Origin of the sequence: Azonexus caeni, assembly GCF_048146105.1 — a bacterium.
Lineage (GTDB): Bacteria > Pseudomonadota > Gammaproteobacteria > Burkholderiales > Rhodocyclaceae > Azonexus > Azonexus aromaticus_B.
In genome coordinates, this window is the sequence record NZ_JBKJAD010000018.1 from 1 (window position 1) to 55,730 (window position 55,730).

Here is a 55,730-nt window from a genome sequence, read left to right on the forward strand (position 1 = left end):
AGCTGTCAGTTCCGTTGTAGTCCGGGCCCGGGACATAGGTCCAGGTGCCGTCGCCATTGACCGTCACCGTGCCGTGCTGCGGGTCGTTGGCCTTGCTGTAGGTCAGCGTGTCGCCGTCCTTGTCCGAACCGACCACCTGGCCGGAAACCGGGGTGTCTTCCGGCGTCGTCACGTTGTAGTTGCCGGTCGTCGGATCGAAGGTCGGATCGGTCGGGTCGTCCGGAATCGGCGGGTCGTTGACCGGCGTCACGCCGATCGTCACCGTCGACGTCGCCGTTCCGCCGTTGCCGTCATCGATCGTCACCGTGAAGCTGTCGCTGCCGTTGTAGTCCGGGCCTGGCACGTAGGTCCAGGTGCCGTCGCCATTGACCGTCACCGTGCCGTGCTGCGGGTCGTTGCCCTTGGCGTAGGTGAGCGGATCGCCGTCCTGGTCGACGGCCACGACGCGCCCGGAAACCGGCGTATCTTCATCCGTGGTCACCGAGTAATCGCTTGCGGCGGGCGCCCGGTTTTCCTGGTTGAGGTCACCGGCATTGAAACTGTCTTCCGCCGCCACCCGCTCGGTGGAGTACTGATAGGACTGCCCGCCAACGGTTTCGACGATGCGGGCGAATTCGACGAAGCCGTGCCCTTCGTTGCCGGCACTGGCTTCACCGGCGGCGGTGGCTTCTTCTTCGAGCAGCGCATCGAGGTCGCTGCCCTGGGCGATGACCGCGGCAATCGGAGCGAGCGCCTTGCCATCATGGGCAAGCGCGCTGTCGCTGGCATCGGGCTTTTCAAGCGCTGCCACTTCGGCATCGAGCGTCACGCTCTGCTGGGCGCCAACGGTGACGCTGCGCCCATCGTTCATGGCCAGCACGACCTGCGCGCCGTTGCCGGAAACTACCGTTTCCCCTTCATGGAGAACGTCGCCGACCTTGAGTGGGCGCAGCTTACCGGATGCATCGCGGGCGAAGGCTTCACCGTTGATCGACAATACTTTTGCAATAACAGCAGCCATTTTTGTTCTCCAGACACGGTAGGGGAAGCTTCAGTGTAGGGAGTGAAACGGGGCTTGACTATTGAACAAAAGTACAGTTGTCAATGGCATGTCGCAAATCCCCGTCAGGCCGCTCCTGACGGGGATTTGCAGCTTACAGCTTGACGCCGTTGATGCGCAGCGACAACTGTAGCCGGTCGCGGGCACCGGTTTTTTCGAAGATCGCGGTGAGATGTGCCTTGACGGTGCGCTCGGCGATCTTCAGACGGTCGGCGATTTCCTTGTTGCTGGCGCCGGCGGCGACCAGCCTGGCCACCTGCTGCTCGCGTTCAGACAGCCCGGGCAGCGGATCGTCGACAGCCGGCTTGGCGCGCTGCGCCAGCGCCCGACTGGTATTGCCGATCACCTGCTGCAGCAGCGACTGGCCGACCCACAGGCCGCCGTTGGCGACCACCAGCGCCACCTGTTTCAGCACTTCGGGCGCTGCATGCGTATTGCAGCAGCCGGAAGCGCCGACGGACAGGCTCTCGAGGGTCAGCGCATCGCTCGGTTCGTCGGCCAGAATCACCGTCCGATAGCCGGACAAGATGGCGGGCAGATGCGGCAGGACATCGGCCAGCTTTTCGCCGGTACGCAAGCGGCACCAGCGTATGCCGACCCCGCTGCCATCGCCGCCGACGGTCTCGCGCCGCGAGACGACTGCCGCTGCCGGCAGCGCGTCGCGCCAGTTGGGCAACATCCGGGGTTCACGATCGACGATCAGATGGTTCATCAACGCTCCGTCATGGCAACGCTCTTGGCCCGCAGCACGGGTTTGAGCAGGTAGGTCAGGACGCTCTTCTTGCCGGTCAGGATATCGACTTCGGCAACCATCCCGGGAATGATCGGCAGGTTGGCGTCGCCAAAACCGGGCTTGTTGGTTCGCACGCGGACCAGGTAAAAGGCATTGCCCTTTTCGTCGGTCACGGTGTCGGCGCCGATGTGCTCCAGTGTTCCCTCGAGGCCACCATAGACGGCGAAATCGTAGGCGGAGAACTTCACCATGGCCGGTTGCCCCGGCCGCAGGAAGGCGATGTCGCGCGGCAGGACACGGGCTTCCAGGAGCAGCGCGTCCTCGAGCGGAACGATCTCGATCATGTCCTTGCCCGGCTGGACGACGCCGCCGACGGTATTGACCAGCAGGCGCTTGACCACGCCGCGCACCGGCGAACGGATCGACGACTGCTTGACCCGATCGGAGAGGGCGACACTGCCCTCGGCCAGGCCGCTCAGCTTGGTCATCGTTTCCGACAGTTCGCGCCCGGCTTCGTTGCGGAAGCTGAGTTCCACTTCCTCGATCTTGCGGTGCGCTTCGGAGATTGCCGCCTGAATCCGCGTGATCTGCGCCGAAGCCATGTCGCGTTCGCCGCGATAGCGCGAAACGTCGCGCTCCAGGCGCAGCAGGTCGACTTCGGAAACGGCGCCGGAATTGATCAGCGGCCGCGTCTGCGCCAGTTCCTGCGAGGTCAGGTCATAGCCTTGCGAAGCCTGCGCCCGACGGGCGGTCGCCTCGTTCAGTTCCTGCTGGCGCTGCGCCAGTTGCTGGCGGGCGATCGATACGGCGGCGTCGAGTTCGCTGCGCCGGGCGAGAAAAAGCTGGCTCTCCTGGGTGACGATTTCCGGCGCTTCCTTGACCACCTCCTCCGGCGGCACGAACTCCTTGCCCTCGGAAATCGCCCGCAGCCGCGCCGCCTTGGCGAGCAGGCCGAGGTACTGGGCGCGGTTTTCCTTGACCGAGGAAACGAAGCGCGTCTCGTCGATCTTGATCAGCAACTGGTTCTCTTCGACGATGTCGCCTTCGTGCACCTGGATGTCGGAAACCAGGCCGCCGTCGATCGACTGCAGCACCTGCACCTGGCGCGACGGGATGACCCGGCCTTCGCCGCGCGTCACCTCGTCGAGCCGGGCGAAGGCCGCCCAGACGAAAAAGAGCACGAAGACGATGATGATGGAACGCAGCAGGACGCGCGCCCGCAGCGGCTCCTGACGCAGCATGGCAAGGTCGGCGTCGGTGGCGAAATCGACAACCTCGATTTCCTCACGGTTGGGCAGGCGCCCGAGCAGGCGCTCGACGCGCGGCCGGGCGCGCTGCGCCACCCGCTCAAGCCAGGCGTGGACTGCGCTCAGGATAGTTTTCAGGCGACTCATGACGCCCTCCCGATGCGGCCGCTCTGCAGCGCCTGAACGACCTGGTCACGCGGGCCATCGGCAACCACCTTGCCGTCGTCGATGACGATGATGCGGGTGGCCAGATCGAGCAGACTGTTGCGGTGGGTGACGATGATCACCGTCTTGTGCGCGGCGATCGTCTTCAGGCGTTGCTTGAACTGCTGTTCCGACGAGAAGTCCATCGCGCTGGTCGGTTCGTCGAGCAGCAGGATCGGCGGGTCCATCAGGAAGGCGCGGGCGATCGCCACGCCTTGGCGCTGGCCGCCGGACAAGGAGTCACCGCGCTCGCCGATCATCATCTCGAAACCGTCCGGATGGCGATTGACGAATTCCGTCAGGCCACCCGCTTCGGCCGCCGCCAGGATCGCCGCGTCGTCGGCGAAGGGCGCGCCGATCGAGATGTTGTCGCGCATGGTGCCGTAAAACAGCGTCACGTCCTGCGGCACGTAACCGATGTTGCGGCGCAGGTCGGCCGGATCGAGCTGGCGGACATCGACGCCGTCGATGCTGACCGCGCCGCCGGTCGTCTGGTAAAGCCCCATCAGGAGTTTCTGCAAGGTCGTCTTGCCGGAACCGACGCGGCCGATGACGACGACCTTCTCGCCCTCGCGGATCGAGAAATTGACGCTCTTCAGCGCTGCAACCTGGGTATTCGGGTAGTTGAAGGCGACGTCGCGGAACTCGATGTTGCCGCGCAGCTCCGGGCGATGGACGAAATTGGCATCGTTCGGGCGCTCGACCGGGTTGGCCATGACCTGTTCGAGCGAGGTCAGCGCCACCTTGGCGTTGTGATACTGCATCAGCAGGCCAACCACCTGGCCGAGCGGCGCCACCGCCCGCGACGACAGCATGGTGCAGGCGATCAGGCCACCCATGCTGAGCATGCCTTCGCTGATCAGATAGACGCCGGCGATGACGACCATCACGTTGACCAGTTGCTGCACTTCCATCGCGCCGTTGGTCGCCGCCGCCGAGAGGAAACGCATCTGGTTGTTGACGCGGGCGACGAAGGCCACCGATTTTTCCCACTTGCTCTGCATGACGCCTTCGGCGCCTTGCGTCTTGATCGTTTCCAGCGCCGTCAGGCTTTCGATCAGCGTCGCGTTGCGCAAGGCGCCGGCGCGGTAGGTGGTTTCCGAAAGCTCGTGCATCTTGTGCTGCAGCACGTAGGCGTAGACCGTCACCAGGATCATCGCCACCAGCACCGGGAAGATCAGCGGCCAGGCAATGATGCCGATGACGAGCAGGAAAAGCAGTGCAAACGGCAGATCGATGAAGGTGGTCACCGTCGCCGAGGTGATGAAGTCGCGCACCGATTCGAAGGAACGCAAGTTGGAAGCGAAGGAGCCGACCGCCGCCGGCCGCGCTTCCATGCGCACGCCGAGGACGCGTTCCATGATCTTGGCCGACAACTGCATGTCGATGCGGGCGCTGGCGAGATCGATGAAATAACCGCGCAGGGTACGCAGCACCAGGTCGAAGACGATCACCAGCGCCACGCCGAGCGCCAGCACCCAGAGTGTCTCGATCGCCCGGTTGGGCACCACCCGGTCATAGACGTTCATCGTGAACAGCGGCATGGTCAGCGCCATCACGTTGATCAGCAAGGCGGCGGCCAGCACGTCGCGATAGACCGGCCACTGATCGGCCATGGCGCCCCAGAACCAGTGGCGCAGCTTGATCTCGCCGACCTGCGGCGTGCGCTTGTCGAAACGGAAATGCGGCCGGGCGAAGATGGCGATCCCGGTGTAGCGCGCGGCCAGTTCGGCCCGCCCGAGGACAACCGTGCCCTGCCCGGTTTCCGGGAACAGCAGGCGGGCGTTCTCGCCGCTTTCGTCCCAACCGAGCAGGACACAGGCTTCTTCGCCGTGCAGCATGAGGACCGCCGGTAACAGCACCGTATCGATCCGCTCCAGCGGCCGCCGCGACAGTTTGGCGGAGAGGCCGGCACGAGCCGCGGCACGCGGGAACAACGACGGCGTGAGGACGCCTTTTTCCAGCGGTAGCCCGGCGACCAATGCCGCCCGGGTGCCAGGACGCCCATGAATACGGGTCAGTTCAACCAGGCAGTCAAGCAGCGGATCGTGGTGCAACAGATCCGCCCGAACTCCGGTTTTGACCGCCTCAACGGAAATGCTCATCCCTGTTGGTGCCCTTCATGTTATTTGTATGGTTGCCGGATTCTACCTTTCAGCGCAGCGGCAAATGCAAAACATTGCAAATTGCGTCACTCCACGAGCATGCCTCAGGGCAGGAAAGCCTGCAAGCGCCGGGGAACCCGGTGATTGCCGAGATGCATGTAGTCCGGCAAGCCATCGCGGAAAGGCGGCGGATCCTCGCCCTCGATCAGCGGCTGCAGATACGCCCGGCAAATGTCGGTGATATGAAAGCCGTCGGCGGCAATGAATTCGGCCGGCATCCGCCGCTCGCGGTTGGCCACCGCGGTCAGCGGCACTTCGCCGATTTCCCAGCGGTAGGGCCGGTCGGCGAGGCGATGCAGGGTCAGCATGATGTCGCGCCCGCCGGCCACCGCCCGGTCGACCGCGGCGACGCCCAGGGCATGCGCCTGTTCGACGTCGGTGCCGGAGGCGAGATGGCGCGCCGCCCGCTGCAGGTAATCGGCGAGCGCCAGATGGTACTTGTAGCCGAGCCGGGCATGGATCAGCTCGGCGATGTAGCGGCCGACGCCGCCGGCCTGGGTATGGCTGGGCAGCTCGCTCTGCGGCAGGGCGCCGATCGCGCAACCGCCCTCGTCGCACAGGCCTTCGGCGGCGGCGATCGTGCAGTAGCCGAAACGCTGGACGCAGGCTTCGACGCGGGCGAGGAAGCGCTCGGCGTCGAAGCGGACTTCCGGAAACAGCAGCAGGTGCGGCGGCTCGCCTTCGTGCCCGCTGGCCAGCCCGGCGGCAGCGGCAATCCAGCCGGCGTGGCGACCCATCGCCTCGAGGATGAAAATGCGGGTCGAGGTGCGCGCCATCGAGGCGACGTCGAAGCCGGCCTCGCGCATCGAGGTCGCAACGTACTTGGCGACCGAACCGAAACCGGGGCAGGTATCGGTCAGCACCAGGTCGTTGTCGACGGTTTTCGGCAGGCCGATCACCTGCAGCGGATAGCCGAGCTCGGCGAGCGTCTGCGACAGGTGCCAGGCGGCGCCCATGCTGCCATCGCCACCGTTGATGAAGACGTAGCCGATGTCGTAGGCGCGGAAGACCTCGATCAGCCGTTCGAAATGGCGCCGGTGCGTGGCCAGCGGCCCGAGGTGGTAGCGGCTGGAGCCGAAGGCGCCGCCGGGCGTGTAGCGCAGGCGGGCAATGTCGGCATCGCTTTCGAGATCGGTATCGATCAGTTCCTCGGTCAGCGCACCGAGGATGCCGTCGTGACCGGCGTAGACCTTGCCGATCGATCCGGGCTGCTGCAAACGCAAACGGCGTGCTTCCTGAATCAGGCCGCACGCCGTCGCGTTGATGACGGCGGTAACGCCTCCCGACTGCGCGTAGAAGGCGTTCCTCCCGGTCATCGGCTTACTTCAGGGCGTCGAAAACCGCCGCGGTGATGCTGTCCACGCTGCCGACCCCGGCGATCTTGCGCACCTGCGGCGCTGCGGCGTCGCCCTCGGCTGCCCACTTGCCGTAGAACTCGACCAGCGGCTTGGTCTGCGAGTGATAGACGTCGAGCCGCTTCTTGACCGTTTCTTCCTTGTCATCGTCGCGCTGCACCAGGTCTTCGCCGGTGACGTCGTCCTTGCCCTCGACCTTGGGCGGGTTGAACTTGACGTGGTAGGTACGGCCCGACGCCAGGTGGGCGCGGCGGCCGGCCATGCGCTCGATGATGTCGCTGTCGGGAACATCGATTTCGAGCACGAACTCGATCGGCACGCCGGCGTCCTTCATCGCCTGCGCCTGCGGGATGGTGCGCGGGAAGCCGTCGAACAGGTAACCGTTCTTGCAGTCGTCCTGCTGCAGGCGGTCCTTGACCATGCCGATGATCACGGCGTCCGGGACCAGGCCGCCGGCGTCCATGTGCTTCTTGGCCTCCAGGCCGAGCGGCGTGCCGGCCTTGACCTGGGCACGCAGCATGTCGCCGGTCGAGATCTGCGGAATCCCGAACTTTTCGCAGATGTACTTGGCTTGCGTACCCTTGCCGGCGCCGGGTGCGCCCAAAAGAATCAATTTCATTGAGAAGTCCCTCTGGTTACGTATGAAAATTCTTGTTGTCGGCTGTTGTGGCGCCGTTCTCTAAGCGTCCGAAATTACCTGCTTATTCAGGCTCGGTCAAACAGTTTGCGCATCCGCTCGGCGTCTTCGGGCGTATCGACACCGGGCGCCGGCGCCGCATCCACCAGGGCGACGCTAATCCGGTAGCCGTGCCAGAGGGCGCGTAGCTGCTCGAGCGCCTCGAACTGCTCGGTCGGCGCGACGGCGAGGCCGGCGTAAGCTTTCAGGAAGCTGGCGCGGTAGGCGTAGAGGCCGACGTGGCGCAGCGCCGGCAGGCCGTCGGGCAGGCTGGTACCACCGCCCTCGCGGGCAAAATGGTCACGCGCATAGGGCACCGGGGCGCGCGAGAAATAGGCGGCGTCGCCGTCGGCGCGGCAGACCACCTTGACCACGTTGGGATTGAAGAAATCGGCCGGCTCGGCGATCGGATGGGCGACGGTGGCGATATCGGCGCCGCTGACGGCGAGCTGGCGCGCGGTGTGGACGATGACTTCCGGCTCGATCAGCGGCTCGTCGCCCTGCACGTTGACAACGATGGTTTCGTTGCTCCAGCCGCGCTGGGCCACCACTTCTGCCAGGCGGTCGGTGCCGGTGGCGTGGTCGGCGCGCGTCATCAACGCGGCGACTTCATGCGCCTCGCAGGCGGCCCGGACTTCCGGATGATCGGTCGCCACCCAGACTTCTTCGGCACCGGCCAGGCGCGCCCGTTCGGCAACGCGGACGACCATCGGCTTGCCGCCGAGATCGAGCAACGGTTTGGCCGGCAGGCGGCTCGACGCGTAACGCGCCGGAATGACGATCTTGAACGCCGGCGTCATCACGCTTCGTCGGCGCCCAGCGGCCGCGCCTCGTCCTCGAGCATGACCGGAATGTCGTCGCGGATCGGGTAGGCCAGCTTGCACGGCTTGCACACCAGTTCCTGCGCCGCCTTGCGGTAGTCGAGGGGGCCCTTGCAGATCGGGCAGACGAGTATTTCAAGCAATCGGGCGTCCACGGAGTTTCTCCACTATCAAATCGGTCAATGCCGGCGGCAGATCGGCGTCGACGGGCAGAACCCAGGTCTCCGCCGCCGTCAGTCCGGCGCATTTTACTGCATCCTTCTCGGTCATCAGCAGCACCGCGTCGTCGCCGAAGGCGAGGTCGCCGGCCGCGTAGGCGTGATGATCGGGGAAGGGATGGGGCACGCAGTCCAGGCCGAGGCCGGCCAGCGTGCGGAAAAAGCGTCCGGGATCGCCGATCCCGGCCACCGCGTGCAGCGGCCGGCCGCGCAACTGGGCGGCGGCGCAGCGGACGGCCGGATCGTCGAGACGGTAGAAGTCGCCGGCGCGCAGCGTCATCGCGAACGCCGGCCGGCCGCCGGCCAGCTCGGTCGCGGCAAAATCGTTGCCGACCACGGCATCGACTTCGGCCAACCGCGCCAGCGGCTCGCGCAGCGGCCCCAGCGGCAGGCGCCAGCCGTTGCCGGCGCCGCGCCGGTCGAAGACGGCGATCTCGACATCGCGCGCCAGCCGGTAATGCTGCAGGCCGTCGTCGCAGAGCAGCAGATCGACCTCAGGATGCGCCGCCAGCAGCGCCCGGCCGGCCGCCGCGCGGTCGCGCCCGACCCACAGCGGTACGCCGCCGCGGCGGGCGAGCAGCAAGGGTTCGTCGCCGACTTCGGCCGGCGTCGACGCTGCCAGCACCGGACGCGGCTGGGCCGCCGCAGCGCCGTAGCCCCGGCTGACGATGCCGGGGCGAAAACCGCGCGCCGCCAGTTGGCCGGCCAGCCACAGGGTCAGCGGCGTCTTGCCGGCGCCGCCGACGGTCAGGTTGCCGACGACGACGACCGGCACCGGCAGCCGCTGCGGCCGCGCCTGCCGGCGCCGCCAGCCGGCAACGCCGACGAACAGCAGGTTGAGCGGCAGGAGCAGCGGCAGCAGAAGCCAGAACGCCGGCGTCAGCCGGCGTTCGTACCAGTGTCGCTGCAACCAGCCGGCGAGCATCACTCGGGCGACTGGGTGGCGAAGGAGATGTGCGGGTAGCCCGCCGACTGCGCGGCCTGCATGACGTCGATGACACGCTGGTGGGTGGCTTTGGCGTCGGCGTTGATGACGATCACCGGTTCCTTGCGCCCGGCTGCCGCCTGCTGCAGCGCCGCCGAAATCGCCTCGATCTCGCCGCTGGCGAGCGGCGCCTTGTTGACCAGGATCTGACCGGCGGCGGTGACCGCGACGTCGATCTCGTTCGGCTGCTGGTTTTCCTGGCTGACGTCGGCCGTCGGCAGGTTGATCTCGAGGCCGGAGAACTTCGAGTAAGTCGTCGTCAGCATCAGGAAGATGATGATCACCAGCAACACGTCGATCATCGGGATCAGGTTGATTTCCGGCTCTTCGCGGCCGCGTCCGCGCTGGAAATTCATCGCTTACTTCCGGTCGCCGTGCATCACTTCGACCAGGCGCACCGCCTGCTGCTCCATCTCGACGACGAAGCCATCGACCAGCGCGCGGAAATGGCGCCAGAAGATCAGGCTGGGAATCGCGATGAAGATGCCGAAGCCGGTGTTGTACAGGGCGATCGAAATGCCGTGCGCCAGTTGCTGCGGGTTGCCGGTGCCCGGCGCCTGCGAGCCGAAGATCTCGATCATCCCGACGACGGTACCAAACAGCCCCATCAGCGGGCTGATCGAGGCGATCGTGCCGAGCGTCGTCAGGTAGCGGTTGAGTTCGTGAGCGACCGCCGAACCGGCCTCCTCGATCGATTCCTTCATCACTTCCCGGGAATTGTTCACGTTGCGCAGGCCGGCAGCCAGCACGCGGCCGAGCGGCGAGTGGCGGTCCAGTTCATCGAGCAGCTTGCCATTGTCGGCGCCACGCCGGAACTCGCCGACCGCCCGCTGCAACAGGCCCGCCGGCACGATCTTCCCGCGACGCAGGCTGATCAGGCGCTCGATGATCAGCGCCATGGAGATGAGCGAGGCCAGCAACAGAGGCCAGATGGGCCAGCCGGCCGCTTTGACGATTTCAAACACTTGACGATGTCCTTGGCGAAAGTTTAGTCCGCAATTCTGCCTCCCCGGCGGCGCAGGGGCAAGCGCGACGATTTTCCGGGGCCGCCGCGGCTTATCCCCAAAAGCTGTGGATAAGTCTGTGGAAGAGCTGTCATCAGTTGCCGCAAACCCGCAAGAAACAAGGCTTTCGCCTACCCTGCCACAAAACGAGGCATAGAATAAAAACAGCACAAAATCAATAACTTGAAAATCACCAGAAATGTCAAGCGCCTACCATGAAAAGTCTGACCACGGTAGAATGACGCCATGCCTTCTCCTCTGCCGCCTGTCAATAACTCCGTGCTCAGCGTCAGCGCGCTCAACCGTCTAGTGCGCGATTGTCTGGAGTCCGCCTTTCCGCTGCTCTGGGTGGGCGGCGAAATTTCCAACCTGACCCGCGCCGCCTCCGGCCACGTCTATTTCTCGCTCAAGGACGGCAATGCCCAGGTGCGTTGCGTGATCTGGCGCAACCGGGCGCAACTCCTGGGCTGGCGCCCGGAGAACGGGCAGAAGGTGGAGGCCAGCGCGCTGGTCTCCTTCTACGAGGCGCGCGGCGAGTTCCAGCTCACTGTCGAATCGCTGCGTCGCGCCGGCCAGGGCGATCTCTACGAACGCTTCCTGCGGCTCAAGACACAACTTGAAAATGAAGGCCTCTTCGCCGCCGAACGCAAACGCCCGCTGCCGCCCTACCCGCGCCGCCTGGCCATCGTCACCAGCCTGCAGGCGGCGGCGCTGCGCGACGTGCTGAGCACGCTGCACCGGCGCGCCCCCTACCTCGGCGTCGAGATCCACCCGGCGCCGGTTCAGGGCGATGGCGCCGCCGCCCGCCTCGCCAGCGCCCTGGCCGCCGCTGGCCGCAGCACGGCCGACGCCGTCATCCTCTGCCGCGGCGGCGGCAGCATCGAAGACCTCTGGGCCTTCAACGAGGAAGCCGTCGCCCGCGCCATCGTCGCCTGCCCATTGCCGGTCATTACCGGCGTCGGCCACGAAACCGACTTCACCATCGCCGACTTCGCCGCCGACCGCCGCGCCCCGACGCCGACCGCCGCCGCCGAACTGCTCTCCCCGGAACGCAGCGCACTGCTGGCCCGCGTCGACGAACTGCAACGACGACTGCAGCGCGTCAGCCAGCGCCGCCTCGCTGAACACCAGCAAGGCCTCGACTGGCTGCGCTCGCGCCTCGTCCACCCGGCGCAGGCCCTGCTCCGCCAACGCCAGCAACTAGACCGCCTGGGCGATCGCCTGCAACGCGCCCAGGCCGCCAGCCTGCTGCGCCAGCGCCTGGCGCTCAGCACGCTGGCCCGCCGCGCCGCCGGTTGCCGACCGCAAGCCGATACGCACGAAAAAGCCCTGGCGCACCTCGCCCACCGGCTGCAACAGGCCAGCCGCGGGCAATTCGCCGAACGACGGATGAAACTAAATGGCCTCGCCGGCAGTCTGAGACAACTGGACCCGCAGGCGGTACTGGCCCGCGGCTACGCGCTGGTCAGCAATGCCGACGGCAAGCCGCTGCGCGACAGCCTGGCGGTCAGTCCCGGCGACCGGCTGCAGATCCGGCTGGCGCGCGGCGGACTGGCGGCAACGGTCGACCAGGTTGTCGCCCCGCCGGAAGCTGACTAGAATTTTCGAATCACCCCTGACAAACAACGGAGAATATCAATGGAACACCAACTGCCCGCTCTGCCCTACGCCAAGGATGCCCTCGCCCCGCACATGTCGGCCGAGACCTTCGACTACCACTACAGCAAGCACCACCAGGCCTACGTCACCAACCTGAACAACCTGATCAAGGGCACCGAGTACGAAGCCCTCGACCTCGAAGCGATCGTCAAGAAGGCCCCGGCCGGCGGCATCTACAACAACGCCGCCCAGGTCTGGAACCACAGCTTCTTCTGGAACTGCATGACCCCGAACGGCGGCGGCGCCCCGAGCGGCGCCCTGGCCGCCGCGATCGACGCCAAGTGGGGCTCGCTGGATGCCTTCAAGAACGCCTTCCAGACCTCCGCCGTCGGCAACTTCGGTTCCGGCTGGACCTGGCTGGTCAAGAAGGCCGACGGTTCGCTCGAGATCGTCAACATGGGCGCCGCCGGCACCCCGCTGACCACCGGCGACAAGGCCCTGCTCTGCGTCGACGTCTGGGAACACGCCTACTACATCGACTACCGCAACCTGCGTCCGAAGTTCGTCGAAACCTTCCTCAACAACCTGGTCAACTGGGCCTTCGTCGAAGCCAACTTCGCCGGCTGATCGCGGTATTTCCGGATAAAACCCGCAAAACGGGTTTCATAAAAGAGGGAGCGTTCAGCTCCCTTTTTTCATTGCAAAATCGCTTGGCGCTTTCCGCACATCGGCCATGCCGGACGTTGGAAGTTGCGTGCGCGAACGGCCGAAGTTGGTCGGTTTGCTGACACCATCGGGCTCTAAGTACCGGAATGCTAGCTTTCCAGTCCCTAGAATGCTCACTCCCGACTCTAGCTGCCATCGCTTTCTCTGGCACCTTCGCTGAGCAGCTTTATCGCGCAACATCATGCATGGCCCGCCGGGGTTGCATTAATTCTCAAAGCTTGAGTAAATGCAGGCGTCGAGAATGCATGGATAGATACCAAGTTCGGCTGCGACCTGCTGAAGGCCACTCTCAATAAATCTGTAAACCGTTTCGTCGCTTAACGCATTAGCTTTGGGAACGAAGGTGCAGCCCAGTTCCTTTAGTCTCTTGAGAACGCGACTGTCCAACGGAATTTCGTAGCGGGACAGGCCGCTCCATTGAATGAAGTTCCTCGATTGCTTGGGCCCAAGACCGGGATATTTGTGTGATTGCAAGTACGTTGCAACCTTTTGCTCTTTTCGTCGCGTGGTATTGCTGTTCAGTGTGCTCAAGTGTTCATGGAGAATTTTCCACTCACCATTTTCCAGTTCACCAAGAATGTGAGCGAGGTTGCCTGCAATCGTTTGTGTTCTGCGAAGCCTAGCTGATGTCAGTTCACGTTCCAGCATACGTATAACGGAGGGGGTTTGACAGCAGATCTGATAGTCTAAGGCTGGGCTGTCCGAGTTCATGAAGCGACCTACCGCTGTATTTGGCCCGGATCTTTGTTGCGTTGTAACTTGGCATCCTACGAAAACCCGCCATAGGTTGAGTTTGGATAGGTCGATTCCCATTCGTTGGACATTGCGTCTTTTTCGATCCCGTACTACGTCGTTATCGGCGTTGGAGTTTACGAACTCCCGCCACCGCTGAAGCACAACATTGTCAATTTCCCAAATCGGCTTCATTGACACCCCCTTGATGCATCAACCTTGAAATTAGCGGCCTGCGCGGTTTTTAAGTAGATCGGCGCCGGTTTGGGTGCCATTCGATGGGTCCTTATTAAAGACTCTCAGCAGCTATTAGTCGCTTGGCTGCGACCTCAGCGCTATGTACTGTAGCTACCGTAATCCCCTCGCGTTTTGCTTCTGCTTGTAATTCCTCTACGTGCTCATTCGCAGCGGCGATATCTTCTTCGCTAAACATTGGCAGTTCCGGGTCGGGCACCCAGAGGACAGCTTCTGTAATGTTCGGAGGTATTAGTTGTGCATCCCTAGCGCGGGCTAACCGCCAGAGACTGTCATTGGCATATAGCCTAGCATTATTCGATTTTGGGTTTAGGACCGCATAGCAGGCAGCGTAGCGTGAGGACAAGTAATCTACTGTGGGTTTAACCCGGTCACGAAGATCAGCCAAACCATAATGCATTTCGAACAGTTGGATTAGGTCTTTGTTAACTGATTCGACCCGTATTTTGATAGTTTGGATGAAGCGCTTAAGTTCCTTGTTGCGTGGCACTACCAAGGGCTGTGGCGATTCGGGTTCGGTATCAGGGTTTGATTTCCACAAGGCTGAGAACGCCTCAAAATAGGCTGAAGTGCTCACTGCTAAATTTTCTCCGTGGGCAATTCGCCATTCGCCGATATTCATACCCCCCAAACGGGGTTTCCAAGTATCTGGGATACCACCTTTTCCAATGTGTTGTTTGAAGTCGTCGACCAATAGCGCACCAAAGTAAGCAAAGCTGTCCCCCATTTCGCCTAAGCAGCGAAGACGTGGCAGGGCATTGCCTAAGGCATGGCCGGCATCATCATAGGAAATTATGGCTATACAAATTCGCTCACCTGAACCAGGAATCGGCGTCCAATAAATTGGTGCGATTTTCCCTACGGACGTTGGGACGATGGCTGGCGGTGGCGGGACAATAAACCAGTCGTTCATCGCTGAATCTCAGGGCGAGTTGGTAGGTAAAGCGGCTGTTGTTGTCCGTCTTCTAGACGAACAGACAATAAATCTCGCAGAAGAACAAGGCGGGTTTGTACAAAATTCATCATTTCCGTGCGCCAAGGGCAGTTGACCAATGCTTCATTCAGACTTGGCATGGCATCCTTAATTTCATTTACAGCTTCCGAGAGCTCACCACCCAACACGCCTCGTTGGCGCAGATTCATGCCCCTAATGAGTTCGGAGAGCATCACATTGTCGAATCGGGGAACAACATCCTCCCATGGATTGCCAGGGCCTCCGAACGCATGGCCGAAGTCAATGAAAGTGGGGTTGCCGCGACTGTCGATCATGACATTGTCGGTATGTCGATCACCATTGGCAAATAACTCATCAATGACGCAGATTTTCACTAGAGCAGGATGTTTCCTGAGTGCCCTAATAACTTGCTCGGATTCCATGCTGCACAATTCCATACCGCGAACTACTCGTGTGGCAATGACCATCCGATGCTTTTCTTCTGGTTCCCATGCTTTGCTTGCTGAAAGGTTGCTGCGGGTAATGTGACCCCAATAGCATTCACCAACCGGTAGTCCTGCCGCTGTGGCAAAGCGCAAGCATGCCGTTTCCACCCAGAATTCTCTCAGCGGAAGCATTTTGAAATAAACGGGGATCGGCGTGTTGCTACTATGGAGAAGCAGTGTGCCGCGCCACACTTCACTGTAAGAACCTTCGTGGCGCTCGGCGCCTATTTCCAGGTTGCCAATTGGGAAAGGGAGCATGCTATGCCTTTCTACGACACTCTAACCGCCAGTTTTGGTGCCGATTCTGCGCTGCGAATAGATTGAGGGCAATAAGCCAATACAAAAAAACACCCCGGCTTTGCCGGGGTGCCGAGACCGGCATTAAGCCGGTACGACGAGGCGGAAAGCTTTCTTTCCGCACTGCCAAGCCCACAGACGCTGGCCATTTTTCAGGGTGATGAAGGGACGGAATATCTCCTTCGTACCCGGCGGTAGCGGGAGCTTCAGGGTCAGTTGCTTCGCCATAGATAATGCACCTCCTTTCCAGACGAGGGATTGCCCGGCTGGAAAAGTCAGCGTAAACTTCGCGGCTCCTACACACGCAGTGTTCGCGCTGCATTTCCCAGCACGCAGTGCGTCGTCTGTCGCGCTGCTTGACGGGATTCAGAGGGCTACTTCGCGTCATGCGACGTGGCCCTTTGTCTTAGTAACTGTCGCAGTTGCATCTTTTCCTCGTTCGACAAATCAGCGAAGCGCCGCGCCAGTTCGGTTACCAATTCGGCATCCTCTGTCGATGCGTCATCTAATGAGACCTTGGCTTCGCCATTTGCCAAATTGGCCAGCGATTCCAGGGAGGCACGTTGCCCCGTCAGCTTCGGGTAAACCATCGTCAGGCGATTGATGAAGCCAGCCGGAACTTTCTTCTTGCCGGTCTCAATCGCGCTCAACATTGTGGCGGACATATCTAGTTGTTCTGCCATCTGCACGAGTGTCTCTCCTAAATCGATGCGCAGTTTGCGTAGCACCTTTCCCAGTTCAGTCAACATCACTCTCCCCCCCATTGGCGACCCATAACCATTCCGGAATTCAATATACACCAACAGTGTTGTATACGTCAACCAAATTGGTTGAATTATTCTATGAATTGGCGTGCTGAAAAGGGGGCGTTTGCTAACAGTGCCTCTGGAAGCGTCCAAATAGAAACGAAGGGAGCAGCTTGCTGAAGCGATCTCATACCCGCGCGCTAGTGGTTAAATTTCAGCGCGCGCGGTTGGAAGTACGCATTTGCTGGATGGAAAAGCTGCAGTTCGACGCCATCAGTAACCGAAAGGCAGGTTAGCGCTTGGTTGCAGCCCGTATCAGCTCACCTGCCCAACGGCCGCTTCGGCCGAGAAGTTGTCGTTGGCCCCCCCCCACTCTACATAAGCACTCAGAAGTTGTATCGGCCAATCGAACAGCTTCGGTTTCGGGAGGACGTGCTTCCAACAAGAGCGCGCTGATCCTCTGGCGGCTTGATAGAATCCTCGCGCCTGGATCGTCAGTTTCGATCCTCATATCGCTGACCATTTGCCTTTGACAACACCGACCGATGCCTCGCGCCGCCATCTGCGTCGCGGCGACCGCCGGGGAGGTTTTCCGATGAGTGATTGCCCTTGAGAATCCTGCTCGCCGAAGATGACGCGCTGATCGCTTCGGCCATTCTGGCCAGCCTGCGCAAGCACGATTTTTCCGTGGACTGGGTCAGCGACGGCCAGGATGTCGTCGGCGCGATCCAGTCCCACGATTACGGGATGCTGATCCTCGACCTCGGCCTGCCGCACGTCGACGGGATCGACATCCTGGCCCGCCTGGAAAGCCGCAGCAAGCGCCTGCCGGTGCTCGTCATCACTGCCCGCGGCGGCCTTGATGACCGGGTCAGCGGCCTCAACGCCGGCGCCGACGATTACCTGGTCAAGCCTTTCGAACTCGAGGAACTGGTCGCCCGGGTCTTCGCCCTGCGCCGCAGGACACTGGGCTGGCCGCAGAGCGAACTGTGCCTCGGCGCGCTGCGTGTCGACCCGCGCAAACGCCAGGTCAAGCTGGCCAACCAGGAAATCCATCTCTCGGACCGCGAATTCCGTCTGCTGATGGCGCTGATCGAGGTTCCCGGCGTCGTCCTCAGCATCACCCAGCTCGAGGAACGCCTCTACGGCTGGGGCGAGGAAATCGCCAGCAATTCGATCGAGGTGCAGTTGCACCGCCTGCGCAAGAAGCTGGGCAAGGAATGGATCCGCAACATCCGCGGCATCGGCTTCAAGCTGGTTGAGCCGGCGTGAATTCCGTCCTCGCCCGCCTGCTCGCCTGGCAGATCGGGACGCTGATCATCACTGCCGCCTTCGTCACCGCGCTGACCTACCGGATGACCTGGACCGAATTCAGCCGCAGCCGTGACCTTTCGCTGGAACAGGTGGCCTGGGCGGTGATGCGCCACCATGGCATGCACCCGGAAATCTACGATCTTTCCAACCGGCAACAGAGCGTCATCAGCCAGGTGTGGGACAAGGACGGCAAGCTGCTGTTCGCTTCCCGCCCTGACCAGCCGCTGCCACGCCAGAACGCCGGCTTCAGCACTTTCACCTGGCAGGAACAGGAGTGGCACGCCGTCGTCATCGAGGATCGCGGCACCTTTGTCCAGGTGGCCAATCCGAGCGATTCGCACGCCTTGTGGTTCCGCGAATTCGGCAGTTCGCTGATTGTCCCGTTCTCGGTGCTCGTCATCATCATGGGCAGTTTCATCGCCATCGCCGCCGCCCAGGCTTTTCAGCCGCTGCGCCAGTTGCGCCAGGAAATCCGCGAACGCGCCCCCGGTTTCCTGTCGCCGATCCCGCGCGAACAGTACCCCGACGAGATGCTGGTCATCGTCGATGCGCTGAACGACATGTTCCAGCGCCTCGATCAGGCCTTTCTCGCCCGCCAGCGCTTCATCGCCGATGCCGCGCACGAGCTGCGCACGCCGCTCACCGCGCTGCAGCTCAATGCCCAGGTGGTCAGCGGCGAAGGCGACCCGCTGGTGCGCCAGGAAGCCTTGAAGAACCTGCGCAGCGGCGTCGACCGGGCGGCGCATCTGGTCAGCCAGTTGCTCAACCTGGCGCGCTTCGATCCGCAATTCGCCGGCAAGCGGACGATCGCCACGGTCGACCTGCTCGAACTGGCGAAGACCGTGATCATCGAATGCGACATCCTGGCCGCCGCCAAGGACATCGACCTCGGCCTCGCCGAGCAGATGCCGACCGCGCTGACCGGGGAACCGGAAGCCCTGCGCGTCCTGCTCTCCAACCTGATCGACAACGCCATCCGCTACACCCCGGCCGCTGGCCGGATCGACATCAGCGTCACCCACGATCAGGAATCCGCGCGCCTGATCGTCGCCGACAACGGGCCGGGCATCCCGCTCGGCGAACGCGAGCGCGTCTTCGAAGCTTTCTGCCGGCTCGCCACGACGATCCCCGGCAGCGGGCTGGGGCTGGCGATCGCGCGCGAAATCGTCCGCCAGCACGATGGCCAGATCGCCCTCGACGACACGCCGGGCGGCGGCCTGACGGTGCGTGTCGAACTACCGCTGAGATAGCGTCCGAGGCGTCCCGACTGCGGTTTTTTCAGAAGTTGACTTCATTAAGTCTTCTGTAAGGTGATGGGCCGATCATTTAAATCGTTACATATCCCGTAACCGCCACAACAAAACGAGGAGGTCGATCATGTCGCAAGACGTGTATGCCCGGATCCGGGCAAATCCCAAATACGAGCAACTGAAGTCGGTTCGCAACACCTACGGCTGGGTCATGACCCTGCTCATGCTGGTCGTTTATTACGGCTATATCGCGCTGATCGCGTTCGACAAGGAATTCCTGGCCAAGCCGCTGGGCACCGGCGTGTCGACGATCGGCATCCCCATCGGCGTCGGCGTCATCCTGTTCACCATCGTCATCACCGGCATCTACGTGCGTCGCGCCAACGGCGAGTTTGACCAGCTGAAGGCTGAAATCGTCAAGGAGGCCAACAATGGTTAAGCTGCACAAACAACTCCTCGGCGCGCTCGCCCTGGCCGCCGTCGCCGGCACTGCCTTCGCGGCCGGCGCCGACCTCGGCCAGGCCGAGAAGCAGGCGACCAACTGGACCGCCATCGCGATGTTCGCCATCTTCGTCGCCTTCACCTTGTGGATCACCAAGTGGGCAGCGGCCAAGACCAAGTCGGCGGCCGACTTCTACACCGCCGGCGGTGGCATCACCGGCTTCCAGAACGGCCTGGCGATCGCCGGCGACTACATGTCGGCAGCCTCCTTCCTCGGTATTTCCGCCGCGGTCATGGCCAACGGCTACGACGGCCTGATCTTCTCGATCGGCTTCCTCGTCGGCTGGCCGATCATCACCTTCCTGATGGCGGAACGCCTACGCAACCTCGGCAAGTTCACCTTCGCCGACGTCGCCGCCTACCGCTTCCAGCAGACCCCGATCCGCGCCTTCGCCGCCACCGGCACGCTGGTCGTCGTCGCCTTCTACCTGATCGCCCAGATGGTCGGTGCCGGCCAGCTGATCAAGCTGCTGTTCGGCCTGGAATACTGGATGGCAGTGGTCATCGTCGGCGCGCTGATGATGGTGTACGTGCTGTTCGGCGGCATGACCGCCACCACCTGGGTGCAGATCATCAAGGCGATCCTGCTGCTCTGCGGCGCCTCGTTCATGGCCTTCATGGTGCTGCTGCACTTCGGTTTCAGCCCGGAAGCGATGTTCGCCGAAGCGGTGAAGATCAAGACCGAACTGGCCGCCAAGGGCCTGCTGGCCGAAGCCCTGAAGACCGATCCCGCCGCCACCGCGGAAGGCGTCGCCGCCGCTGCCGCGGCCAAGGGTCTGTCGATCATGGGCCCGGGCAACTTCGTCAAGGACCCGATCTCGGCGATCTCCTTCGGCATGGCACTGATGTTCGGTACCGCCGGCCTGCCGCACATCCTGATGCGCTTCTTCACCGTGCCGGATGCCAAGGAAGCCCGCAAGTCCGTCTTCTGGGCGACCACCTGGATCGGCTACTTCTACATCCTGACCTTCATCATCGGCTTCGGCGCCATCACCTTCGTGCTGACCAACCCGGAGTTCCTGGACGCCAAGGGCGCCCTGCTCGGCGGCGGCAACATGGCGGCCATCCACCTGGCCAACGCGGTCGGCGGCAACATCTTCCTCGGCTTCATCTCCGCGGTTGCCTTCGCCACCATCCTCGCCGTCGTTGCCGGTCTGACGCTGTCCGGCGCCTCGGCCGTGTCGCACGACCTGTACGCCACCGTGTTCAAGGAAGGCAAGGCTGATTCGGCCGCCGAACTGCGCGTTTCCCGGATCACCACGATCGTCCTCGGCATCATCGCCGTCGTGCTGGGTATCGCCTTCGAGAAGCAGAACATCGCCTTCATGGTTTCGCTGGCCTTCGCCATCGCTGCCTCGGCCAACTTCCCGGTGCTGTTCATGTCGGTGCTGTGGAAGAACTGCACGACCAAGGGTGCGGTGATCGGCGGCTTCCTCGGCCTGATCTCGTCGGTTGCGCTGACCGTGGTCTCGCCGTCGATCTGGGAAGCCACGCTGGGCAATCCGAAGGGTTCTGCCTGGTTCCCCTACACCTCGCCGGCCCTGTTCTCGATGACCATCGGTTTCGTCGGCATCTGGCTGTTCTCGATCCTCGACAACAGCGCCCAGGCCGCGAAGGAACGCGAAGCCTACCTGGACCAGGAAGTCCGCTCGGAAACCGGCATCGGTGCCGCCGGCGCCAGCGGTCACTAAACAAAACAAGAACAACACCCCTGGCCGGCGCTCTGCCGGCCACCTGCAAGGCCCCCGCCCCGGCGGGGGCCTTTTCTTTGCTCGATCGCAAAACCCATAACGGTTTCACCTAATCGAAAAAAACTGTCAGGGAACTGTAAGTTTACAAACCCAGACTGTGTCTCGTGGCGATGTTGCATTTCAGTGCAGCCCGCCCATCACATTTTATGGAGGAGACAAATAATGGACGATCAAGGCAAGGCCTACTGGTCAGCCACACTCGGACTGCTGGGGAAAATCCTGGCGATCTGGTTCGTGTGTTCATTCGGTGCGGGCATCCTTTTTGCCGACGCGCTGAACGGCATCAAACTCGGGGGTTACCCGCTGGGCTTCTTCTTTGCCCACCAGGGTTCGATCTACATCTTCATTGCCCTGATCTTTTATTACGCCAAGGCAATGGGCAACCTCGACCGCAAGTTCGACGTGCACGAAGATTAAGGAGCCAGCATGGATCTGCAAACTATGACTTACCTGGTGGTCGGCGCGTCGTTTGCGCTGTACATCGGGATCGCGATCTGGGCACGTGCCGGTAGCACGTCCGAGTTCTACGCTGCCGGCGGCAGCGTCCACCCGATCACCAACGGCATGGCAACCGCCGCCGACTGGATGTCCGCAGCCTCGTTCATCTCGATGGCCGGCCTGATCGCCAACATGGGTTACGGCGGCGGCCTGTTCCTGATGGGCTGGACCGGCGGCTACGTTCTGCTGGCGATGCTGCTCGCCCCGTACCTCCGGAAGTTCGGCAAGTTCACCGTGCCGCAGTTCATCGGTGACCGCTTCTACTCGCAGACCGCCTCGACGGTGGCCGTGATCTGTCTGCTCACCGCGTCGATCACCTACATCATCGGTCAGATGACCGGCGTTGGCGTCGCCTTCTCGCGCTTCCTTGGCGTTTCCAGCGACACCGGCATCTACATCGGTATGGGCATCGTCTTCGCCTACGCCGTGTTCGGCGGCATGAAGGGCATCACCTACACCCAGGTCGCCCAGTACATCGTGCTGATCCTGGCCTACACCGTCCCCGCCATGTTCATCTCGCTGCAGCTGACCGGCAACCCGATCCCGCAACTGGGCCTGGGCTCCAACATCTCCGGCACCGACATCTCGCTGCTGCAGAAGCTCGACCAGGTCGTTACCGACCTCGGCTTCGGTCAATACACGACCTCGGTTCCGGGCAGCACGCTGAACATGTTCGTGTACACGATGTCGCTGATGATCGGTACCGCCGGTCTGCCGCACGTCATCATGCGCTTCTTCACCGTGGCCAAGGTTTCCGACGCCCGTTCGTCGGCCGGCTGGGCGCTGGTCTTCATCGCGATCCTGTACACCACCGCCCCGGCGGTCGGCGCGATGGCCAAGCTCAACCTGCACGGCACCGTCAACACCGCGGTCGGCCTGCAGACCGCTGCCGATGGCTCGATGGTCGTCAATGCCGACGCGGTCAAGGCCAACGCTGACGTGTTCGCCACCGAAGCCTCGCTGGTCTACGAACAGCGTCCGGAATGGATGAAGCGCTGGGAAAAGACCGGCCTGCTGAAGTTCGAAGACAAGAACGGCGACGGTCGCATCCAGTACTACAACGACAAGACGAAGAGCGCCGATGCCAAGGCCAAGGCCGAAGCTGCTGGCTGGAAGGGCAACGAGCTGACGGTCAACGCCGACATCATCGTGCTGGCCAATCCGGAAATCGCGCTGCTGCCGAACTGGGTTATCGCCCTGGTTGCTGCCGGTGGTCTGGCTGCCGCTCTGTCGACCGCTGCCGGTCTGCTGATGGCGATCTCCGCCGCCGTGTCGCATGACCTGGTGAAGGGCGTGTTCATGCCGAACATTTCCGAACAGGCTGAACTGCGCGCCGGCAAGATCTCGATGGCGGTCGCCATCGTCATCGCCGGTTACCTCGGCCTCAACCCGCCGGGCTTCGCTGCCGGCACGGTTGCCCTGGCCTTCGGTATCGCCGCCTCGTCGCTGTTCCCGGCGATCATGATGGGTATCTTCTCGAAGAAGATGAACAAGGAAGGCGCCATCGCCGGCATGCTGGCTGGCCTCTTCGTCACCCTGTTCTACGTGTTCGCGCACAAGGGTATCTTCTTCATCAAGGGTACCGACTTCGTCGATATGATCGGCGGCGCCAACAGCTTCTTCGGCATCACGCCGGAAGCCTTCGGTGCGATCGGTGCGCTGGTCAACTTCGTCGTCGCCTTCCTGGTCGACAAGGTAACCAAGGAACCGCCGGAGCACATCCAGCACATGGTCGAAAACGTCCGCATCCCGCGTGGCGCCAAGGCTGTGGATGGCGCGCACTAAGCGCGATTGAGGTAAGCTCCCGTCCGGTGCCCCCGGACGGGATTCCGAACCCCGTCGGTCGTTTCCACGGGGTTTTTTATTGCGCGGCCGCCCCGGCGTCCGCGGCTGTACCGAGGTGCAACATGGCTTTCAACGTCCATATCGCAATGACCTGGATCCTGTTCCTGGCGCTCTTCCCGATGGCCTTCATCTGGCTGCGGCGCGCCTGGCGCATCGCCATCAACAAGGATTTTTCCGAAGTCGCCCTGAAGCACGGCGAATCACCGGCCAACCCCGAGAAATATGCGCCCTACGAAGCGGTGATCAACCTGGTCGCCGGCAGCGTCGCGCTCGCCGTGATCGGCGGCGTGCTGGCCGGCGAACTGGCCTACGACAGCTGGATCGCCATCGCCGGCTCGACCATCTGGTGCAAGATATTCCTCAGCTTCGCGCTGAGCCGACAGGCGCACCCGATGAACCTGCCCGGCTTCATGCAGCGCCGCATCAGCCTGCGCCCGCAACCGCCGGCCGCCGAGCGCGACGACAAGTAATCGGCAATTTCAGGCGAGGTCGAGGATCGTCGGCAGGAAGACCTCGCTCACCAGCACGCTGCCGCCATCGAGATGATGGCGCGAACGACGCGCCCAGAGCGGCGGCAGCGGCCGGCCAAGCACCTGACAGACCCGGCGATGCAAGGCATCGCGCTGGCGCAGGCGGACGAATTCGATATCGCCGCGCCCGAAGCCGGGATGGGTAAACAGCAGCGAGCCGAGCGAACGGCTGCCCAGGCGGGCAAACCAGCGCCCGAGACGACCGCAACGCCCGGTCGACAGCACACTTTCGGCGAAAATCACCGGCACGCCGTCGCATTCCAGCAGCACCTCGCGCACCGGCCGGCGCGCGTTCGCGGTTTCGTCGGCCAGCGCCAGCCGCCAGCCCTGGGCGACGACCCGGACGCGGAATTCGCTGCAATGGCGCCGACAGCGCGCAGTCAGCGAATGCGCCTCGACCAGCCAGCCGCGCAGCGATTGCGCCGCCGGCAGACGGCTGCCCCAATCGAGCCGGGGCGGCATCAGCGTGGCGTCGGCGCGCGTTCGAGACCGCGCAGGCGGGCGCCGCGGGCGATGCCGCGTTTGGCGAACCAGCCCTGGTTCATTTCCAGCGCGTAACGCGCCGGCAGCTTGGCGCAGTGGTTATCCTCGGTCTTCGGCGCCATCTCCTCGATGTTGATGATGTAGCCTTCACGGTCGATGAAGGCGACCGAGAGCGGGATCAGCGTATTGCGCATCCACATGCAGTGGGTGTTTTCCTGCGGGAAGACGAAAAGCATGCCGCGTTGCGCCGGCATCGCCTCGCGCAGCATCAGCCCAGTCTGGCGGTGGCGGTCCTCGGCCGCCACTTCGGCCTCGATGCGGTGCATGCCGGCGCTCAATTCGATCACCGGCATCGCCTCGCCGGCCGCCGCCAATCCGGCCACGCCCGCCAGCCACCAGCCGCAGAGCGCGGCCCATCCGAATTTCTTCATGCTTCAACCTCGCAAATCATCTATCGTCGCCTCGCGCTGGCGCCATTCGCCGAGGCCGAGGCCATCCACCGTCAACCGGCCGATCGCCGCCCGCACCAGGCGCAGCACAGGATAACCGATCGCCGCGCCCATCCGCCGCACCTGCCGGTTCTTGCCCTCGGCGATGCGAATTTCCAGCCAGCTGGTCGGAATCGCCGCCCGGTAGCGGATCGGCGGATCGCGCGGCCAGAGGCCGGGCGGTTCGTCGATGCGGCGCACCTGCGCCGGCTGCGCGGTGAAGTCGGAGAGCCGGATGCCGGCGCGCAGGCGGTCGAGATCGGCCTCGCCCGGCTCGCCCTCGACCTGCGCCCAGTAGGTCTTGACCAGCTTGTGGCGCGGGTCGGCGATGCGCGCCTGCAGGCGGCCGTCGTCGGTGAGCAGCAACAGGCCCTCGCTATCGGCATCGAGGCGACCGGCAACATACACACCTTTCAACGGAATGTAGTCGACCAGCCCCCGCCAGCGGCCTTCCGGCGTAAACTGGCTGAGTACGCCGTAAGGCTTGTTGAAGATGACGATTTTCGACACGTCGCCCGAATCCGCAGAAAAACCGGGATTTTACGGCAGCGGCGGTCAACCGTCCGCTCCTGACCACGTTATAGCAGCACTCCGACCTCACGAGACCTTGATGCAGCAATCCCAAGCGTCGGCAGCCGACCATCCGGCAAGCCTTCCCGCCCGCTGGAGCGGCCCCGCCGCGTTCCGTCTTGCCGCTGGCGAAACCCTGGCCGCCTGGCTGGAAACCGACCTCGACGCCCGCCTGCACTTTGCCGCCGGCCTGATCGCCGTCACCGAGCACCGCCTGATCGCCATCGATGACACTGGCCAGTACCGCGAATGGCCGCTCGGCGCCGGCCTGCGCCTCGACCATCACGACCACGCCGGCGTCGGCACGCTCGAACTGCTCGATGCCAGCGGCCGCCTCGCCTGCTGGCGCTACACGCTGGCCAACAACCTGGCGGCGCTGCGCCTGATCGACGAATTCGACCTGCTGCGCGACAGCCTGGTCAGCGGCCAGCCGCCGCAGCGGCCGGAAGCCGAAAGCTGCCCGAAGTGCAAGACGCCGCTGCCGCCGGGCGCCGAGGAATGCCCGATCTGCAACCGCGAAACCACGGTCGCCCCGTCGACCTGGACCTTGTTCCGCCTCTGGCGCTTCGCCCGCCCCTACCGCTGGCAGCTCTTCCTCGGCTTCGCGCTGACCCTGGCCTCGACCGCGGCGCAACTGGTGCCGCCCTACCTGACGATGCCGCTGATGGACAAGGTGCTGATCCCGTTCCAGAACGGCCAGCCGATCGACTGGAACCTGGTCGCCATGTACCTCGGCGGCCTGCTCGGCGCCGCCGTGCTGGCCTGGGGCCTGGGCTGGATTCGCACCTACATCCTGTCGCTGGTCTCCGAACGCATGGGCCGCGACCTGCGCACCCAGACCTACGACCACCTGCTGGGACTGTCGCTCGAATATTTCGGCGGCAAGCGCACCGGCGACCTGATGGCGCGCATCGGCAACGAGACCGACCGCATCAACATCTTCCTCTCGCTCGACCTGCTCAATTTCGCCACCGACGTGCTGATGATCACGATGACTTCCGTCATCCTGTTCTCGATCAATCCCTGGCTGGCGCTGGTCACGCTGCTCCCCTTGCCGGTCATCGGCTGGCTGATCCACTTCGTGCGCGAGAAGCTGCGCACCGGTTTCGAGAAGATCGACCGCGTCTGGGCCGAAGTCACCAACGTGCTCGCCGATACCATCCCCGGCATCCGCGTGGTCAAGGCCTTCGCCCAGGAAAAGCGTGAGGGCGAACGCTTCCGTGCCGCCAACGAGCACAATCTGCAGATGAACGACAAGCTCAACCGCACCTGGTCGCTGTTCACCCCGACGGTGACGCTGCTCACCGAGGTCGGCCTGCTCGTCGTCTGGGTCTTCGGCATCTGGCAGATCGCCCACGGCGATTCGACGGTCGGCACGCTGACCGCCTTCCTCGCCTACATCGGCCGCTTCTACACCCGCCTCGACTCGATGAGCCGCATCGTCTCGGCAACGCAGCGCGCCGCCTCGAGCACCAAGCGCATCTTCGACATCCTCGACCACGTCTCGAGCGTGCCGGAACCGACCAACCCGGTACATCTGCAAAACGTCACCGGCCGCATCGAACTCAAGCAGGCCTGCTTCCGCTACGGCACCCGCGCCGTCACCAAGGATGTCGACCTGGTCATCGAACCGGGCGAGATGATCGGACTGGTCGGTCATTCCGGTTCCGGCAAGTCGACGCTGGTCAACCTGATCTGCCGCTTCTACGACGTCACCGAGGGCCAGATGCTGATCGACGGCGTCGATGTGCGCTCGGTGCCGGTCGCCGAATTCCGCAGCCACATCGGCCTGGTCTTGCAGGAGCCCTTCCTGTTCTTCGGCACGATCGCCGACAACATCGCCTACGGCAAGCCCGACGCGACGCGCGCCGAAATCGTCGCCGCCGCCCGCGCCGCCCACGCCCACGAATTCATCCTGCGCCTGCCGCACGGCTACGACTCGCTGGTCGGCGAGCGCGGCCAGGGCCTGTCCGGCGGCGAGCGGCAGCGCATCTCGATCGCCCGCGCCCTGCTCATCGACCCGAAGATCCTGATCCTCGACGAGGCAACTTCCGCGGTCGATACCGAGACCGAGAAGGAAATCCAGAAGGCGCTCGACAATCTGGTCAAGGGCCGCACCACGATCGCCATCGCCCACCGCCTGAGCACGCTCAGGAAGGCCGACCGCCTGGTTGTCATGGATCGCGGCCGCATCGTCGAGGTCGGCAACCACGACGCGCTGATGGACGCCGAAGGCCACTACCACAAGCTGTATATGGCGCAGGCGCGCAACGTCGACACCGAGGCGCCCGAACCGGCCGCCCCGGCACTGCCGAAAACCGCCACCGTCTGAGGAAAACGCGATGAACCAGGCAAATTTCACGCTGACCCGCGACGCCTACGGTCGTCTGGTCTTCCACGCCGCCAGCGGCGAGCGCCACGACGGCGTCACCCCGGTGCGCGCCTTTCCGATCGGCGCCCCCGACGACGGCATTTCCATCCTCAGCGCCGAAGGCCACGAAATCGGCTGGGCCGACCGCCTCGCCGACCTGCCGGCAACGACCCGCGAGCTGGTCGAGGAAGAACTCGCCAGCCGCGAATTCGTGCCCGAGATCGCCCAGTTGCTGTCGGTTTCCAGCTTCGCCTGCCCGAGCACCTGGCAGGTCCGCACCGACCGTGGCGACACCGCGCTGGTGCTCAAGGGCGAAGAGGACATCCGGCGCCTGTCGGCAACCCGGCTGCTGATCGCCGACAGCAACGGCATCCAGTACCTGGTGCGCGACCTCGGCCGGCTCGACCGGCACAGCCGCAAGCTGCTCGACCGCTTCCTCTAGTGGCGGCGATGTAACGCCGCGTGCCCGGCAGTGACAGTTTTTGCCGACAGTCAGCCGCTGCCGGAAAAAAACGTTAATAATCCCGTCAGAGACAAATCGTGACTTTCCCCCGCCGGCGACCAACCCAGCCCAAAGCATGAAAAAACAAGACATCATTTTCCGGGAGAGCTTCTCCCTGCGCGGCCCCAGCATCTGGACCTATCCTCCCTGCCGGGAAACCTGGATCGATATCGGCGAGCTGGAAGACCTCCCCTCGAACAAGATCCCCGGTCTCTACGAGCGGCTTGCCGCCTGGCTGCCCAACCTCGTCGAGCACCGCTGCAACTACGACGAGCGCGGCGGCTTCCTGCGCCGCCTGCAGGAAGGCACCTGGGCCGGCCACATCCTCGAGCACGTCACGCTCGAACTGATGAGCCTGGCCGGCCTGCCCGACGGTTTCGGGCGCACCCGCGAAACCACCACGCGCGGCGTGTACAAGCTGGTGGTCAGCGACTTCCACGGCGAATGCACCCGCCTGGCGCTGGAAACCGGCCGCGAACTACTGCTCGCCGCGATCAACGACGAAGCCTTCGACCTCGAAGCGGCGATCAAGGCGCTGCGCCGCAAGGTCGACCGCAAGTACCTCGGCCCGTCGACCGCCGCCATCGTCAATGCCGCCGAAGCGCGCAAGATCCCGCACATCCGCCTGCTCGACGACGGCAACCTGGTGCAGCTCGGCTACGGCGCCGCGATGCGCCGCATCTGGACCGCCGAAACCGACGCCACCAGCGCCATCGCCGAGACCATCTCGCGCGACAAGGACCTGACCAAGGAGCTGATCTCCTCGGTCGGCGTGCCCGTCCCCGAAGGCCGCGAGGTCGACAGCGCCGACGATGCCGTCGACGCGGCCGAAGACATCGGCTACCCGGTCGTCGTCAAGCCGACCGACGGCAACCACGGGCGCGGCGTGTTCATCGACCTGGTCAACGCCGAAGCCGTGCGCAAGGCCTACCCGATCGCGGCCGAGGAAGGCTCCGGCGTCCTCGTCGAGCGCTCGATCCAGGGCATCGAACACCGCCTGCTGATCGTCGGTGGCAAGCTGGTCGCCGCCAACCGCAGCGACCTGATCACGGTCAGCGGCGACGGCCAGTCGACCGTCCAGCAACTGATCGACACCCAGATCAACACCGACCCGCGGCGCGGCGACAGCGAACTGCATCCGCTGTCGATCATCAAGATCGATACCGCGGCGAAAATCGAACTCGAACGCCAGGGCCTCTCCGGCGACAGCGTGCCGGCTGCCGGCCGCGAGGTACTGATCCAGCGCAACGCCAACCACGCCTTCGACTGTACCGACGACGTCCATCCCGACACCGCCGCCGTCGCCGCGCTGGCCGCCCGCGTCGTCGGCCTCGACATCGCCGGCATCGACCTGGTCTGCCAGGACGTCTCGAAGCCGCTCGCCGCGCAAGGCGGCGCCATCGTCGAGGTTAATGCCGGCCCCAGCCTGCTGATGCACATCAAGCCGGGCATCGGCAAGCCGCGCCCGGTCGGCCAGGCGATCGTCGACAACCTGTTCGCCGCTGGCGCAAGCGGCCGCATCCCGGTGGTCGGCGTTTCCGGCTCGCGCGGCAAGACGCCGGTCGCCCGCCTGATCGCCCACATGCTCCACCTCTCCGGCAAGCAGGTCGGTCTGGCCTGCAGCGACGGCCTCTACCTCGGCCGCCGTCAGGTGCAGAAAAGCGACGCCGCCAACTGGACCGGCGGCCGCCGCCTGCTGCTCAACCGCGCCGTCGAGGCAGCGGTGATCGAAAACGGCGGCAGGGTGATCCTCGGCGAAGGCCTGGCCTACGACCGCTGTTCGGTCGGCGTCGTCACCAACGTCCAGCCCGACGCCGAAGACCTCTCGCGCTGGGACATCCAGCCGACCGGCGGCGAGTACTACACGACCTGGCGCTCGACCTACCGCACGCAGGTCGACGTCGTCCTCAAGTCCGGCTACGCCGTGCTCAACGCCTGCGACCCGCAGGCCGCCGATTTCGCCGAACTGTGCGACGGCGAGGTCATCCTGTTCGCCGCCGATCCCGACAGCCCGGTGCTCGACGCCCACCTGCAGGCCGGCAAGCGCGGCGTCTATGTCAGCGAAAGCCGGATCTACCTCGGCACCGGCCAGGACGAGATCCGCCTCTGCCGCCTCGGCGACGTGCCGGCGATCGGCAAGGTCAAGCGCCCGGAAACCATCGCCAACGTGCTCGCCGCCGTCGCCGCCGGCTGGGCGCTGGGGCTGACCCAGGACGTCATCGTCACCGGCATCCGCACCTACGGCCTCGAACTGGCCGACCCCTTCGCCCTGCTGCCCCGCCGCGCCCGCAAGTCGGCCACCGGCGCCAGCCGTAACTAACGCCAAGACAAAGACCACCATGGACGTTTCCCGCATCCGTGCCCTGCGCGGCCCCAACCTGTGGAGCCGCCACACCGCCATCCAGGCGATCGTCACCTGCGACGGCGCCGAGCGCGCCATCGCCGACCTGCCCGGCTTCGAAACCCGCCTGCGCGCCCGCTTCCCGGAACTCGGCGAACTGATCCCGACCGATCACCTCGACACCGTCTCGATCGCCCACGCCCTCGAATTCGCCGCCCTCGGCCTGCAGGCGCAGGCCGGTTGCCCGGTCACTTTCAGCCGCACCGCGAAGACCATCGACGACGGGGTTTACCAGGTCGTTGTCGAATATACCGAGGAAGACGTCGGCCGGCTCGCCTTCGAACGCGCCGAGCAGCTCTGCCGCGCCGCGCTCGACGACACGCCCTTCGATCTCGACGCGACACTCAAGGAATTGCGCGACCTCGACGAGGACATCCGCCTCGGCCCATCGACCGGCGCCATCGTCGCCGCCGCCGTCGCCCGCGGCATTCCCTGCCGCCGCCTGACCCAGGGTAGCCTGGTCCAGTTCGGCTGGGGCAGCAAGCAGAAGCGCATCCAGGCCGCGGAAACCATCCACACCAGCGCCATCGCCGAAGCCATCGCACAGGACAAGGAACTGACCAAGCAGTTGCTGCACGCCGCCGGCGTCGCCGTGCCGACCGGCCGTCCGGTCGACGACGAGGACGACGCCTGGCAGGCCGCGCTGGAGATCGGCCTGCCGGTCGTCGTCAAGCCGCAGGACGGCAATCAGGGCAAGGGCATCTCGGTCAACCTGACGAGCGAGGACCAGGTACGCCACGCCTACCGGGTCGCCGTCGGTTTCTTCGACGACATCATGGTCGAGAAGTACCTGCCCGGCCACGACTGGCGCCTGCTGGTCATCGGCGACAAGCTGATCGCCGCCGCCCGGCGCGACCCGCCGCTGGTCGTCGGCGACGGCACGCACACGGTGCGCGAGCTGGTCGACATCGTCAATAGCGACCCGCGCCGCTCCGACGGCCACGCCACCTCGCTGACCAAGATCCGCTTCGACGAAATCGCGCTGGCCCGCCTCGCCGAGCAGGGCTATACCGCCGATTCGATCCCCGAGCGCGGCGTCCGCGTCGTCCTGCGCAACAACGCCAACCTGTCCACCGGCGGCAGCGCTACCGACGTCACCGACGACGTGCATCCGGAACTCGCCGCCGCCGCCGTTGCCGCCGCGCAGACGGTCGGCCTCGACATCGCCGGCATCGACGTTGTCTGCGACACCATGCTGAAGCCGCTCGAAGAGCAGGGCGGCGGCATCGTCGAAGTCAATGCCGCGCCCGGCCTGCGCATGCACCTCGATCCGTCGTTCGGCAAGGGCCGGCCGGTCGGCGAGGCAATCGTCGGCATGATGTATCCCGACAGCCCCGACGGTAAGCCCGACAACGGCCGCATCCCGGTCGTCGCGGTCACCGGCACCAACGGCAAGACGACGACCAGCCGCCTGATCGGCCGCATCTTCGAAGCCAACGGCCTGCGCGTCGGCATGACCAGCACTGACGGCATCTACGTCGAGAACCGGCGCATCGACGACGGCGACTGCTCCGGCCCGCGCAGCGCGCGCAACGTCCTCGCCCACCCGGACGTCGACGCGGCAGTGCTGGAAACGGCGCGCGGCGGCCTGCTGCGCGAGGGGCTCGGCTTCGACATGTGCGACGTCGCCGTGGTCACCAACCTCGGCCTCGGCGACCACCTCGGTCTGAACTACATCACCACCGTGCATGACCTGGCGGTGATCAAGCGCGTCATCGTCCAGAACGTCGCGCCCACCGGCACCGCCGTGCTCAACGCCGCCGACCCGGTGGTGGCGGCGATGGCGCCACACTGCCCGGGCCAGGTCAGCTTCTTCGCCGTCGATCCGACCAACCCGGTGCTCGCCGCGCATCGCGCCCAGGGCAAGCGCGTGCTCTATGTCGAGAAAGAAGAGATCGTCTGCGGCGAGGGCCGGCGCAAGTACCGCATCCCGCTGTCGCGCGTACCGCTGACGCGCAACGGCACGATCGGCTTCCAGATCGAGAACGTGATGGCCGCTGTCGCCACCGCCTGGGCGCTCGGCTACGACTGGAACACCATCGAACAGGCGTTGGCCGGTTTCGTCAGCGACGCGGCGACCGCCCCCGGCCGCTTCAACGTTTTCGACTACCGGGGCGCCACCCTGATCGCCGACTACGGCCACAACCCGGACGCCATGCTGGCGCTGGTCGGCGCCGTCGAGGCGATGCCGGCCAACAAGCGTCTGGTCGTCATCAGCGGCGCCGGTGACCGGCGCGACGAAGACATCCGCCAGCAGACCGAAATCCTTGGCGAAGCCTTCGACGAAGTCGTCCTCTATCAGGATGCCTGCCAGCGCGGCCGCGCCGACGGCGAGGTGATCGGATTGTTGCGCGAAGGTCTGGCCAAGTCGCAACGGGTCCGCCATGTCGAAGCGATCACCGGCGAATTCCTCGCCATCGACACCGCGCTCGCCAGGCTGCAGGCCGGCGACCTCTGCCTGATCCTGATCGACCAGGTCGAGGAAGCGCTTGCTCACATCGAGCGGCGCATCGCCGAGTGCCGCCAGTGACCGGCAAGGTCTGGCTGGTCGGCGCCGGCCCCGGCGATCCCGACCTGCTGACGCTCAAGGCGGCGCGCCTGATCGGCAGCGCCGACGCCATCGTCTACGACCACCTGGTCGGCGAGGGCGTGCGCGCGCTGTTCCCGGCCACCGCCCGTCAGGTCTATGTTGGCAAGAAGGCGGCGAAACACACGCTGAAGCAGGAGGAAATCAACCGCCTGCTGGTCGATCTGGCCCGTGAAGGTCTGGCGGTGGTCCGCCTGAAAGGCGGCGACCCCTTCATCTTCGGCCGCGGCGGCGAAGAACTGGAAATCCTGCACGCCGCCGGCATTCCCTTCGAGGTCGTCCCCGGCGTCACCGCCGCCGCCGGCTGCGCCGCCTACGCCGGCTTCCCGCTGACCCACCGCGAACACGCCCAGTCGGTGACCTTCGTCACCGGCCACCTGAAGGACCACACGATAGACCTCGACTGGCCGGCGCTCGCCCGCCCCGGCCAGACCGTCGTCTTCTACATGGGCGTCGGCGGCGCCCCGGAAATCTGCCGCCAGATGATCGCCCACGGCCTGCCCGCCGACACCCCGGCCGCCATCGTCCGCCGCGGCACGCTGCCCGACCAGCGCACGCTACTCTCTACGCTCGGGCAACTGCCGCAATGCATCGTAGAATCCGGCATCAAGCCGCCGGCGCTGATCGTCGTCGGCAGCGTCGTCGGCCTGCACGACAAACTTTCCTGGTTCGAGACCCCATGACCCGCCTCCTCCTGCTCCTTGCCCTTCTCGGCGCCGGCCACGCCCACGCCTACAACGCCCGCGAGCTGCTCGAAGACTGCCGGACAGCGGAACGCCTCTACGCCGGCGACAAGAGCAGCGACCCCTACGTCGCGCTGCGTAGCGGCCGCTGCATTTCCTACGTCGCCGGTTTCGCCGACGGCTATTCGGTCGGCGACCACCTCGCCGACAAGGTCGGCCTGCGCATCAACGCCTTCTGCCTGCCCAAGGACGACCCCGACCTGTCGCTGCGCCTGGTGCGGGCCGTCGTCATCCATGTCGAACGCGTGCCGCCCGACACCACGATGGGCACCGCCACCCTGGTCGCCGGCGCGCTGGCCCGAGCCTTCCCCTGCCCGGAAGTGCTTGAACCGAAGAAGTGATTCAGGGATAATCCGCGCTCCATTCGCCCCGATGGCGGAATCGGTAGACGCAGCGGATTCAAAATCCGCCGCCGAAAGGTGTGCCAGTTCGAGTCTGGCTCGGGGCACCAAGATTCAGAATCAAGCGCTTAGGCCAATTCTCCGGAATTGGCCTTTTTGCTTTTCTGGCTTCAGATTTTTCCCTGTAGCCCCGGCGGGTAAAGAAATCCCGTTTTGAAATCCCGTTTTTCGGTTCGCGGGCCCGGGGGACAGCTTGCTCGGTCAGGCACTGCGTTGAATGATTGCCTTGATAACGGTCGGCGCCCCAGCTTGGCGCGCTTGCCAAAGGTCGTATGCGGTTTGCTGCGCGAGCCAGGCATCGGCGCTGCCGCCGTTTTCGATGCCCAGCCAGCCTTCGATGCGCAACGCCATGGTCGGGGAAATTGCTGTGCGGCCATTCAGCACCCGGGAAAGGACGGCACGGCTGACGCCCAGTTGTGCAGCCGCATCGGTAACCGTAAGCCCCAGAGCAGGTAAAACATCATCGCGCAGGGTTTCGCCGGGGTGCGGGGGATTGAACATTTTGTGTGATGCGTCCCATCAGGCAGCGGCGTGATCGCGTGCAACAGACAGCTTGAGGCCGGCGGCGCCGAGCACGGCGAGGAGGGTTTTCAAAGTGGGGTTTCCTTTGGGACTGAGTGCCTTGTACAGGCTTTCCCGCTGGATGCCGGCACGTTCCGCCACCTGCGCCATGCCTTGCGCTTCGGCAACCTGGCGCAGCGCCATCAACAAGGCTTCACGACCTCCCGGCTGGTCGATATCTTCCAGGCTGGCGGCAAGGTATTCATCGGCAAATGCGGGATCATCCCTGAGCAGTTGCACCATGCTTTCGTCGTGCGGGCGGCTTGCTTGCTTCATTTTTTGTTCCTCTGTTGCCAGTCTTTCCAGTAATCCACTGCGGTTGTTATGTCTGCCTGCTGGCGGCGCTTGTCGCCCCCGACCAGCAGCAATACAAGCTGCTTGCCGGACAACGCGTAATAAACGCGATAGCCCGGCCCTTGATCGATGCGCAACTCCCAGACGCCATCCGTCAGCGGCTTGTGGTCACCGAAGTTGCCGGCGGCCACACGCTGCACCCGAGCGGCGATCCTGGCCTTCGCAATGCGATCTGCCAATCCGGCAAGCCAGTCCTTGAAGGGAACGCTGCCGTCTGGCGCCTGATAGTCATGCAGTTCAAACATGTTTGTAGATTATAGATTACAACCGGTCAAGCGCCGGCAAAATTCCTCGCCGGGACAGCCTCTGCTATAGTACCGCGTGATCCAGAAACGCCCCGCCTGTGCACGATGCCGGAACGGGGTAGTGATGAAAGTTCGGCTTTCCATTGGGAAAGCCGTTTTTGTTTGCCTGCCGTGTTGGTGTCATGTCCCTGACTGTCGACGACTTCGACTTCCCCCTCCCCCCCGAACTGATCGCCCAGCACCCGGCGCCCGAGCGCACCGGCAGCCGCCTGCTGCACGTCGCCGGGGCAGCTCACGTCGACCGCCGCTTCGCCGACCTGCCTGGCCTGCTCGCTGCCGGCGACCTGCTGGTGTTCAACGACACCAAGGTGATCAAGGCGCGCTTCTTCGGCCTCAAGGACACCGGCGGCCAGGTCGAGATCATGCTCGAACGCATCGTCGATGCGACGCACGCGCTGTGCCAGATCCGCGCCAGCAAGGCACCCAAACCGGGCTGCCGGCTGCGCCTGGCCGACGCCTTCAGCGTGCGCATGACCGGCCGGGCCGGCAAGGACGGCGACCTGTTCGCCATCGAACTGGTCGACCGCGACGATTTCTGGGCCGTCGCCGAACAGTACGGCGCGCTGCCGCTGCCGCCTTACATCGAGCATCCCGCCGAGGGCGCCGACGAAACCCGCTACCAGACGGTCTATGCCCGCGAACCCGGCGCCGTCGCGGCACCGACCGCCGGCCTGCATTTCGACGAGGCGATGCTGGAAACGCTGCGCGCTCAGGGCGTCAATACCGCCTTCGTCACCCTGCACGTCGGTGCCGGTACCTACCGGCCGGTGCGCGTCGACAAGATCGCCGACCACCGCATGCACAGCGAACGCTACGAGGTGCCGGCGGCCACCGCCGCCGCCATCGCCGCCACCCGCACCGCCGGCGGCCGGGTCATCGCCGTCGGCACGACCAGCCTGCGCACGCTCGAATCGGCCGCCACCGACGACGGCGTCGTCAACGCCGGCAGCGGCGAAACCGACATCTTCATCACCCCCGGCTACCGCTTCAAGGCGGTCGACCGCCTGATCACCAATTTCCACCTGCCGAAATCGACGCTGATGATGCTCGTCTCGGCCTTCGCCGGCTACGAGGCGATCCGCGCCGCCTACGCCCACGCCGTCGCCGAACGCTACCGCTTCTTCAGCTACGGCGACGCCATGCTGCTCGAACGCGCCCAGCCATGACCGCGGCCGAGGACATCCGCGCCGCCAGCTTTCCGGAGGACAGTGAGGCGGTGCTGGCAATCTTTCGCGAGTACGTCGCCAGTCCCAGCGTCAGCCTCGACTACCAGGGCCACGCCGCCGAATTCGCCAGCCTGCCAGGCAAGTATGCGGCCCCCGACGGCGGCCTGCTGCTCGCCTGGCAGGCCGGTGCGGTGGTCGGTTGCGCCGCCTGGCGCCGGGTTGACACCGAGCGTTGCGAACTCAAGCGCGTCTATGTCCGACCGGCCGCCCGCGGCACCGGCCTCGGCCGCCGCCTGGTCGAACGGGCGCTGACGCTGGCCGGCGCCGCCGGCTATCGGCGCGTCTGCCTCGACGTCCTGCCCGAATTCACCGCCGCCCGCCAGCTCTACGCCGAACTCGGCTTCACTGACGACTCTCCGGTCAGCTTCAACCCGATCCCGGGCACGGCCTTCCTTGGCCGCGACCTGCCCTACGCCCCCGACGAGACCATCCGCGCATGCAATTCGAACTCCTGAAAACCGACGGCGGCGCCCGCCGCGGCACCCTGACGCTGGCCCACGGCGTCGTCCAGACGCCCGTCTTCATGCCGGTCGGCACCTACGGCACGGTCAAGGCGATGACGCCGCTGGCGCTCGACGAGATCGGCGCGCAGATCTGCCTGGGCAACACCTTCCACCTCTGGCTGCGTCCCGGCCTGGAGGTGATCGGCGCGCACCACGGCCTGCACGATTTCATGAACTGGCAGAAGCCGATCCTGACCGACTCCGGCGGCTTCCAGGTGTTCTCGCTCGGGGCGCTGCGCAAGATCAGCGAGGAAGGCGTCAAGTTCAGCTCGCCGCACGACGGCGCAAAGCTCTTCCTGTCGCCGGAAATCTCGATGCAGATCCAGAAGGTGTTGAATTCCGACATCGTCATGATCTTCGACGAATGCACGCCCTACCCGGCCAGCCACGACGAAGCAGCCAAATCGATGCGCATGTCGATGCGCTGGGCCAAGCGCTCGCGCGACGAACACGACAGACTGGAAAACAGCAACGCCCTGTTCGGCATCGTCCAGGGCGGCATGTACGAAGACCTGCGCGACGAATCGATCGCCGGCCTGTGCGAGATCGGCTTCGACGGCATGGCCATCGGCGGCCTCTCGGTCGGCGAGCCCAAGGACGACATGGCGCGCGTCCTCGCCCACACTGCGCCGCGCCTGCCGGTGCACAAGCCACGCTACCTGATGGGCGTCGGCACGCCGGAAGACCTGGTCAACGGGGTGAAGAACGGCATCGACATGTTCGACTGCGTGATGCCGACGCGCAACGCGCGCAACGGCCACCTGTTTACCCGCTTCGGCGACGTCAAGATCAAGAACGCCCGCTACCGCGCCGACACCGGCCCGCTCGACCCGTCGTGCACCTGCTATACCTGCAGCAACTTCACGCGCAGCTACCTGCACCACCTCTTCCGCAACGGCGAAATCCTCGGCGGCATGCTGAACACCATCCACAACCTGCATTTCTACCAGACCATCATGGCCGAGATGCGCGCCGCCATCGAAGCGGAAAAACTGGACGAATGGTCAAGCGGCTTCGCCCGCGACCGATCGTCCGGCCAGTGTTAGAATCCCCCGTTCCGATTTTCACGATTCCCGGAGTAAACCCATGATTAGCCTTGCCCACGCCCAGACTGCCGGCGCCGCCGCCGACCCGACCGGGGGCTTCATGCAACTGTTGCCGATGATCCTGATGTTCGTCGTGCTGTGGTTCCTGATGATCCGCCCGCAGATGAAGAAGTCCAAGGAGCACAAGGCGCTGCTCGCCGCGCTGCAGAAGGGCGACGAAGTGGTCACCGGCGGCGGCATCGTCGGCCGCGTCACCAAGGTCGACGACAACTACGTCACCGTCGAGATCGCCAAGGACACCGAAGTCGTCGTCCAGAAGCCGGCCATCGGCATCGTCCTGCCCAAGGGCACGCTGAAGTCGCTGTAATCCATCCCGAAGGGCGGCCGCGGCCGCCCTTCTCGCTGCAAAGCCGCCATGAACCGCTACCCCCTCTGGAAGTACGTCACCGTCGCCATCGCGCTGGTCTTCGGCTTCATCTACACCCTGCCCAATTTCTTCGGTGAATCGCCGGCCGTCCAGGTCTCCAGCGCCAAGGTCACGCTCAAGATCGACGCCGCCACCCAGACCCGCGTCGAAGACGCCCTGCGTACCGCCGGCATTGCCAACGACGGCATCCAGCTCGATTCGGTCGGCGTCAAGGTCCGCTTCAAGGACACCGACACCCAGTTGAAGGCCAAGGACGCCATCGAGCGCGCTTTCAACCCGGACGCCACCGATCCACAATACGTCGTCGCGCTCAACCTGCTGAGCGCCTCGCCGCAATGGCTGACCTCGCTGCACGCGCTGCCGATGTACCTCGGCCTCGACCTGCGCGGCGGTGTGCACTTCCTGCTCCAGGTCGACATGCCGGGCGCCGTCACCAAGCGCCTCGATTCGACCGCCGCCGATCTGCGCAGCCTGCTGCGCGACAAGAACATCCGCCACGCCGGCATCAACCGCGACGGCGAGCGCATCGTCATCAAGTTCCGCGACGCCGAAACCCGCGCCGCCGCCGGCAAGGTGCTGACCAGCAACGCCGACGACCTGGCGCTGGCCGAAGCCGGCCAGGGCGACGACCTGCGCCTGCTGGCAACGCTGAAGCCGGAAGCGCAGAAGAAGATCGCCGAATTCGCGATCAAGCAGAACATCAACACGCTGCACAACCGGATCAACGAACTCGGCGTCGCCGAACCGGTGATCCAGCAGCAGGGCGCCGACCGCATCGTCGTCCAGTTGCCGGGCGTGCAGGACACGGCCAAGGCCAAGGACATCCTCGGTCGCACGGCGACCCTGGAAATCCGCATGGTCGACGACAGCACGGGCGCGCTGGAAGCCGGTCTCGCCGGCAACCCGCCGTTCGGCACCGAGCTCTATACCGAGCGCGGCGGCTCGCCGCTGCTGGTCAAGAAACAGGTCGTCCTCACCGGCGACCGCCTGACCGACGCCCAGCCCGGCTTCGACGGCCAGACCCAGGAACCGGCCGTACACCTGACGCTCGACGCCGCCGGCGCCCGCATCTTCAAGGACGTGACGCGCGACAACGTCGGCAAGCGCATGGCCATCCTGCTCATCGAGAAGGGCAAGGGCGAAGTGGTCACCGCGCCGGTCATCCGTACCGAAATCGGCGGTGGCCGGGTGCAGATTTCCGGTCGCATGACCACCAGCGAAGCCAACGACGTCGCCCTGCTGCTGCGCGCCGGCTCGCTGGCGGCGCCGATGGATATCGTCGAGGAACGCACCATCGGCCCGTCGCTCGGCGCCGAGAACATCAAGCGCGGCTTCCAGTCGACGATGTGGGGCTTCCTGGCGATCGCCGTCTTCATGATCCTCTACTACCAGGTCGTCGGCCTGGTCTCGGTGATCGCGCTGGCCGCCAACCTGCTGCTGCTGGTCGCCCTGCTCTCGCTGCTGCAGGCGACGCTGACCCTGCCCGGCATCGCCGCCATCGCGCTGACGCTGGGCATGGCGATCGACGCCAACGTGCTGATCAACGAACGCATCCGCGAGGAACTGCGCAACGGCATGCCGCCGCAGGCGGCGCTCTCGGAAGGTTACGAACGCGCCTTCGGCACCATTCTCGACTCCAACATCACCACGCTGATCGCCGGCCTGGCGCTGCTAATCTTCGGCTCCGGCCCGGTGCGCGGCTTCGCCGTGGTGCACTGCCTGGGCATCCTGACCTCGATCTTCTCCGCCGTCGTCGTCTCGCGCGCCATGATCAACCTGATCTACGGCCGTCAGAAGAAACTCACCCGGATCGCCATCGGCGCCATCTGGAAACCGGGCAGCCAAGCCCCGGCCAACGGCAAGCAATAAGGAAACACGGCGATGGAATTCTTCCGTATCAAAAAAGACATCCCCTTCATGCGCCATGCGCTGGTGTTCAACGTCATCTCGCTGATCACCTTCCTGGCCGCCGTCTTCTTCCTTGCCACCAAAGGCCTGCACCTGTCGGTGGAGTTCACCGGCGGCACGCTGATCGAGGTCAATTACCAGCAAAGCGCCGACCTCGAGAAGATTCGCGGCGCGCTCAGCCGGACCGGCTTCACCGATTACTCGGTGCAGAACTTCGGCTCCTCGCAGGACGTCATGATCCGCCTGCCGCTACGCGGTGCCGAAAACAGCGCGCAGCAGGGCGAACGCGTCATGCAGGCGCTCTCCGCCGATGCCCCGGGCGCCGAACTGCGCCGTGTCGAATTCGTCGGCCCGCAAGTCGGCCGCGAACTCGCCGAGAACGGCGCCATGGCGCTGCTCGTGGTGATCACCGGCATCATGCTCTACCTGGCCTTCCGCTTCGAATGGCGCTTCTCGGTCTCGGCCATCATCGCCAACCTGCACGACGTGGTGATCATCCTCGGCTTCTTCGCCGCCTTCCAGTGGGAGTTCTCGCTGTCGGTGCTGGCGGCGGTACTGGCCGTGCTCGGCTACTCGGTCAACGAATCGGTGGTCGTCTTCGACCGCGTCCGCGAAACCTTCAAGAAGGTCCGCGGCATGAGCACGCCGCAGGTACTCGACCACGCCATCACCAGCACGATTTCCCGGACGATCATCACGCACGGCTCGACGCAGGTCATGGTGCTGTCGATGCTGATCTTCGGCGGCGAAACGCTGTACTACTTCTCGCTGGCGCTGACCATCGGCATCTGCTTCGGCATCTACTCGTCGGTGCTGGTCGCCAGCCCGCTGGTCATGTGGCTGGGCGTCTCGCGCGAACAGTTCGTCAAGCCGAAGAAGACGGCGGCCGAGGGCGTCACCGACGACGGGGCCTGCGTTTGAGTTGACGGCCTTGCGGCCTGGAATTCTGGACCCGGTCTGCTGATGGCAGGCCGGGTTTTGTTTTTTTGGGGCATTGGATTTTCTTGGGGGGGGTACTGGTGGGTGTCTTTGGTTTTTGAGGCGCCGGTTTCCGCGCCTGACGCGCGGGCGTACTTTCTTTTTTGTGGAAAAAAGAAAGTAGCCAAAGAAAAAGCCACCCCCAGGTCGGCGCCGGGCTGCGCCCGGTCCCTTGCGCTACTCGACGGTCCGGGCGGCTGGCTAAACTCGCCGCTGCGCGGCTCAGACAACGCCAGCCGACCCCCCCCGGACCGCCTGCGTTGCTCAGCGCCTCTCAGGGGGACCCCGAACACCGATCGGGCACAACCGCTTGCGGTCGAAAGGACTTTTCGGGGGAAAAGCAGTCGCTTGCGGTCGACCTGTCGTTTGAGCAAAAAACCAAACTTGTGGCGGAGTACCCCCCGGAAATCATCGCCTGTTCGTGGATGAATCATATTCTGACCAGCAGGCGCTGACAGCATTCGGCCAGAAGGAGGCCTTCGCTTCCACGACAAATAGCAGTCATATCAGCCCAGATTACGAGGGCACCGTATGATGCACCCATACCCTAACCAGCAACTGTTTAGACACTCCGATGACGCCATCACATATTCGTTCAGTCGTAGAAAGCTTTTACAGCGACATCTGGAACCGACACGACAAGTCAAAAATTCCTGTTTTGCTTTGTGATGGCTTCACTTTTCGTGGTTCGCTCGGTCAAACGAAGGTCGGCCACGAGGGGTTTGGGTCATATGTCGATTTTGTCCACTCCGCCTTGGCGAGTTATCGCTGCGACATACTTGACCTCGTGATCGAGGGTTCGAAGGCATTCGCACGTATGCGCTTTTCTGGCATCCATCGGGGCGAGTTCTTTGGTTATCAACCTACTGGAAAACCTGTTGAGTGGCAGGGAACTGCACTCTTTTCGTTCGATGGTGAGAAGGTCGCTGACTTGTGGGTGCTTGGCGATGTCCACGGCTTGCTCCAATTGCTTGAGAAGAATGCAAATGGCTAACAAATTGCCACCTGAGGCGGCTCTGCGTGGCTTCGTTAGGTGGAAGCAGAGGTTGAATGTCTGCTTTGGCAGATAATGAATGCGCCCTATGGGTCGGGAGCACGTATTCACCTGATGAAGAAGCTGCCGTTCGACGTCATCAGACGCTGAACGGCAGATCAGCGCGAGATTGCTGCCTGTCACCGACCGATAGGCCAACGGCCGTTTTGGCCGAGAACCGGGAATCGACTATCCAGCAGGTTTCGAAGTGGACCGGCCATTGGGTATGCCATTGCCAGCAGACAGCAATCAGTCTCTTCGAGACCTATGGCGGTTTTCGTTGCTGGAATCGCTGGCTCGAAGCTAGCACCTATAGGAGCGCAACAAGTTGCTGACAAAGGTGCTTTGGAGAAGCGAACTGGACTTGCTGAGGCAATCTAGCGCCGTGGCGCAGCAGGGCGATTAGCAAGCAAGCGGTGTAAGACCAGCACGTCGCGTTGTCCGCAACATCAGCCTTCAAGACGAGACGCACAAAGCGCTCTCGAGTCGGCGGATGTGTGTCCTGAACAGCACTTGCTATACATTGAGACTCGGCTTGAGCGATGCTCAGGGCTGCGGAAGCTAGGCCGATGACACGCTTGCTGGCTACTCGGTCGGTGACCTCCCCCGCTGAAGAAGCATAGGCGTCTACCATCTCAAGGAGCATCGTTCGACTGAAGTCGTCGCAGGCTTGCTCCTCGTCAGCCGGTACTGTTGGAGCATTCCCCTCGGCCGCGAACTGCACGTGCCGAAATTCATGCAGGAAGGTGGCTGCAGCAGCCAAGCAGGCTATGTCAAAGCAGACCTTGTCTTCAATGGTGGCTAGCGCTTCGCGACTCGTGCCAGGCCGAGGAACCTCGGGTGGCCAATCCAGCGATGCGAGGTCGCTGACCAACTGAATCTGCTTCGCGAAGTAGAGCAGTGCATCGAGTTCCGTCTCGGCTGCGCCCAAACCCTCGTCATCACCTAGCGCCTGTGCCGAAATCTCGCCGCTGCACGCTTCCCCGAACAAGACGTGAGGGCCATATGCAACCAACGCCTTGAAGCCTGCAAAGGTAACGACCCAGTCATGGGCGAAGGTCTTGTGCATCCAGGAGACCTTGTTTCCACGTGCACTGATGGCTAGGCCGGCGTCGTCCTGCTTCAAAGCAAATCGAGGTTCGAACCGCTCCCAGAAGACTTCGAACTCCGGCGCTCTTTCGGGGCAGGCCCCGAGGAGGAGATTTGAGACCACGCTTGGAGGTACGTCAATTAGTTCTGCCATTTGTTGCCTCGGGCGGTGGAGTCAAGTTCAGCGAGCAGGAGTCAGGATAGGAGTTTCGGAGCAAATCACGAGACCCTTTGCGCCGCGAGTTAGCGCAACGTAGAGGTGGCGGGCATCCATTGCCGACGGATTGAGAACAACAACAACGTCAGATTCCAGCCCTTTGAGCAGCAGGGTGCTGCCAACCGCTCGCCTGGTGGTTGGCCTGCCAAGGTGGCGATTTCGCTCACGCGCCTGGACCACGGCCTCGTAGAATGCGCACTCTCCAGTCGCAGCGGCTCGCATGGCAGCCTTGCAGACGTGAAGAACCTCCGGGCGGTACACACGCACGTCTGGTGCGTCTTCGAAGGCTTCGAGCGCTTCCAGGGCAGTCCCAAACGACGGTGCCGCGAGAAAAGCGAGGGCGGCAGACTCTGCAGCTGTCGCATTCTTTCGGGCAGTACCCTTCGTCAGTGACTCCACGCGGCGGAGCAACTCCGCGGCGCCAAGGTTCGCCATCAACTCTGCGGAAAAGTTGACCAAAGCAACGAGCGAACCGGACCTTCCTGGGTCGAAGGACCTGCCGAATGCGGTCAGGTCACGAAGGTCCACGGCTTCGACCGTCGTAGCCCCAGGAGTCTGGGAGGCAATCTGCTGTTGCCCCCTTGGGTTAGTGCTATCTCCGATGACAAGCACTGTCCCGTGGGCTCCGGGAGCCTTGGTCTGCGCAGCCCTCATGCGTTGCACGTGAGCCACCGTGGGGTCTGCGGCGACTTGAATCCACGTGACCTCCGGCGGAGCGCCTCGAAGGTCAATGGGCTCGCCTGCAAGCAAAGGTGCTCGTGCATTAATAAGCCATTGACCCAGCCCCTCTGCACCTGCGTTTCGCCACCGCCAGGGAGTTTCTAGAGCACCAATCCGGGGGAACAGCCTGTGAACATCCGAATCCCAATTCACTGTGGGCTCGCGAAATCCGAAGATGGCTTGAAGGGGGTCCCCGAGGACGCAGGTCGGGAGGACATCAGCCGCCCAACCAATGATATTGTGTTGGGGCACGGTGCAGTCTTGGTACTCGTCGACGACAAGGCGGCTATAGGTCGCGCGCAGCGCGTCACTGACATCACCTTGGCCCAGCAGCCTCCAGGCCGCATCTCGAATGGCCGCATAGTCTGTGCCGGGATTCTCCAGCCGAAGGATGACCGGGTTGTGACCGCTCCGGGCGGGGAACTTTGAAATCATCCGAATGGCCCAACTGTCGATTGTTGAGACTCGGTAAGCACTCTTTGGCACTGCCGCTCGCGCCAGTCGAGCTTCGAGGGCGCCTTTCCCGGCATTGGTGTGCGTGAGCACCAATACCGGCTTGACGTCTGTATGAAGCTTCAGCGTGTCGGCAATGAGTTGCGTCTTGCCGCAACCTGCAGGTGCGGTCACAGTGCCCCGTTGGACCGAGAACAGGTCGAGTTCAGGCATGGGCCCAACCGAACAGATTCCGTACTACTTCCCTGAAGCCAGCATCGCTTGCGTCGAGGTTGGCGCCGATAACATCGCGAGCGACACCTTCCATCTTGCCGATGGACTTGAACCAGCCTGCCTTCCGAATGCGAGAAGATTCGCCCAAGAGCATTCGCGCTGCTGCGGAGAAGCCCGCATCCTTCCCGTCCTGCAATACGGTCGCGAGGCTCGCCCTGCCTGAGGACTTGGTCTTGATGTGCTGATCTACTAAACCGTCCTCAGTGAGTTGGAGGGCTCGTTCAATCAGTGCCGACACTGCCGCCGCGGGCATGCTCATGAAGAGCTCGTCTTCAAGTGCACGTCCATCCCGCCAGGCGACCAAATAGCCTCCTGCATTGACGAACTTGGCAACAATCGCCGGGGTGGGCGTCTTGTCGTTATCCTGCACGGCGGCGACGCGATAACCCAACCTCTGAAACGCTTCCGCACGGTAGAAGCAGCGGTCAGCATCGCCACCTCCGGTGTCGACGTACGCCACACCCGCCGCTTGAAGAGAGGCATACCCCTGCGCGGTCCAGAAATCATCCAAGCCTCGAATAAGGCCGACTTCGCTAGCTCCCTCGCAAACAATAACCGTACGCGCAAGGAACGCTTCGGGGTAGGAGCGAATGGTGCTCTGCACGTCATCTCCGCAGCCCACTTGCAGGGCGCTATGGGTTCCGGCTGCGACGCGCATGACGAAGAGTTGAGCTCCTGAAAGCTCACGCAGGACAACCGGGGAGTGCGTCGTCATGAACACCTGCAGGGGCGGCACCTTCTCTTTGGAGCCCAGCGAATTGAGCAGTCTGGTCAGCCGGTGTGGCTCAAGGCCGAACTCGATTTCGTCGACCAGTACTATGCTGGCGGCTTCTGCGGCCGCACGGTGCAGACCAGCAATCAACAATCGAGAAGAGCCCGTTCCGAGACTTCGCAGTGGAATCCCACTCTCGTTGTGCAAGGAGATTGCGCCGTCGCCAAACGACACCGAGTGCGCGTCTAGCAATGCTGTTGCCGAGGTGCCGACGGGAACGCCAAGGTTATGGGCTGTGTCCGTGACCGTTTTGAGCGTGCCGGCGAGTTGTGACGCGGCCTTCGTGCCGAATCCTGCACGGGCCTCCCGTGCCGCACGTGCGAGTTCTGATCCAATGTCAGCACGCTCGTCGGACAGTCGGTTCAGCACTGACCCTCTGGACCATGAGAGGTTGGAGTTCGGCTGATTCCCCAAGCGAGCAGGGGTCAAAGTCATCCTGTCCTTCCAGACAAGGCCGCGGGGTGGCTCCACCGTTGCCATCCGGTCCGAGTGGAGCGCCCAGGCGGGCTCAAGGTCGGCTTTGATGGTCAACCTTAGGGTCAAGACGGTCTCCAGTCCCTTGCGTGGCTCGTCCTCAACAGTGCCCGTCGTCCTATCAAATCCCCGGAGGAACTCACCATAGGTATCGATGTTCTTGAGGGAATCGGACAGGGCTCCCAATGTCAATGAGATGCAAATATCCTGAGTGACGTCCAGCCCGAAGAAATCTGTATCAGTGACCACGAGGTTGCGACGAGCCCCCAAGCAGAGGTCGAGAGCATCCAGGATAGTGGACTTCCCACTGTCACCTGGTCCTATTAGGCAATTGACGCCTTCGGTGGGGCACCAGTCCAATGAACGAATCGAGCGGAAATTGCGGATTTCAACCTTGCGAATTCTTGCCATCGTGCTCCCTATGTGCCTGATTTCCGGTCAGAGTAATTATCTGCGCACGATTGGGCTCGACCGCTCTCCCGGCGCAATCGGTCGATGCATCACTGTCCAGTTGATCACCTGCCACCCCAATAGTCTCCCGTGCTAGACCTCGGCCGTCGTCAGCGCCAAAGGGTAGGCGAGGCAGCCATTGGTGAGCGGCTGAATTTGGCCGATTGTACCCACTGGGCATTTCATCCGAAAGCTGAGCGTCAACTTTTGGTCGGGCTATAGGGTGAAGTGCGAAGCGATCATCCAAGACCTTTGCCTTACGTTCGGCTGTTGACCTATGTATTGCAGACGTTGATAGCCTTGGTTGCAAATGACTGCTCAGGCCGAACTCCAGTCATGGTGCTCATAAGTTACTCACGATAATCGACTTTATCGGGAATGAGTTTGAACGTAACTACCGGAAGTCGCCCTTTTTAGTCGTCCAAACCAATCTGATTGGAAGGCCGAAATCTGATAGATTGCAGACGGTGCAGCGATTGCCGTGCAGTTATTACAAAGACCATTTCTGAAATTGACTCGCCAAGGTGTGAGTGAATCATTAGCGCAAATTGTGCACAATTGGTAGACGTGTTGCGCGGTGTTGAATCCATTCGTTGTTAGTTCTCTCTAGCCTTCCGCCTCCACTCACAAGACGGGGCGTTGCGCTTCGGGGGATGAAACTGCCAGCTGAATTGAGGGAGCAGTAATGCGCATGACTTCCATGCTTGTATTGTGTCTGGCTTCGCATATGACACCACAGGTCTGCGCACAGGCTGTAGAAACGGAAGCAAACATCGATCAGGCTTTTGTCGAAGCCGGCAATCTCATCGGGCAACGCAATTTCGTTGATGCGAAGAGGGTGCTAGATAAAGCCCTGGTCGACGCGCGCGCGGCCAACGTCGGGCATACAGCGCAGATGGCGCGCCTGCTTCAGTGGCTGTCCGGTTTCCACAACGTTGACTCTTCAAACAGCCGCAGAGATGCTCAACTAGCAATCGCACAATCCGACGAGGCTATCTCAATCCGTCGCGAACTTTTCGGCCCGAACGACCTTGCTATGGCTGGCGCCTTACGCGACAAGGCGTTGATTGAGGGCTGGTCGCTTGGCGATTTTGAGGCCAGTGTTACTACGTTCCGGCAGGCCGTTGAGATATACAGGTTACATGGCGATGCCCAACGCTCGCAGTTGTACTCCACTCTGATATCGCTGGGTGCTGCGCAAAGCAATCTTGGTGACTTGGCAGGCGAACAGCGATCTAGCCGCGAGGCTTTGGCTCTTTTGCCGCAGCTGGGGCATATGACTGATGCTTCCAGCTTACGCACCATTGCGCGTCTGCACCAGGTTATCGGTGAGATTGACCAGTGCGTTGCCTATTCGGTCAAGGCGCTCGACGCTGCGCGTTCAGCCAAGCCACCGGATCACCGCGCCACGGCAGCCATCCTGGACGATCTGGGCAGCCTGTATGCCAGCCTAAGTCTGGACGCCAGGGCCGCGGACTATTTCCGTCAGGCGCTACAGCTACGTGAACGTCATTTCAGTACAGAGCCGCTGGATGTGTATCGCATACGCCTAGCCGACATATTGGTGAGCAATCTGCATCAATATGACGAAGCTATTGCCCTTTACGAGAAGGTGCGAGTGGCACGGATAACGGTTGAAGGTGCCAAGTCGTTGCCGGTCGCTGAAGTACTCCAAGCGGAAGGCTTCGTACAGCTCAGGTTACGGAACTACCCCTTGGCAGAAAGTAAATATCTTGAGGCACTGGCGATCCGAGACGCAATTCCGCAGCCTAGTGTGGCGCTGGATCGCGCTAGGCTGCGTTCACATCTTGCCTTGGCTCAGCTCTACCAAGAGCAACCTACGCAGATGTCAAAGGCCGCAGCTCAATACGCAATAGCCGAGGGGCTGGTGCAGGGTATAGCCCGCAACTTGCAGGAGCTAACAGATTGGGATGACAGCCGCATCGGCTTCTATGCTAATTTGGGTGAACAAGGCCAAATACTGCTGCATCGGTTCAAGTTCTTCGCGGCGCGACCTGACCTATCATTCGCCGCTACCAACCTAGCCAGCACACTTGCTTATTGGCAAGAGAACGATAAGCCATCACCGCGAACCGCAATCGCACGCTTGTTTTACAAACTGGGACTCCAACGCCTGGAGTTGCAGCGAAGCCAAGTATCGGATCCAAACGCCCCGATCCTGCGCGAATACGACGAGCACCTAAAGTCCACCTACAGTGGTATGGCCGACCTTCTAATTGCAAGCGGTCGCATCGTGGAAGCGGAACGCATAATGATGCTCCTACACAACGTGAGCGTTACCCCAAAGCCACGCGCTCAGGTCAACGCACTTGCGCTAACGGACGATGAAGAGGAAATTCACCAGCAGGTACTTGAACTTGCTGCGTATTATCGTAACGAGGTGGCGAAAATCCAGCGTGACCTCCCGGTTGGCGAGAGTTTACGCAGCGACGTTTTGCGTTCGGTGCAGAAACGATACGCCTTAATTGACCGTCAACTGCTAACTCGCCTGCTGGCCTTGGTTACTCGCTGGCACGATGACGATTACCAATTGTACGCAAGCCCGTTCCAGGCCGCGGGAGCAATGGCGCAGCAAGTAACTGCTGCCGACATCGCTGATTCTGGGGCTATTAGCATGATTCCACAGCCAGCGGATATACGCAGGGCGTTAGATTTACTGGCGCAGACCAGATTAACTAAGTCCTGGGGAGATCCACTCAATGGAGACGAGCTTGCCGCCGCAAGGTTCGTGCTCGGAGCATATGACCAACGCTGGCAAAACATCGGCCGCTACTGGGCCAACAGGCAGATTCTCCCGATCCTACGAAGCGGCATGTCTGAGGAGCAGAAGCATCGGGTTAAGAATTTGAGGATACGAGTACAAGTCAACGATGCACTATTGGCAAAGGCAAATATTGCAGACGGCGAGATCGAAATCACCACCGCCCTTATCCGGGCGCTCTATGACTTGGTCTCAGCCGTGAATTGGGTTCGCGAATACGACGATTTGTCCAAATACATCTTTAGTTGGTCAATGGTCGCCGCTGAACGATCCCGCAACCGCTCGTCGCTCACCGACACTAGCCTGTACTTTGATTTCCTCGACTATGCTAAGGCAGCGAAGCGGCCTGATAGGGCAAAGTATATCAACGTAGCAAACGACATCAGCGAGGTTTACCAGGCTTTCGCGTTCATGATCGGCCACGAAATCTGTCACTTCATCCTCGGACACCGGCCCTTTGGCGAGAATACGGCGGACGTTGCTCGTACGAATGAAGCTGATGCCGACAAGTGCGCAAGCGAGAGACTGGAGGCGGCAGGGTATGATAGGGACTATGCCACGATTGCTTTGCAGGTGCTCATGGTCAACGGCTTTACGAAGCAGGGCCAATTTGTATGGCACGCAACCCACCCGCATACCATGTGTAGGGTTGCGCCTTACTTGAAGAAAATGCTTATGGAGGAGTTCGACGGAACTTCAGCCTACGAAAGGGGAGCGTACCTGAGTTTTGGTTTTTCGAGCTCGAACGAGCTGGCCGACGCGCTCAAAGATATGATTGCCTTCTTCGAGGCCGCTGGAAGGGAAAGTTGCGAGAATCGTGAGCCGAGTATCGAACCGAATGCGCGCGTAGGTAAATTACTTAAGGCGATCGGCAACTTTTGACCGCCAATTAGTTCCCAACAATTGCCTGAGGGCACAATATGCGGATATTCAAACAACTGGCATTGTGGTTTGTGGGCTTGTTTATGCACGTCAGCCTGCATGCGGAGGTGCAGGTCAACGGTTGCGGCTCAGGCTGGAACAGCTATCTTGTACCCGATAGAATCAGGCCGCTGGCCTGCGAATTTAAGGCTGCATGTGACCGGCACGACAGGTGCTACGGCGCATGCGAAAATGTTTCGCAGGTAGAGAAGCCTCAGTGTGAATATCTGCGATGCCAGAAAGGCGGCGATCTGCACGGACAAGATGAGTGCGACGGTACGCGGTTCAACGCTTTACGTTCTGCAGCAATGGCACGCAAAGACATCTGCGACAGCAATTTTTATGCAGACCTTGTCACACTCAATCCGAACAGGCCGCAGTGCCGGGTGTTTTCTTGGCTCTATCCATTTGCGGTTAAGGTTCTTGGGGCCTCTGCGTTTATTGGTATTGACGGAACAGTCACCGCAGCTTTTTCGGAAGAGCAAAAGCAGGCATATGCAGACGCCATTAATGCAATGTTGTCTCAGTGGACACCGGAACAATTGCTCCGCTTTGAAGAAGAACTCAAGAGCGGTGAGATCAAAGTAGACTTTACTAAACAGCTGAAATTTGACTCGGCGAGAGGCCTTTTCAACCCCTGAAGGGAAACCAGAACGACAACCGTATTGCCCGTATCAAACGTCCGCAAGCTGCCATTCCGATCTCTACGCGTGAACGGCAGCAAGGACCGAGTTGCCCGAATCGCCCTATCGGCAGGTTTGAGCGTTGTTCTGACCTTTGAGCGGCAGCTTTCGCGATCAGGTGACCATCGGGTAATACTCCCGCGTTGATTCCAAAAAAACAGCCCGAGGAAACGCTGCTTCGCCGTACCAGTCTTTGGTCAGATACAAACATGCGGACTGAATCGCCACAGGTTTCGTAGAGGCTCCGCTGTTTAAGTACAGGCGTATTTGGCCTGAACGGTAAGGCCGCTAAGTGTCAAGTAGCCGACTGTTTCTTGTATTTTGGCAAAAGGCTGCTTCGGCCGACGACATGCCGGTGAGCGGTCGCCATGAACGACCGGTCTACTCTGTCACCAGCCACAGAAGCTGGGGGCACGTAGGACCGTTGAGGGTCGATAGGAGCCAGTCACGATCCAATGCAACGCCAAAACCCTTCGCCACGAAACCCTCACGGTCGACTGCCCCGAAATCCGAAAAACTGCATTCGGTGTACCGGGCCCCTTGGGAGGCGCCGAGCAACGCAGGCGTTGGCGGATAAAGGGCGAGCACTGTCTGAGGGGCAAAGCCCCGAGTTGCGCAGCCCCCGCCAAGGCCGAGTAGCGCAGGGCACCCGCGCAGCGGGCGCCGACCTAGGGTCGCCTTCTTCTTTGGCTACTTTCTTCTTGGCGAAACAAGAAGAAAGTACGCCCGCGCGTCAGGCGCGGAACACAGCGTTCCAGAAACCAAAGCCGCCCGCCGGGCAACAGCAGAACCCAGCGCTTAGTCGACCAAACACGCCCGCCCGCCAGGCGCAGAACACAGCAGTTCAAATAACCCCAACCCGCACCAAAAAAAGGCCCCGGAATCGCTTCCGGGGCCTGAAGTTACCACTGAGAGAGACTCGGTAAACGCTTACGCGTAAGTCGGTGCAAAAGACGCTTCCGGGTTGGCGGAAGGGCCCTTTTCGCCCCAGTACGGCGACAGCTTGCGCAACTGGGCGATGATTGGCGGAACCGCTTCGATCACCCGGTCCACTTCGGCTTCGGTGTTGTAACGCGACAGCGAGAAGCGGATGGTGCCGTGAGCGGCGGTGTAGGGAATGCCCATCGCCCGCATCACGTGCGACGGTTCGAGCGAGCCCGAGGTGCAGGCGGAGCCGGAGCTGGCGGCGATGCCCAGCTTGTTGAGCAGGAGCAGGATCGCTTCGCCTTCGATGTATTCGAAGGCGATGTTGCTAGTGTTGGGCAGGCGGTTGCTGACGTCGCCGGTCGGGAAGCAGTGCGTGATCTGGCTCAGGATGCCCTGCTCCAGCTTGTCGCGCAGGCGGCGGACTTCGGTGTTCTCGGTGGACATGTGCTGCATCGCCTGTTCGCAGGCCATGCCGAGGGCGACGATGGATGCCGAGTTCTCGGTGCCGGCACGGCGGCCGCGTTCCTGGTGGCCGCCGCGCAGCAAGGGCCGGAAACGGCAGCCGCGCCGCAGGTAGAGAACGCCGATGCCTTTCGGCCCATGCAGCTTGTGGCCGGACAGCGAGAGCATGTCGATCTTGCTGTTCTTCAGGTCGATGGGAATCTTGCCTACGGCCTGCACCGCGTCGGTATGGAACATGATGCCCTTGGCGGCGGCGAGTTCGGCCATTTCCTCGACCGGGAAGAGGGTGCCGGTCTCGTTGTTGGCCCACATCGCCGAGACGACGGCGACGCGGTCGTGGAGCAGCGACTTGTACTCGTCGATGTCGATGCGGCCCTTCTTGTCCACCTTCAGCTTGTGGACAATGTAGCCTTCCTTCTCCAGCCATTCGCACAGCGTCAGGATCGCCGGGTGCTCGACGACGGTGGTGATCACCGTGTTGCGTTCCGGTTGGGCCTTGAGCGCCGACAGGATGGCGGTCGAGTCGGACTCGGTGCCGCAGGAGGTGAAGATGATTTCCGAGTCGTGCTCGGCGCCGAGCAGCGCCTGCACCTGGCCGCGCGCCTTCTTCAGCGCCTTGCCGACTTCGCTGCCGAAGGCATGGATCGACGAGGCGTTGCCGAAATGCTCGGTGAAGAAAGGCAGCATGGCCTCGACGACGGCGGGGTCGACCCGCGTCGTCGCATTGTTGTCCAGATAGATCGGGGTCATGGCGCAGTCCTTGTCAGAATTTCCGTTGGGATCGGGGGATCGTTGTCTTTTTTTGAACTTACGCTTCGGCCGGCATCAGCGAGGCGGGCAGTACCTGCACCAGTTCGCCGAGGGCTTCGATCATCTTCTGCTGGACACCGCCCAGGGTGGCCGCTTCCATCATGCAGCCGGAGCAGGCGCCCTTCAGGTGGACGTAGATCTTCTTGCCCTGGACGTCGGCCAGTTCGATGTCGCCGTGGTCGCGCTGGAGCATCGGGCGGACCTCTTCCAGCACTTCCTCGATCTTGCGGATCTTCTGCACCAGCGACAGCTTGGCGGCCGGCTTCGGCGCCGCGGCGGGCTTGGCGGCTTCCGTCTGCAGCACCGGCAGGTGGCCGGGCGGCGGCGAGACTTCGCCGGGGCCGGCGCGCTCGGCCTTGACCTTGGCGAGGATTTCCTCGATGCCTTCGTGACAGGCCGCACAGCCGCCGCCCGCCTTGGTGTAGAAGGTGACCTGCTCGACCGTGTTGAGGTTGTTGGCCTTGACCACGTCCTCGATCATCACCGCGTCGATGGCGAAGCACTTGCAGATCAGCGCGCCTTCCTCATGGTCGTCCGACCATTCCTCGCCGCGGTAGTTGGCGACGGCGGCCTGCAGGGCTTCGCGGCCCATCACCGAACAGTGCATCTTTTCCGGCGGCAGACCGTCGAGGAAGTCGGCGATGTCCTGGTTGGAAACCTTCAGCGCCTCGTCCAGCGTCATGCCCTTGATCATCTCGGTCAGCGCCGACGACGAAGCGATGGCCGAGCCGCAGCCGAAGGTCTGGAAGTGCGCGTCCTCGATCACCTCGGTTTCCGGGTTGACCTTGAGCATCAGGCGCAACGCGTCGCCGCACTGGATCGAGCCGACGTCGCCGATGCCGTTGGCCTCTTCCAGCGGACCGGAGTTGCGCGGATTGAAGAAGTGCTCGCGGACCTTGTCAGAATATTCCCACATGATTGTTTCCTCAGACCGAGAACGACGAGCCGCAGGAACACTGGGCGCTGGCGTTGGGGTTGTCGAACTTGAAGCCGGTGTGGGTCAGGGTATCGACGAAGTCGATGGTGACGTTGTCGATCATCGGCATGGTCATCGGATCGACCAGCAGCTTGACGCCATCGATCTCGAGTTCCCAATCGTCCTCGGCCTTCTCGGCCTCCAGTTTCATGCCGTATTGCAGGCCGGAGCAGCCGCCGCCAGAGATCATCAGGCGCAGGCCGATAACCGGCGTTTCGGAACCGCGGATGAAGCGTTGTACGGCCTTCGTGGCGGCGGGGGTCAGATTGATCATGGCAATTCTCCCAGGGGTGGATGAGCTATCCATTGCAAGCCCCGTGCCATCCCTTAGAACAATCTCAAACCATTGAATTCACTATATTGTTGCGCCGCACCAGGTTTGTCGGCTTTGCAACAATCAACCCAGGACGTGTTCGTAAGCGCGCCGCATCAGGTCGCGTTCGATGGCGCCCAGCGGGCGCGCCTCGGCAATCGTGATGAAACGACCGCCCAGCCGCTCGGCGGCGGCAAACGGCGGATCGATGCTGGTGAAGCCGCCGAGCAGCACCGCCACGTCGCCGGCCGGCGTATCGACCCAGCAATGGAAATCGGGCACTGCCTCGATCGCCCCTTCGGCCAGGCCGAGTTGCACTTCCGCTTCGCGCAGCGGCGCGCCGGGATGCGGTTGCACCGTTGGCGACCAGTCTTCCGGGCGCAGGGCGGCAGCGCCCGGCAAGGGCGTAAACAGCGCGACGCCGCAGGGCAGGCAGAGGTAGCGCAGACGGCCGCTGGTACCCTGCTTGTGCAGGAGAAGCAAACGCGTGTCGAGGTTCATGCCGGATACTCCACGATGACCGCTTCGCCGCGCCAGGCCTGGGGCCGCCCCCAGACCTGCACGGCATCGACGTAGGCGCCGGACTGCGT

General features: G+C 63.0%; 53 protein-coding genes and 1 tRNA gene (1 of these 54 running past the window's edge). 25 read left to right on the forward strand and 29 right to left on the reverse strand.

Features of this window, described 5'->3' with window-relative positions:
* The 11 genes from ACLIIZ_RS15345 to ACLIIZ_RS15395 all read right to left on the reverse strand — a co-directional run.
* On the reverse strand, positions 1-1,000 hold a 1,000-nt coding region (locus tag ACLIIZ_RS15345), incomplete at its 3' end, for a retention module-containing protein (protein WP_416693573.1).
* A 133-nt stretch (positions 1,001-1,133) separates the two neighbouring features.
* The gene (locus ACLIIZ_RS15350) at positions 1,134-1,751 is read right to left on the reverse strand and encodes a response regulator transcription factor (RefSeq protein WP_416693575.1); all 618 of its coding nucleotides are present in this window, start codon (positions 1,749-1,751) and stop codon (positions 1,134-1,136) included.
* Positions 1,751-3,166 (reverse strand): HlyD family type I secretion periplasmic adaptor subunit, encoded by a 1,416-nt coding sequence (locus ACLIIZ_RS15355; protein ID WP_416693577.1) that lies wholly within the window; start codon positions 3,164-3,166, stop codon positions 1,751-1,753. The genes ACLIIZ_RS15350 and ACLIIZ_RS15355 overlap by 1 nt, the downstream gene beginning before the upstream one ends.
* Positions 3,163-5,328, reverse strand: coding sequence for a type I secretion system permease/ATPase (locus ACLIIZ_RS15360; RefSeq protein ID WP_416693579.1), 2,166 nt, complete (start codon positions 5,326-5,328; stop codon positions 3,163-3,165). Before ACLIIZ_RS15360 ends, ACLIIZ_RS15355 begins: the two co-directional genes overlap by 4 nt.
* 104 nt (positions 5,329-5,432) lie before the next feature.
* Positions 5,433-6,704: a 6-phosphofructokinase gene (locus ACLIIZ_RS15365; protein WP_416693580.1), complete on the reverse strand. Its 1,272-nt coding sequence runs from the start codon at positions 6,702-6,704 to the stop codon at positions 5,433-5,435.
* Positions 6,705-6,708: 4 nt separating this feature from the next.
* On the reverse strand, positions 6,709-7,362 hold the full coding sequence (adk, locus tag ACLIIZ_RS15370; protein WP_416693581.1) for an adenylate kinase: 654 nt from the start codon (positions 7,360-7,362) through the stop codon (positions 6,709-6,711).
* Positions 7,363-7,448: 86 nt separating this feature from the next.
* Positions 7,449-8,219 carry a 3-deoxy-manno-octulosonate cytidylyltransferase gene (kdsB, locus tag ACLIIZ_RS15375; RefSeq protein ID WP_416693583.1) on the reverse strand — a complete coding sequence of 257 codons (771 nt, stop codon included), beginning with the start codon at positions 8,217-8,219 and terminating at the stop codon, positions 7,449-7,451.
* Positions 8,219-8,395, reverse strand: a complete 177-nt coding sequence (locus ACLIIZ_RS15380; RefSeq protein WP_416693585.1) for a Trm112 family protein — start codon at positions 8,393-8,395, stop codon at positions 8,219-8,221. The genes kdsB and ACLIIZ_RS15380 overlap by 1 nt, the downstream gene beginning before the upstream one ends.
* The gene (gene lpxK, locus ACLIIZ_RS15385) at positions 8,376-9,383 is read right to left on the reverse strand and encodes a tetraacyldisaccharide 4'-kinase (RefSeq protein ID WP_416693586.1); all 1,008 of its coding nucleotides are present in this window, start codon (positions 9,381-9,383) and stop codon (positions 8,376-8,378) included. The genes ACLIIZ_RS15380 and lpxK overlap by 20 nt, the downstream gene beginning before the upstream one ends.
* The gene (locus ACLIIZ_RS15390; protein WP_416693588.1) at positions 9,383-9,799 is read right to left on the reverse strand and encodes an ExbD/TolR family protein; all 417 of its coding nucleotides are present in this window, start codon (positions 9,797-9,799) and stop codon (positions 9,383-9,385) included. Before ACLIIZ_RS15390 ends, lpxK begins: the two co-directional genes overlap by 1 nt.
* A gap of 3 nt (positions 9,800-9,802) precedes the next feature.
* Positions 9,803-10,408: a MotA/TolQ/ExbB proton channel family protein gene (locus ACLIIZ_RS15395; RefSeq protein WP_416693590.1), complete on the reverse strand. Its 606-nt coding sequence runs from the start codon at positions 10,406-10,408 to the stop codon at positions 9,803-9,805.
* 285 nt (positions 10,409-10,693) lie between these two features.
* Between ACLIIZ_RS15395 and xseA the strand changes: the two genes are divergently transcribed.
* Entirely contained in the window at positions 10,694-12,046 is a 1,353-nt protein-coding gene (gene xseA, locus ACLIIZ_RS15400) for an exodeoxyribonuclease VII large subunit (RefSeq protein ID WP_416693591.1), read from the forward strand.
* Between the two features lie 39 nt (positions 12,047-12,085).
* A complete protein-coding gene (locus tag ACLIIZ_RS15405; RefSeq protein WP_416693593.1) occupies positions 12,086-12,673 on the forward strand; it encodes a superoxide dismutase in 588 nt (195 codons plus the stop codon).
* Positions 12,674-12,976: 303 nt separating this feature from the next.
* Here ACLIIZ_RS15405 and ACLIIZ_RS15410 read toward each other — a convergent pair whose 3' ends face one another.
* The 4 genes from ACLIIZ_RS15410 to ACLIIZ_RS15425 all read right to left on the reverse strand — a co-directional run bounded on the left by ACLIIZ_RS15410 (position 12,977) and on the right by ACLIIZ_RS15425 (position 16,245).
* Complete coding sequence (locus tag ACLIIZ_RS15410; protein ID WP_416693595.1) at positions 12,977-13,420, reverse strand: hypothetical protein; 444 nt, start codon at positions 13,418-13,420, stop codon at positions 12,977-12,979.
* A gap of 373 nt (positions 13,421-13,793) precedes the next feature.
* Positions 13,794-14,672, reverse strand: a complete 879-nt coding sequence (locus ACLIIZ_RS15415) for a hypothetical protein (protein ID WP_416693596.1) — start codon at positions 14,670-14,672, stop codon at positions 13,794-13,796.
* A complete protein-coding gene (locus ACLIIZ_RS15420) occupies positions 14,669-15,457 on the reverse strand; it encodes a hypothetical protein (RefSeq protein WP_416693598.1) in 789 nt (262 codons plus the stop codon). Before ACLIIZ_RS15420 ends, ACLIIZ_RS15415 begins: the two co-directional genes overlap by 4 nt.
* A gap of 413 nt (positions 15,458-15,870) precedes the next feature.
* Positions 15,871-16,245, reverse strand: coding sequence for a helix-turn-helix domain-containing protein (locus ACLIIZ_RS15425; RefSeq protein WP_416693599.1), 375 nt, complete (start codon positions 16,243-16,245; stop codon positions 15,871-15,873).
* Between the two features lie 606 nt (positions 16,246-16,851).
* Here ACLIIZ_RS15425 and ACLIIZ_RS15430 point away from each other — a divergent pair.
* From ACLIIZ_RS15430 to ACLIIZ_RS15460, 7 genes are all read left to right on the forward strand, one after another.
* A complete protein-coding gene (locus ACLIIZ_RS15430) occupies positions 16,852-17,514 on the forward strand; it encodes a response regulator transcription factor (protein ID WP_416693600.1) in 663 nt (220 codons plus the stop codon).
* Positions 17,511-18,806: a sensor histidine kinase gene (locus ACLIIZ_RS15435; RefSeq protein WP_416693602.1), complete on the forward strand. Its 1,296-nt coding sequence runs from the start codon at positions 17,511-17,513 to the stop codon at positions 18,804-18,806. The genes ACLIIZ_RS15430 and ACLIIZ_RS15435 overlap by 4 nt, the downstream gene beginning before the upstream one ends.
* Positions 18,807-18,933: 127 nt before the next feature.
* Complete coding sequence (locus tag ACLIIZ_RS15440) at positions 18,934-19,245, forward strand: DUF485 domain-containing protein (RefSeq protein ID WP_374327134.1); 312 nt, start codon at positions 18,934-18,936, stop codon at positions 19,243-19,245.
* Complete coding sequence (locus tag ACLIIZ_RS15445; RefSeq protein ID WP_416693604.1) at positions 19,238-20,998, forward strand: cation acetate symporter; 1,761 nt, start codon at positions 19,238-19,240, stop codon at positions 20,996-20,998. The genes ACLIIZ_RS15440 and ACLIIZ_RS15445 overlap by 8 nt, the downstream gene beginning before the upstream one ends.
* 222 nt (positions 20,999-21,220) lie before the next feature.
* Positions 21,221-21,475, forward strand: coding sequence for a DUF4212 domain-containing protein (locus tag ACLIIZ_RS15450; RefSeq protein ID WP_374327137.1), 255 nt, complete (start codon positions 21,221-21,223; stop codon positions 21,473-21,475).
* A gap of 9 nt (positions 21,476-21,484) precedes the next feature.
* Positions 21,485-23,341: a sodium:solute symporter family protein gene (locus tag ACLIIZ_RS15455; RefSeq protein ID WP_416693606.1), complete on the forward strand. Its 1,857-nt coding sequence runs from the start codon at positions 21,485-21,487 to the stop codon at positions 23,339-23,341.
* 122 nt (positions 23,342-23,463) lie between these two features.
* On the forward strand, positions 23,464-23,871 hold the full coding sequence (locus ACLIIZ_RS15460) for a hypothetical protein (protein ID WP_374327140.1): 408 nt from the start codon (positions 23,464-23,466) through the stop codon (positions 23,869-23,871).
* Positions 23,872-23,880: 9 nt separating this feature from the next.
* Here the strand turns inward: ACLIIZ_RS15460 and ACLIIZ_RS15465 are convergent, their stop codons facing one another.
* From ACLIIZ_RS15465 to ACLIIZ_RS15475, 3 genes are read right to left on the reverse strand one after another with little or no spacing between them, the layout of a single operon-like run.
* Positions 23,881-24,393, reverse strand: a complete 513-nt coding sequence (locus ACLIIZ_RS15465; protein ID WP_374327141.1) for a chorismate--pyruvate lyase family protein — start codon at positions 24,391-24,393, stop codon at positions 23,881-23,883.
* Positions 24,393-24,845: a DUF192 domain-containing protein gene (locus tag ACLIIZ_RS15470; protein ID WP_416693608.1), complete on the reverse strand. Its 453-nt coding sequence runs from the start codon at positions 24,843-24,845 to the stop codon at positions 24,393-24,395. Before ACLIIZ_RS15470 ends, ACLIIZ_RS15465 begins: the two co-directional genes overlap by 1 nt.
* A gap of 3 nt (positions 24,846-24,848) precedes the next feature.
* Positions 24,849-25,412: a pseudouridine synthase gene (locus ACLIIZ_RS15475; protein WP_416693610.1), complete on the reverse strand. Its 564-nt coding sequence runs from the start codon at positions 25,410-25,412 to the stop codon at positions 24,849-24,851.
* Positions 25,413-25,512: 100 nt separating this feature from the next.
* On the opposite strand from ACLIIZ_RS15475, the gene ACLIIZ_RS15480 reads away from it, so the two are divergent.
* The 7 genes from ACLIIZ_RS15480 to ACLIIZ_RS15510 all read left to right on the forward strand — a co-directional run bounded on the left by ACLIIZ_RS15480 (position 25,513) and on the right by ACLIIZ_RS15510 (position 34,527).
* Entirely contained in the window at positions 25,513-27,804 is a 2,292-nt protein-coding gene (locus tag ACLIIZ_RS15480) for a cyanophycin metabolism-associated ABC transporter (protein ID WP_416693613.1), read from the forward strand.
* 10 nt (positions 27,805-27,814) lie between these two features.
* Complete coding sequence (locus ACLIIZ_RS15485) at positions 27,815-28,285, forward strand: cyanophycin metabolism-associated DUF1854 family protein (protein ID WP_416693615.1); 471 nt, start codon at positions 27,815-27,817, stop codon at positions 28,283-28,285.
* 136 nt (positions 28,286-28,421) lie between these two features.
* Entirely contained in the window at positions 28,422-30,665 is a 2,244-nt protein-coding gene (locus tag ACLIIZ_RS15490) for a cyanophycin synthetase (protein WP_416693617.1), read from the forward strand.
* Positions 30,666-30,684: 19 nt separating this feature from the next.
* Positions 30,685-33,276 carry a cyanophycin synthetase gene (cphA, locus tag ACLIIZ_RS15495; protein WP_416693619.1) on the forward strand — a complete coding sequence of 864 codons (2,592 nt, stop codon included), beginning with the start codon at positions 30,685-30,687 and terminating at the stop codon, positions 33,274-33,276.
* On the forward strand, positions 33,264-34,016 hold the full coding sequence (gene cobA / locus ACLIIZ_RS15500; protein WP_416693621.1) for a uroporphyrinogen-III C-methyltransferase: 753 nt from the start codon (positions 33,264-33,266) through the stop codon (positions 34,014-34,016). Before cphA ends, cobA begins: the two co-directional genes overlap by 13 nt.
* Positions 34,013-34,417, forward strand: a complete 405-nt coding sequence (locus ACLIIZ_RS15505; RefSeq protein WP_416693623.1) for a Rap1a/Tai family immunity protein — start codon at positions 34,013-34,015, stop codon at positions 34,415-34,417. The genes cobA and ACLIIZ_RS15505 overlap by 4 nt, the downstream gene beginning before the upstream one ends.
* Positions 34,418-34,442: 25 nt before the next feature.
* A tRNA-Leu gene (locus ACLIIZ_RS15510) sits at positions 34,443-34,527 on the forward strand.
* Positions 34,528-34,678: 151 nt separating this feature from the next.
* Here ACLIIZ_RS15510 and ACLIIZ_RS15515 read toward each other — a convergent pair.
* From ACLIIZ_RS15515 to ACLIIZ_RS15525, 3 genes are read right to left on the reverse strand one after another with little or no spacing between them, the layout of a single operon-like run.
* A complete protein-coding gene (locus ACLIIZ_RS15515; RefSeq protein ID WP_416693626.1) occupies positions 34,679-34,978 on the reverse strand; it encodes a HigA family addiction module antitoxin in 300 nt (99 codons plus the stop codon).
* An 18-nt stretch (positions 34,979-34,996) separates the two neighbouring features.
* Positions 34,997-35,314 carry an addiction module antidote protein gene (locus ACLIIZ_RS15520; RefSeq protein ID WP_416693628.1) on the reverse strand — a complete coding sequence of 106 codons (318 nt, stop codon included), beginning with the start codon at positions 35,312-35,314 and terminating at the stop codon, positions 34,997-34,999.
* Positions 35,311-35,637, reverse strand: coding sequence for a type II toxin-antitoxin system RelE/ParE family toxin (locus ACLIIZ_RS15525; protein ID WP_416693629.1), 327 nt, complete (start codon positions 35,635-35,637; stop codon positions 35,311-35,313). Before ACLIIZ_RS15525 ends, ACLIIZ_RS15520 begins: the two co-directional genes overlap by 4 nt.
* Positions 35,638-35,819: 182 nt before the next feature.
* Between ACLIIZ_RS15525 and queA the strand changes: the two genes are divergently transcribed.
* From queA to ACLIIZ_RS15560, 7 genes are all read left to right on the forward strand, one after another.
* Positions 35,820-36,863 (forward strand): tRNA preQ1(34) S-adenosylmethionine ribosyltransferase-isomerase QueA, encoded by a 1,044-nt coding sequence (gene queA, locus ACLIIZ_RS15530; RefSeq protein WP_416693631.1) that lies wholly within the window; start codon positions 35,820-35,822, stop codon positions 36,861-36,863.
* The gene (locus tag ACLIIZ_RS15535) at positions 36,860-37,378 is read left to right on the forward strand and encodes a GNAT family N-acetyltransferase (protein ID WP_416693633.1); all 519 of its coding nucleotides are present in this window, start codon (positions 36,860-36,862) and stop codon (positions 37,376-37,378) included. The genes queA and ACLIIZ_RS15535 overlap by 4 nt, the downstream gene beginning before the upstream one ends.
* A complete protein-coding gene (tgt, locus tag ACLIIZ_RS15540; RefSeq protein ID WP_416693635.1) occupies positions 37,360-38,472 on the forward strand; it encodes a tRNA guanosine(34) transglycosylase Tgt in 1,113 nt (370 codons plus the stop codon). Before ACLIIZ_RS15535 ends, tgt begins: the two co-directional genes overlap by 19 nt.
* 40 nt (positions 38,473-38,512) lie before the next feature.
* Positions 38,513-38,839, forward strand: a complete 327-nt coding sequence (gene yajC / locus ACLIIZ_RS15545) for a preprotein translocase subunit YajC (protein ID WP_416693637.1) — start codon at positions 38,513-38,515, stop codon at positions 38,837-38,839.
* 48 nt (positions 38,840-38,887) lie between these two features.
* Positions 38,888-40,768, forward strand: a complete 1,881-nt coding sequence (gene secD, locus ACLIIZ_RS15550) for a protein translocase subunit SecD (protein ID WP_416693639.1) — start codon at positions 38,888-38,890, stop codon at positions 40,766-40,768.
* A gap of 12 nt (positions 40,769-40,780) precedes the next feature.
* Positions 40,781-41,728: a protein translocase subunit SecF gene (gene secF / locus ACLIIZ_RS15555; RefSeq protein ID WP_416693641.1), complete on the forward strand. Its 948-nt coding sequence runs from the start codon at positions 40,781-40,783 to the stop codon at positions 41,726-41,728.
* A 631-nt stretch (positions 41,729-42,359) separates the two neighbouring features.
* Complete coding sequence (locus ACLIIZ_RS15560) at positions 42,360-42,779, forward strand: ester cyclase (protein WP_416693643.1); 420 nt, start codon at positions 42,360-42,362, stop codon at positions 42,777-42,779.
* Positions 42,780-43,128: 349 nt separating this feature from the next.
* Here ACLIIZ_RS15560 and ACLIIZ_RS15565 read toward each other — a convergent pair whose 3' ends face one another.
* From ACLIIZ_RS15565 to ACLIIZ_RS15575, 3 genes are read right to left on the reverse strand one after another with little or no spacing between them, the layout of a single operon-like run.
* Positions 43,129-44,061 carry a hypothetical protein gene (locus tag ACLIIZ_RS15565; protein WP_416693645.1) on the reverse strand — a complete coding sequence of 311 codons (933 nt, stop codon included), beginning with the start codon at positions 44,059-44,061 and terminating at the stop codon, positions 43,129-43,131.
* Positions 44,062-44,088: 27 nt separating this feature from the next.
* A complete protein-coding gene (locus ACLIIZ_RS15570) occupies positions 44,089-45,510 on the reverse strand; it encodes a UvrD-helicase domain-containing protein (RefSeq protein ID WP_416693646.1) in 1,422 nt (473 codons plus the stop codon).
* Positions 45,503-47,227 carry an ATP-dependent nuclease gene (locus ACLIIZ_RS15575; RefSeq protein ID WP_416693647.1) on the reverse strand — a complete coding sequence of 575 codons (1,725 nt, stop codon included), beginning with the start codon at positions 47,225-47,227 and terminating at the stop codon, positions 45,503-45,505. The genes ACLIIZ_RS15570 and ACLIIZ_RS15575 overlap by 8 nt, the downstream gene beginning before the upstream one ends.
* 730 nt (positions 47,228-47,957) lie before the next feature.
* Between ACLIIZ_RS15575 and ACLIIZ_RS15580 the strand changes: the two genes are divergently transcribed.
* Positions 47,958-50,930, forward strand: coding sequence for a tetratricopeptide repeat protein (locus tag ACLIIZ_RS15580; protein ID WP_416693649.1), 2,973 nt, complete (start codon positions 47,958-47,960; stop codon positions 50,928-50,930).
* A 38-nt stretch (positions 50,931-50,968) separates the two neighbouring features.
* The gene (locus tag ACLIIZ_RS15585; RefSeq protein WP_416693652.1) at positions 50,969-51,610 is read left to right on the forward strand and encodes a hypothetical protein; all 642 of its coding nucleotides are present in this window, start codon (positions 50,969-50,971) and stop codon (positions 51,608-51,610) included.
* A gap of 972 nt (positions 51,611-52,582) precedes the next feature.
* On the opposite strand, the gene nifS is transcribed toward ACLIIZ_RS15585, so the two are convergent.
* From nifS to ACLIIZ_RS15610, 5 genes are all read right to left on the reverse strand, one after another.
* Positions 52,583-53,791, reverse strand: coding sequence for a cysteine desulfurase NifS (gene nifS, locus ACLIIZ_RS15590; RefSeq protein ID WP_416693654.1), 1,209 nt, complete (start codon positions 53,789-53,791; stop codon positions 52,583-52,585).
* Between the two features lie 58 nt (positions 53,792-53,849).
* Complete coding sequence (gene nifU, locus ACLIIZ_RS15595; RefSeq protein WP_374327168.1) at positions 53,850-54,767, reverse strand: Fe-S cluster assembly protein NifU; 918 nt, start codon at positions 54,765-54,767, stop codon at positions 53,850-53,852.
* Between the two features lie 10 nt (positions 54,768-54,777).
* Positions 54,778-55,101, reverse strand: a complete 324-nt coding sequence (locus tag ACLIIZ_RS15600) for a HesB/IscA family protein (RefSeq protein ID WP_416693655.1) — start codon at positions 55,099-55,101, stop codon at positions 54,778-54,780.
* A gap of 123 nt (positions 55,102-55,224) precedes the next feature.
* A complete protein-coding gene (locus ACLIIZ_RS15605) occupies positions 55,225-55,641 on the reverse strand; it encodes a hypothetical protein (RefSeq protein ID WP_416693657.1) in 417 nt (138 codons plus the stop codon).
* Positions 55,638-55,730: the 3' end of a hypothetical protein gene (locus ACLIIZ_RS15610; RefSeq protein ID WP_416693658.1), read on the reverse strand. It continues 249 nt past the right edge of the window; the window shows 93 of its 342 coding nt (coding positions 250-342); its start codon lies beyond the right edge, outside the window; it ends in the stop codon at positions 55,638-55,640. Before ACLIIZ_RS15610 ends, ACLIIZ_RS15605 begins: the two co-directional genes overlap by 4 nt.

Excerpts from the sequence above, each read along its gene's own strand:
- tgt (WP_416693635.1), top strand. The coding sequence starts at position 37,360 with ATGCAATTCGAACTCCTGAAAACCGACGGCGGCGCCCGCCGCGGCACC.
- adk (WP_416693581.1), bottom strand. The coding sequence starts at position 7,362 with ATGAAATTGATTCTTTTGGGCGCACCCGGCGCCGGCAAGGGTACGCAA.
- ACLIIZ_RS15420 (WP_416693598.1), bottom strand. The coding sequence starts at position 15,457 with ATGCTCCCTTTCCCAATTGGCAACCTGGAAATAGGCGCCGAGCGCCAC.
- ACLIIZ_RS15445 (WP_416693604.1), top strand. The coding sequence starts at position 19,238 with ATGGTTAAGCTGCACAAACAACTCCTCGGCGCGCTCGCCCTGGCCGCC.
- ACLIIZ_RS15360 (WP_416693579.1), bottom strand. The coding sequence starts at position 5,328 with ATGAGCATTTCCGTTGAGGCGGTCAAAACCGGAGTTCGGGCGGATCTG.
- ACLIIZ_RS15580 (WP_416693649.1), top strand. The coding sequence starts at position 47,958 with ATGACTTCCATGCTTGTATTGTGTCTGGCTTCGCATATGACACCACAG.
- ACLIIZ_RS15350 (WP_416693575.1), bottom strand. The coding sequence starts at position 1,751 with ATGAACCATCTGATCGTCGATCGTGAACCCCGGATGTTGCCCAACTGG.
- ACLIIZ_RS15565 (WP_416693645.1), bottom strand. The coding sequence starts at position 44,061 with ATGGCAGAACTAATTGACGTACCTCCAAGCGTGGTCTCAAATCTCCTC.
- ACLIIZ_RS15490 (WP_416693617.1), top strand. The coding sequence starts at position 28,422 with ATGAAAAAACAAGACATCATTTTCCGGGAGAGCTTCTCCCTGCGCGGC.
- secF (WP_416693641.1), top strand. The coding sequence starts at position 40,781 with ATGGAATTCTTCCGTATCAAAAAAGACATCCCCTTCATGCGCCATGCG.
- ACLIIZ_RS15390 (WP_416693588.1), bottom strand. The coding sequence starts at position 9,799 with ATGAATTTCCAGCGCGGACGCGGCCGCGAAGAGCCGGAAATCAACCTG.
- ACLIIZ_RS15525 (WP_416693629.1), bottom strand. The coding sequence starts at position 35,637 with ATGTTTGAACTGCATGACTATCAGGCGCCAGACGGCAGCGTTCCCTTC.
- ACLIIZ_RS15605 (WP_416693657.1), bottom strand. The coding sequence starts at position 55,641 with ATGAACCTCGACACGCGTTTGCTTCTCCTGCACAAGCAGGGTACCAGC.
- ACLIIZ_RS15410 (WP_416693595.1), bottom strand. The coding sequence starts at position 13,420 with ATGCTGGAACGTGAACTGACATCAGCTAGGCTTCGCAGAACACAAACG.
- cphA (WP_416693619.1), top strand. The coding sequence starts at position 30,685 with ATGGACGTTTCCCGCATCCGTGCCCTGCGCGGCCCCAACCTGTGGAGC.
- ACLIIZ_RS15570 (WP_416693646.1), bottom strand. The coding sequence starts at position 45,510 with ATGCCTGAACTCGACCTGTTCTCGGTCCAACGGGGCACTGTGACCGCA.
- ACLIIZ_RS15520 (WP_416693628.1), bottom strand. The coding sequence starts at position 35,314 with ATGAAGCAAGCAAGCCGCCCGCACGACGAAAGCATGGTGCAACTGCTC.
- nifS (WP_416693654.1), bottom strand. The coding sequence starts at position 53,791 with ATGACCCCGATCTATCTGGACAACAATGCGACGACGCGGGTCGACCCC.
- queA (WP_416693631.1), top strand. The coding sequence starts at position 35,820 with ATGTCCCTGACTGTCGACGACTTCGACTTCCCCCTCCCCCCCGAACTG.
- ACLIIZ_RS15515 (WP_416693626.1), bottom strand. The coding sequence starts at position 34,978 with ATGTTCAATCCCCCGCACCCCGGCGAAACCCTGCGCGATGATGTTTTA.
- lpxK (WP_416693586.1), bottom strand. The coding sequence starts at position 9,383 with ATGCTCGCCGGCTGGTTGCAGCGACACTGGTACGAACGCCGGCTGACG.
- ACLIIZ_RS15465 (WP_374327141.1), bottom strand. The coding sequence starts at position 24,393 with ATGCCGCCCCGGCTCGATTGGGGCAGCCGTCTGCCGGCGGCGCAATCG.
- xseA (WP_416693591.1), top strand. The coding sequence starts at position 10,694 with ATGCCTTCTCCTCTGCCGCCTGTCAATAACTCCGTGCTCAGCGTCAGC.
- ACLIIZ_RS15600 (WP_416693655.1), bottom strand. The coding sequence starts at position 55,101 with ATGATCAATCTGACCCCCGCCGCCACGAAGGCCGTACAACGCTTCATC.
- ACLIIZ_RS15505 (WP_416693623.1), top strand. The coding sequence starts at position 34,013 with ATGACCCGCCTCCTCCTGCTCCTTGCCCTTCTCGGCGCCGGCCACGCC.
- ACLIIZ_RS15450 (WP_374327137.1), top strand. The coding sequence starts at position 21,221 with ATGGACGATCAAGGCAAGGCCTACTGGTCAGCCACACTCGGACTGCTG.
- secD (WP_416693639.1), top strand. The coding sequence starts at position 38,888 with ATGAACCGCTACCCCCTCTGGAAGTACGTCACCGTCGCCATCGCGCTG.
- ACLIIZ_RS15455 (WP_416693606.1), top strand. The coding sequence starts at position 21,485 with ATGGATCTGCAAACTATGACTTACCTGGTGGTCGGCGCGTCGTTTGCG.
- ACLIIZ_RS15415 (WP_416693596.1), bottom strand. The coding sequence starts at position 14,672 with ATGAACGACTGGTTTATTGTCCCGCCACCGCCAGCCATCGTCCCAACG.
- kdsB (WP_416693583.1), bottom strand. The coding sequence starts at position 8,219 with ATGACGCCGGCGTTCAAGATCGTCATTCCGGCGCGTTACGCGTCGAGC.
- ACLIIZ_RS15575 (WP_416693647.1), bottom strand. The coding sequence starts at position 47,227 with ATGGCAAGAATTCGCAAGGTTGAAATCCGCAATTTCCGCTCGATTCGT.
- ACLIIZ_RS15470 (WP_416693608.1), bottom strand. The coding sequence starts at position 24,845 with ATGAAGAAATTCGGATGGGCCGCGCTCTGCGGCTGGTGGCTGGCGGGC.
- ACLIIZ_RS15560 (WP_416693643.1), top strand. The coding sequence starts at position 42,360 with ATGACGCCATCACATATTCGTTCAGTCGTAGAAAGCTTTTACAGCGAC.
- ACLIIZ_RS15485 (WP_416693615.1), top strand. The coding sequence starts at position 27,815 with ATGAACCAGGCAAATTTCACGCTGACCCGCGACGCCTACGGTCGTCTG.
- ACLIIZ_RS15480 (WP_416693613.1), top strand. The coding sequence starts at position 25,513 with ATGCAGCAATCCCAAGCGTCGGCAGCCGACCATCCGGCAAGCCTTCCC.
- ACLIIZ_RS15365 (WP_416693580.1), bottom strand. The coding sequence starts at position 6,704 with ATGACCGGGAGGAACGCCTTCTACGCGCAGTCGGGAGGCGTTACCGCC.
- ACLIIZ_RS15440 (WP_374327134.1), top strand. The coding sequence starts at position 18,934 with ATGTCGCAAGACGTGTATGCCCGGATCCGGGCAAATCCCAAATACGAG.
- ACLIIZ_RS15460 (WP_374327140.1), top strand. The coding sequence starts at position 23,464 with ATGGCTTTCAACGTCCATATCGCAATGACCTGGATCCTGTTCCTGGCG.
- ACLIIZ_RS15425 (WP_416693599.1), bottom strand. The coding sequence starts at position 16,245 with ATGTTGACTGAACTGGGAAAGGTGCTACGCAAACTGCGCATCGATTTA.
- nifU (WP_374327168.1), bottom strand. The coding sequence starts at position 54,767 with ATGTGGGAATATTCTGACAAGGTCCGCGAGCACTTCTTCAATCCGCGC.
- ACLIIZ_RS15405 (WP_416693593.1), top strand. The coding sequence starts at position 12,086 with ATGGAACACCAACTGCCCGCTCTGCCCTACGCCAAGGATGCCCTCGCC.
- yajC (WP_416693637.1), top strand. The coding sequence starts at position 38,513 with ATGATTAGCCTTGCCCACGCCCAGACTGCCGGCGCCGCCGCCGACCCG.
- ACLIIZ_RS15535 (WP_416693633.1), top strand. The coding sequence starts at position 36,860 with ATGACCGCGGCCGAGGACATCCGCGCCGCCAGCTTTCCGGAGGACAGT.
- ACLIIZ_RS15355 (WP_416693577.1), bottom strand. The coding sequence starts at position 3,166 with ATGAGTCGCCTGAAAACTATCCTGAGCGCAGTCCACGCCTGGCTTGAG.
- ACLIIZ_RS15585 (WP_416693652.1), top strand. The coding sequence starts at position 50,969 with ATGCGGATATTCAAACAACTGGCATTGTGGTTTGTGGGCTTGTTTATG.